General features: G+C 62.4%; 55 protein-coding genes and 2 tRNA genes (1 of these 57 only partly in view). 25 read left to right on the top strand and 32 right to left on the bottom strand.

Annotated features, from left to right (window positions below; translation table 11 throughout):
- Window positions 1–449, bottom strand: the 5' portion of a protein-coding gene (locus tag ASC86_RS02180) for a pitrilysin family protein (RefSeq protein ID WP_056315404.1). It extends 847 nt beyond the left edge of the window; 449 of the gene's 1,296 nt are visible here — the first part of the coding sequence; the start codon lies at window positions 447–449; its stop codon lies off the left edge, out of view.
- A gap of 18 nt (window positions 450–467) precedes the next feature.
- Window positions 468–1,865, bottom strand: a complete 1,398-nt coding sequence (gene thrC / locus ASC86_RS02175) for a threonine synthase (RefSeq protein ID WP_056318131.1) — start codon at window positions 1,863–1,865, stop codon at window positions 468–470.
- Window positions 1,866–2,110: 245 nt separating this feature from the next.
- Here thrC and ASC86_RS02170 point away from each other — a divergent pair, with 245 nt between their 5' ends.
- Together ASC86_RS02170 and ASC86_RS02165 are read left to right on the top strand one after the other, a co-directional pair.
- Window positions 2,111–2,665 carry a hypothetical protein gene (locus ASC86_RS02170; RefSeq protein ID WP_056315402.1) on the top strand — a complete coding sequence of 185 codons (555 nt, stop codon included), beginning with the start codon at window positions 2,111–2,113 and terminating at the stop codon, window positions 2,663–2,665.
- 117 nt (window positions 2,666–2,782) lie between these two features.
- Window positions 2,783–3,409 (top strand): hypothetical protein, encoded by a 627-nt coding sequence (locus tag ASC86_RS02165; protein WP_056315401.1) that lies wholly within the window; start codon window positions 2,783–2,785, stop codon window positions 3,407–3,409.
- A 22-nt stretch (window positions 3,410–3,431) separates the two neighbouring features.
- On the opposite strand, the gene ASC86_RS02160 is transcribed toward ASC86_RS02165, so the two are convergent.
- Window positions 3,432–4,127 carry an HAD family phosphatase gene (locus ASC86_RS02160; protein WP_056315399.1) on the bottom strand — a complete coding sequence of 232 codons (696 nt, stop codon included), beginning with the start codon at window positions 4,125–4,127 and terminating at the stop codon, window positions 3,432–3,434.
- Between the two features lie 190 nt (window positions 4,128–4,317).
- On the opposite strand from ASC86_RS02160, the gene ASC86_RS02155 reads away from it, so the two are divergent.
- On the top strand, window positions 4,318–5,448 hold the full coding sequence (locus ASC86_RS02155; protein WP_056315397.1) for a site-specific DNA-methyltransferase: 1,131 nt from the start codon (window positions 4,318–4,320) through the stop codon (window positions 5,446–5,448).
- Between the two features lie 259 nt (window positions 5,449–5,707).
- Here the strand turns inward: ASC86_RS02155 and ASC86_RS02150 are convergent, their stop codons facing one another.
- The 5 genes from ASC86_RS02150 to mutY form a co-directional block, all read right to left on the bottom strand.
- Window positions 5,708–5,902, bottom strand: a complete 195-nt coding sequence (locus ASC86_RS02150) for a hypothetical protein (RefSeq protein ID WP_056315395.1) — start codon at window positions 5,900–5,902, stop codon at window positions 5,708–5,710.
- 333 nt (window positions 5,903–6,235) lie between these two features.
- Window positions 6,236–7,267: a calcium-binding protein gene (locus ASC86_RS02145; protein ID WP_056315393.1), complete on the bottom strand. Its 1,032-nt coding sequence runs from the start codon at window positions 7,265–7,267 to the stop codon at window positions 6,236–6,238.
- Window positions 7,268–7,395: 128 nt separating this feature from the next.
- Window positions 7,396–7,764, bottom strand: a complete 369-nt coding sequence (locus ASC86_RS02140; RefSeq protein ID WP_056315390.1) for a nuclear transport factor 2 family protein — start codon at window positions 7,762–7,764, stop codon at window positions 7,396–7,398.
- A gap of 8 nt (window positions 7,765–7,772) precedes the next feature.
- Complete coding sequence (locus ASC86_RS02135) at window positions 7,773–8,396, bottom strand: HAD family phosphatase (protein ID WP_056318128.1); 624 nt, start codon at window positions 8,394–8,396, stop codon at window positions 7,773–7,775.
- Entirely contained in the window at window positions 8,396–9,508 is a 1,113-nt protein-coding gene (gene mutY / locus ASC86_RS02130) for an A/G-specific adenine glycosylase (protein WP_056315388.1), read from the bottom strand. Before mutY ends, ASC86_RS02135 begins: the two co-directional genes overlap by 1 nt.
- Window positions 9,509–9,592: 84 nt before the next feature.
- On the opposite strand from mutY, the gene ASC86_RS02125 reads away from it, so the two are divergent.
- From ASC86_RS02125 to ASC86_RS26180, 5 genes are all read left to right on the top strand, one after another.
- Window positions 9,593–10,099, top strand: a complete 507-nt coding sequence (locus tag ASC86_RS02125) for a DUF721 domain-containing protein (RefSeq protein WP_056315386.1) — start codon at window positions 9,593–9,595, stop codon at window positions 10,097–10,099.
- 114 nt (window positions 10,100–10,213) lie between these two features.
- Window positions 10,214–11,095, top strand: a complete 882-nt coding sequence (locus ASC86_RS02120; protein ID WP_082509834.1) for a DsbA family protein — start codon at window positions 10,214–10,216, stop codon at window positions 11,093–11,095.
- A gap of 245 nt (window positions 11,096–11,340) precedes the next feature.
- Window positions 11,341–11,706, top strand: coding sequence for an endonuclease domain-containing protein (locus ASC86_RS02115; protein ID WP_056315384.1), 366 nt, complete (start codon window positions 11,341–11,343; stop codon window positions 11,704–11,706).
- Window positions 11,707–11,884: 178 nt separating this feature from the next.
- Complete coding sequence (locus ASC86_RS02110) at window positions 11,885–15,349, top strand: chromosome segregation SMC family protein (RefSeq protein ID WP_056315382.1); 3,465 nt, start codon at window positions 11,885–11,887, stop codon at window positions 15,347–15,349.
- 67 nt (window positions 15,350–15,416) lie between these two features.
- Entirely contained in the window at window positions 15,417–15,563 is a 147-nt protein-coding gene (locus ASC86_RS26180) for a hypothetical protein (RefSeq protein ID WP_200943764.1), read from the top strand.
- 186 nt (window positions 15,564–15,749) lie between these two features.
- On the opposite strand, the gene ASC86_RS02105 is transcribed toward ASC86_RS26180, so the two are convergent.
- The gene (locus tag ASC86_RS02105) at window positions 15,750–16,586 is read right to left on the bottom strand and encodes an N-acyl homoserine lactonase family protein (RefSeq protein WP_056315379.1); all 837 of its coding nucleotides are present in this window, start codon (window positions 16,584–16,586) and stop codon (window positions 15,750–15,752) included.
- A gap of 89 nt (window positions 16,587–16,675) precedes the next feature.
- Between ASC86_RS02105 and ASC86_RS02100 the strand changes: the two genes are divergently transcribed.
- On the top strand, window positions 16,676–17,287 hold the full coding sequence (locus tag ASC86_RS02100) for a TetR/AcrR family transcriptional regulator (protein ID WP_056318123.1): 612 nt from the start codon (window positions 16,676–16,678) through the stop codon (window positions 17,285–17,287).
- Window positions 17,288–17,388: 101 nt separating this feature from the next.
- Entirely contained in the window at window positions 17,389–20,055 is a 2,667-nt protein-coding gene (gene ppdK / locus ASC86_RS02095; protein ID WP_056315377.1) for a pyruvate, phosphate dikinase, read from the top strand.
- Between the two features lie 86 nt (window positions 20,056–20,141).
- On the opposite strand, the gene ASC86_RS02090 is transcribed toward ppdK, so the two are convergent.
- From ASC86_RS02090 to ASC86_RS02080, 3 genes are all read right to left on the bottom strand, one after another.
- Entirely contained in the window at window positions 20,142–20,990 is an 849-nt protein-coding gene (locus ASC86_RS02090) for an alpha/beta hydrolase (protein WP_156386869.1), read from the bottom strand.
- A gap of 195 nt (window positions 20,991–21,185) precedes the next feature.
- Entirely contained in the window at window positions 21,186–21,443 is a 258-nt protein-coding gene (locus tag ASC86_RS02085) for a hypothetical protein (RefSeq protein ID WP_056315375.1), read from the bottom strand.
- Between the two features lie 145 nt (window positions 21,444–21,588).
- Window positions 21,589–21,990, bottom strand: a complete 402-nt coding sequence (locus ASC86_RS02080; protein WP_056315373.1) for a hypothetical protein — start codon at window positions 21,988–21,990, stop codon at window positions 21,589–21,591.
- A gap of 231 nt (window positions 21,991–22,221) precedes the next feature.
- On the opposite strand from ASC86_RS02080, the gene ASC86_RS02075 reads away from it, so the two are divergent.
- Window positions 22,222–23,130: a DUF1499 domain-containing protein gene (locus ASC86_RS02075; protein ID WP_056315371.1), complete on the top strand. Its 909-nt coding sequence runs from the start codon at window positions 22,222–22,224 to the stop codon at window positions 23,128–23,130.
- Between the two features lie 7 nt (window positions 23,131–23,137).
- Here the strand turns inward: ASC86_RS02075 and ASC86_RS02070 are convergent, their stop codons facing one another.
- Window positions 23,138–24,061 carry an MBL fold metallo-hydrolase gene (locus ASC86_RS02070; RefSeq protein ID WP_056315369.1) on the bottom strand — a complete coding sequence of 308 codons (924 nt, stop codon included), beginning with the start codon at window positions 24,059–24,061 and terminating at the stop codon, window positions 23,138–23,140.
- Window positions 24,062–24,072: 11 nt separating this feature from the next.
- Window positions 24,073–24,369, bottom strand: coding sequence for a cupin domain-containing protein (locus ASC86_RS02065; RefSeq protein ID WP_056315367.1), 297 nt, complete (start codon window positions 24,367–24,369; stop codon window positions 24,073–24,075).
- Window positions 24,370–24,584: 215 nt separating this feature from the next.
- On the opposite strand from ASC86_RS02065, the gene ASC86_RS02060 reads away from it, so the two are divergent.
- Window positions 24,585–24,659: transfer RNA gene (locus ASC86_RS02060), tRNA-Gln, on the top strand.
- Window positions 24,660–24,797: 138 nt separating this feature from the next.
- Here ASC86_RS02060 and ASC86_RS02055 read toward each other — a convergent pair.
- The gene (locus ASC86_RS02055; RefSeq protein WP_056315365.1) at window positions 24,798–25,223 is read right to left on the bottom strand and encodes a hypothetical protein; all 426 of its coding nucleotides are present in this window, start codon (window positions 25,221–25,223) and stop codon (window positions 24,798–24,800) included.
- A gap of 196 nt (window positions 25,224–25,419) precedes the next feature.
- Window positions 25,420–25,935 (bottom strand): hypothetical protein, encoded by a 516-nt coding sequence (locus ASC86_RS02050; RefSeq protein WP_056315363.1) that lies wholly within the window; start codon window positions 25,933–25,935, stop codon window positions 25,420–25,422.
- A gap of 250 nt (window positions 25,936–26,185) precedes the next feature.
- On the opposite strand from ASC86_RS02050, the gene ASC86_RS02045 reads away from it, so the two are divergent.
- Window positions 26,186–26,262, top strand: a tRNA-Pro gene (locus ASC86_RS02045).
- 276 nt (window positions 26,263–26,538) lie between these two features.
- Here ASC86_RS02045 and cysN read toward each other — a convergent pair.
- From cysN to ASC86_RS02030, 3 genes are read right to left on the bottom strand one after another with little or no spacing between them, the layout of a single operon-like run.
- Window positions 26,539–28,059, bottom strand: a complete 1,521-nt coding sequence (gene cysN, locus ASC86_RS02040; RefSeq protein WP_056315360.1) for a sulfate adenylyltransferase subunit CysN — start codon at window positions 28,057–28,059, stop codon at window positions 26,539–26,541.
- Window positions 28,059–29,012, bottom strand: coding sequence for a sulfate adenylyltransferase subunit CysD (gene cysD, locus ASC86_RS02035; RefSeq protein ID WP_056315358.1), 954 nt, complete (start codon window positions 29,010–29,012; stop codon window positions 28,059–28,061). Before cysD ends, cysN begins: the two co-directional genes overlap by 1 nt.
- Before the next feature lie 41 nt (window positions 29,013–29,053).
- Window positions 29,054–29,815, bottom strand: a complete 762-nt coding sequence (locus tag ASC86_RS02030) for a phosphoadenylyl-sulfate reductase (protein ID WP_056315356.1) — start codon at window positions 29,813–29,815, stop codon at window positions 29,054–29,056.
- On the opposite strand from ASC86_RS02030, the gene ASC86_RS25515 reads away from it, so the two are divergent.
- Window positions 29,814–29,963, top strand: a complete 150-nt coding sequence (locus ASC86_RS25515) for a hypothetical protein (RefSeq protein WP_156386868.1) — start codon at window positions 29,814–29,816, stop codon at window positions 29,961–29,963. The two genes, ASC86_RS02030 and ASC86_RS25515, sit on opposite strands and share 2 nt — an antisense overlap.
- Window positions 29,964–30,234: 271 nt before the next feature.
- Complete coding sequence (locus tag ASC86_RS02025) at window positions 30,235–31,275, top strand: calcium-binding protein (protein ID WP_056315354.1); 1,041 nt, start codon at window positions 30,235–30,237, stop codon at window positions 31,273–31,275.
- 68 nt (window positions 31,276–31,343) lie between these two features.
- Here ASC86_RS02025 and betA read toward each other — a convergent pair whose 3' ends face one another.
- From betA to betI, 4 genes are all read right to left on the bottom strand, one after another.
- Window positions 31,344–32,996: a choline dehydrogenase gene (gene betA / locus ASC86_RS02020; RefSeq protein WP_056315352.1), complete on the bottom strand. Its 1,653-nt coding sequence runs from the start codon at window positions 32,994–32,996 to the stop codon at window positions 31,344–31,346.
- Between the two features lie 194 nt (window positions 32,997–33,190).
- Window positions 33,191–34,654: a betaine-aldehyde dehydrogenase gene (betB, locus tag ASC86_RS02015; RefSeq protein ID WP_056315350.1), complete on the bottom strand. Its 1,464-nt coding sequence runs from the start codon at window positions 34,652–34,654 to the stop codon at window positions 33,191–33,193.
- A gap of 4 nt (window positions 34,655–34,658) precedes the next feature.
- On the bottom strand, window positions 34,659–36,188 hold the full coding sequence (betC, locus tag ASC86_RS02010; protein ID WP_056315348.1) for a choline-sulfatase: 1,530 nt from the start codon (window positions 36,186–36,188) through the stop codon (window positions 34,659–34,661).
- The gene (betI, locus tag ASC86_RS02005; RefSeq protein ID WP_056315346.1) at window positions 36,185–36,790 is read right to left on the bottom strand and encodes a transcriptional regulator BetI; all 606 of its coding nucleotides are present in this window, start codon (window positions 36,788–36,790) and stop codon (window positions 36,185–36,187) included. The genes betC and betI overlap by 4 nt, the downstream gene beginning before the upstream one ends.
- Before the next feature lie 302 nt (window positions 36,791–37,092).
- On the opposite strand from betI, the gene ASC86_RS02000 reads away from it, so the two are divergent.
- The 4 genes from ASC86_RS02000 (at window position 37,093) to ASC86_RS01985 (ending at window position 40,603) form a co-directional block, all read left to right on the top strand.
- Complete coding sequence (locus ASC86_RS02000) at window positions 37,093–37,524, top strand: GFA family protein (RefSeq protein ID WP_056315344.1); 432 nt, start codon at window positions 37,093–37,095, stop codon at window positions 37,522–37,524.
- Entirely contained in the window at window positions 37,521–37,958 is a 438-nt protein-coding gene (locus ASC86_RS01995) for an EamA family transporter (protein ID WP_056315342.1), read from the top strand. The genes ASC86_RS02000 and ASC86_RS01995 overlap by 4 nt, the downstream gene beginning before the upstream one ends.
- Window positions 37,959–38,043: 85 nt before the next feature.
- Complete coding sequence (locus ASC86_RS01990; RefSeq protein ID WP_056315340.1) at window positions 38,044–38,586, top strand: HdeD family acid-resistance protein; 543 nt, start codon at window positions 38,044–38,046, stop codon at window positions 38,584–38,586.
- A 208-nt stretch (window positions 38,587–38,794) separates the two neighbouring features.
- A complete protein-coding gene (locus tag ASC86_RS01985) occupies window positions 38,795–40,603 on the top strand; it encodes a GGDEF domain-containing protein (RefSeq protein ID WP_056315338.1) in 1,809 nt (602 codons plus the stop codon).
- A 113-nt stretch (window positions 40,604–40,716) separates the two neighbouring features.
- On the opposite strand, the gene ASC86_RS01980 is transcribed toward ASC86_RS01985, so the two are convergent.
- Window positions 40,717–40,974, bottom strand: coding sequence for a DUF1344 domain-containing protein (locus tag ASC86_RS01980; protein ID WP_056315335.1), 258 nt, complete (start codon window positions 40,972–40,974; stop codon window positions 40,717–40,719).
- Between the two features lie 330 nt (window positions 40,975–41,304).
- On the opposite strand from ASC86_RS01980, the gene ASC86_RS01975 reads away from it, so the two are divergent.
- Complete coding sequence (locus ASC86_RS01975; protein ID WP_056315333.1) at window positions 41,305–42,303, top strand: NAD(P)H-quinone oxidoreductase; 999 nt, start codon at window positions 41,305–41,307, stop codon at window positions 42,301–42,303.
- A 296-nt stretch (window positions 42,304–42,599) separates the two neighbouring features.
- Window positions 42,600–43,604, top strand: coding sequence for an asparaginase (locus ASC86_RS01970; protein WP_056315331.1), 1,005 nt, complete (start codon window positions 42,600–42,602; stop codon window positions 43,602–43,604).
- Here ASC86_RS01970 and ASC86_RS01965 read toward each other — a convergent pair.
- The gene (locus ASC86_RS01965) at window positions 43,538–43,759 is read right to left on the bottom strand and encodes a hypothetical protein (RefSeq protein ID WP_056315329.1); all 222 of its coding nucleotides are present in this window, start codon (window positions 43,757–43,759) and stop codon (window positions 43,538–43,540) included. The genes ASC86_RS01970 and ASC86_RS01965 overlap by 67 nt on opposite strands.
- Before the next feature lie 93 nt (window positions 43,760–43,852).
- Between ASC86_RS01965 and ASC86_RS01960 the strand changes: the two genes are divergently transcribed.
- Window positions 43,853–44,782, top strand: coding sequence for a LysR substrate-binding domain-containing protein (locus ASC86_RS01960; RefSeq protein WP_056315327.1), 930 nt, complete (start codon window positions 43,853–43,855; stop codon window positions 44,780–44,782).
- Here the strand turns inward: ASC86_RS01960 and ASC86_RS01955 are convergent.
- The 4 genes from ASC86_RS01955 to ASC86_RS01940 all read right to left on the bottom strand — a co-directional run bounded on the left by ASC86_RS01955 (window position 44,779) and on the right by ASC86_RS01940 (window position 47,961).
- Window positions 44,779–45,450: a Fic family protein gene (locus tag ASC86_RS01955; protein ID WP_056315324.1), complete on the bottom strand. Its 672-nt coding sequence runs from the start codon at window positions 45,448–45,450 to the stop codon at window positions 44,779–44,781. The two genes, ASC86_RS01960 and ASC86_RS01955, sit on opposite strands and share 4 nt — an antisense overlap.
- Window positions 45,443–45,649: a hypothetical protein gene (locus ASC86_RS01950; protein WP_056315322.1), complete on the bottom strand. Its 207-nt coding sequence runs from the start codon at window positions 45,647–45,649 to the stop codon at window positions 45,443–45,445. Before ASC86_RS01950 ends, ASC86_RS01955 begins: the two co-directional genes overlap by 8 nt.
- A gap of 206 nt (window positions 45,650–45,855) precedes the next feature.
- Complete coding sequence (locus ASC86_RS01945) at window positions 45,856–46,515, bottom strand: glutathione S-transferase family protein (RefSeq protein WP_056315320.1); 660 nt, start codon at window positions 46,513–46,515, stop codon at window positions 45,856–45,858.
- Between the two features lie 120 nt (window positions 46,516–46,635).
- Window positions 46,636–47,961 (bottom strand): TIGR03808 family TAT-translocated repetitive protein, encoded by a 1,326-nt coding sequence (locus ASC86_RS01940; RefSeq protein ID WP_056315318.1) that lies wholly within the window; start codon window positions 47,959–47,961, stop codon window positions 46,636–46,638.
- Between the two features lie 220 nt (window positions 47,962–48,181).
- Between ASC86_RS01940 and ASC86_RS01935 the strand changes: the two genes are divergently transcribed.
- Both ASC86_RS01935 and ASC86_RS01930 read left to right on the top strand, forming a co-directional pair.
- Window positions 48,182–50,491, top strand: a complete 2,310-nt coding sequence (locus tag ASC86_RS01935) for an EAL domain-containing protein (RefSeq protein ID WP_156386921.1) — start codon at window positions 48,182–48,184, stop codon at window positions 50,489–50,491.
- A 154-nt stretch (window positions 50,492–50,645) separates the two neighbouring features.
- Window positions 50,646–51,419, top strand: coding sequence for a L,D-transpeptidase (locus ASC86_RS01930; RefSeq protein ID WP_056315315.1), 774 nt, complete (start codon window positions 50,646–50,648; stop codon window positions 51,417–51,419).
- 131 nt (window positions 51,420–51,550) lie between these two features.
- Here ASC86_RS01930 and ASC86_RS01925 read toward each other — a convergent pair whose 3' ends face one another.
- The 3 genes from ASC86_RS01925 to ASC86_RS01915 form a co-directional block, all read right to left on the bottom strand.
- Window positions 51,551–51,943: a response regulator gene (locus ASC86_RS01925; protein ID WP_056315313.1), complete on the bottom strand. Its 393-nt coding sequence runs from the start codon at window positions 51,941–51,943 to the stop codon at window positions 51,551–51,553.
- Window positions 51,940–53,874: a PAS domain-containing sensor histidine kinase gene (locus ASC86_RS01920; RefSeq protein ID WP_156386867.1), complete on the bottom strand. Its 1,935-nt coding sequence runs from the start codon at window positions 53,872–53,874 to the stop codon at window positions 51,940–51,942. Before ASC86_RS01920 ends, ASC86_RS01925 begins: the two co-directional genes overlap by 4 nt.
- Before the next feature lie 121 nt (window positions 53,875–53,995).
- Window positions 53,996–54,469, bottom strand: coding sequence for a MarR family transcriptional regulator (locus tag ASC86_RS01915; RefSeq protein WP_056315310.1), 474 nt, complete (start codon window positions 54,467–54,469; stop codon window positions 53,996–53,998).
- 154 nt (window positions 54,470–54,623) lie between these two features.
- Between ASC86_RS01915 and ASC86_RS01910 the strand changes: the two genes are divergently transcribed.
- Window positions 54,624–55,046 (top strand): organic hydroperoxide resistance protein, encoded by a 423-nt coding sequence (locus ASC86_RS01910; RefSeq protein ID WP_056315308.1) that lies wholly within the window; start codon window positions 54,624–54,626, stop codon window positions 55,044–55,046.
- Window positions 55,047–55,339: the final 293 nt, after the last annotated feature.

Below are 55,339 nucleotides of genomic sequence, written 5' to 3'. Positions count from 1 at the left end.
CCGGCAAAGGCGGTTTCGGCGAATTTGTCGAAGACGACGTCGTCCGGCGTGTCGTTGGCGGCGCCGATTTCCTGCAGGATCACCTGCTGCTCGCGCTCCAGTTCCTCATGATCGAAGGACGACTCGGTGAGGATGTCGGCAAGGATATCGACCGCAAGCGGCACGTCGTCCTTGAGGATGCGGGCGTAATAGGAGGTGGTTTCCGTCGATGTGGCGGCATTCACTTCGCCGCCGACATTCTCGATCTGCTCGGCGATATCGCGCGCCGAGCGCCGCGCCGTACCCTTGAAGGCCATATGCTCGAGAAGATGGGCAATGCCGTGTTCTTCGTTGGTTTCGTCGCGCGAACCGGATTTGATCCAGACGCCCAGCGCGACACTTTCGAGATGCGGCATGTTCTCGGTTACGACCGTCAACCCGGATTTAAGCCGGGTGCACTCAACTTTCATCGTCCGTCTTTCTGCGTTCTACTGCCGGATGCGGGCATGATCGTTGATGAATTTTTCGACAATCTTCAGCTCGGCTTCCAGGATATCGAAACGCTCCTCCCTGACCATCAGGTCAGCAAGCCACGTTGGAAGCGCCGGGTCAATACCACTTGCCGATTTTACTGCGGCGGGAAATTTCGCCGGATGGGCAGTCGCAAGCGTCACCATCGGCGAACCGGGCTTCTCATGCTTGGCAGCAACGAAGACGCCGATGGCGCTGTGCGGATCGAGCAGATAGCCGGTCTCGGCCAACACCGATTTGATGGTACCGGCGACTTCCTTTTCCGTCGCGCGGCCAGCGCGGAACTCGCGGCGGATCGCCTTCAGCGCCTGTTCCTCGATCTCGAAAGCGCCGGATTGCTTCAGGCTCGCCATGGCGGCGCGCACCTTCGAAGCATCGCGTCCATAGGCTTCGAACAGAAGCCGTTCGAAGTTGGAGGAGATCTGGATATCCATCGACGGCGAGGTCGTGGCCTTGACGGCGCGCATCTCGTAACGGCCGGTCTTCAGGGTGCGGGCGAGGATATCGTTGTCGTTGGTCGCGACGACGAGCTTGTCGATCGGCAGGCCCATTTTCTTGGCGACATAGCCGGCGAAAATATCGCCGAAATTGCCGGTCGGCACGGTGAACGAGATTTTCCGGTCCGGTCCGCCGAGCGCGATCGCGGTCGTGAAGTAATAGACGACCTGGGCCATGATGCGGCCCCAGTTGATCGAGTTGACGCCGGAAAGGGCAACGCCATCGCGGAAGGCGGTGTCGTTGAACATCTCCTTCACGAGGCTCTGGCAATCGTCGAAATTGCCCTTGACGGCCAGCGCATGCACGTTGGATGCGGTGGACGTGGTCATCTGCCGCTGCTGCACCGGCGAGACCTTGCCCTCGGGGAAGAGGATGAAGATATCGGTGCGCTCGCGGCCGGCAAAGGCATCGATCGCAGCGCCCCCGGTATCGCCCGAGGTCGCGCCGACGATGGTGGCGCGCTCGCCGCGCTCGGCCAGCACATGGTCCATCAGCCGGGCGAGCAGCTGCATGGCGACGTCCTTGAAGGCAAGCGTCGTGCCGTGGAAGAGTTCGAGAACGAAGCTGTTCGGTCCGGTCTGCACCAGCGGCGTCACGGCCGGGTGACGGAAGGTGGCATAGGCCTCGTCGATCATGGCGCGGAACTTGTCGTCGGCGATTTCGCCATCGACGAAGGGCTTCAGGATCGCAAAGGCGATCTCCTGATAGGACTTGCCGCGCAGCGCCCGGATTTCCCTTTTCGTCAGCGTCGGCCAGCTTTCCGGCACGTAAAGGCCGCCGTCACGGGCGAGCCCGGCCAGAAGCGCGTCGCAGAAACCGAGGGAAGGGGCTTCACCCCGCGTCGAGACATACTTCACCGTTACATCCTTCGTCTTGCGCCGTCCGCCGCGCGCAGCCGGACCGGGCCGAAATTTTGCAGAAGCCTGCTGATTCACCAATCGATTTTTCGATGCGCCGCTGCTATAGACCATCGCCAAGGGTCTTGAAAGGCCCAGTTGCGGCTCGTTTCGCCGCCTTTAAAGGCACGGAACCGCTGTGGCATCAACGACGGGAATTGCAGCGCGCCGCAACGGACGCCTGCCGCGCATGAGGGTTCAGTTACGTGATCGGTAAAGTTTCGGGCCGGCTTCTCGGCATTTCTCTCCTTCTCGTCGCAGCCGGCTGCAACAAGACAGATACCGGCGGCGCCATCGATGCCGGCGGCAGCGCCGCTGCCCCGACGCCCGCCGTCGTCCAGGGCGCCTGCCCGCAGGTCTTCCTGCTCGATGGCACGGCGGTTCACACGGCCTATGCCAAAGGTGCCAAGGACGATCCGACCCAGGTGATGTACCAGTCGACCCTGGTCAACACGACGCGCCAGTGCGTGCAGAACGAAAGCCAGCTCGTGATGACCGTCGTCGTCCAGGGCCGCGTTACGCCCGGCCCGGCCGGCACGGGCGGCACGGTCAACCTGCCGATCCGCGTTGCCGCGACCGATGGCCAGACGACGCTCTATTCCGAGCTGACGCAGTATCCGGTCACCGTCCAGCCGGGCGCGGGTGCATCCCAGTTCATCTTCACCAAGGCCAACATCCCGCTGCCGGGCGGAGCTGGCTCCTTCGCCAAGGTCTATGTCGGTTTCGACGAAGGCCCGCAGGGCAAGAAGAAGAAAAAGTAATACATCAACCAGTTACGGGAGGAGCCGGCGGAGTAGAAATCGCCGGCTTTTCATTGACTTGCTTGTCAAACTCGCAATGATCATCGCCAGCGGCAGTTTCGGTCTTACGAGGGATAGATGGGCCACGTCTTTCTTAAAACAGAATATGATAAAGGTTCGAAAAAAGAAGCTTTGCGCTTGTCCTTCTCCAAAGTCGAGGAGCATGTTCCCGAACTTGCGGAACGGGTTGTGTTTCTGAGGAATCGGGTTAAGCGACTTGAAACGAATTTTACTCGGGACGCAGCCGGCGCATATTGGGCTTTTGTTGTGCTGACAATTTCAACTGTCGCATTTGGAATAGCTGTCGCGTGCTATGGTTGGCACTATGCCAATCCTGTTGCTACGAAAGAATATATTTCAACCATTTTAATTCTTTTGGGTTGGGTATCGGCCGTATTTGCTACCGGGATAGGCTCGTTCGGGTTGCACAAGCGCTATTCGGCAATGTTTGCTTCGAAATGGGCGACCAAGGCGCTGCAAACCAATATCGATCAATTGGTGTACGATATTGCGCTTGACGTTCACTCCAGAGCAGAGGCGGGCAAGCCTCCTCCCAAGCTGAGCGATGAAGAACTCAAAAGATTTCAGAAGGCCATGACCGGCTGGCTCGCCATGTACACAACCATACTCAGTTCTTTCGGTGATAAATACGGTTCCGCACTTGGGCCGGTATCGTTACCTGAGTTGAAAGCTGACTCAAAATGAAGCCGTTGCCTGCCGAGTCTCGTCAGGCGCTCATGCTCTCCGACCACGCAGCCAGCGCCTCGATGGTGCCCGGCAGCGCGCTCATGCGCGAGATCACGGTTTCCGCGCCGGCATCGGTCAGGTTGTCGGCATGGGAAGGGTAGGTGTGCGAAGCGCCGGTGAAGCCGACGACGCGCATGCCGGCGGAGCGGGCGGCGTGCACGCCGTGCACCGAATCCTCGATGACCAGCACCCGCGACGGATCGATGCCGAACTGTGCCGCGCCATGCAGGAAGATATCCGGCTTCGGCTTCACCCGGTCCGGTCCGAGATCGCGGGCGGAATAGATATGCTTGCCGAAATGATCCTTGATGCCGACCTTGCCGAGCATCATGGCAAGGCGCTCCGACGTCGAGTTCGAGCAGATGCCGTGCGGCAGCTTCAGCCCCGCCAGCACGCCCTTGACGCCGTCGATGATCTTCACGTCGCGGGCAAGGCGCTTGTCAAGGATCTGGTCGTGCTTGTCGAGCAGCGAGGCCGACAGCGGAATTTCGGCTTCCTTCTCGATCTGCAGCAGCGCGTGATGCCAGGTCAGGCCGGCGAAACGCTCGGCCATCTCTTCGGTCGAGATCGGATAGCCGGCCTCGGTCAGAAGCTCTGCTTCGACTTCGCTGGCGATGATTTCGGAATCGACGAGCACGCCGTCGCAATCGAAGAGGACAAGATCGATGCTGTTCATGGGAAGGACGTCCTTGGGAGGGTTTTCGCCGCCGGCTTTACACGAAGTCCGCCGGCATCTCAACCAAAAGCGGCCCGCGCTGCTGATCGGTATTTTCGCAAATCATGGGTGCGGTTCAGCTTTTGGTAACCAAGTTCGGTAACCATAAGCTCCGAAATCTGTTCCGTGTAAGCGTAAGAGCGAGTTGTCCATGTCCTTTGTTGTTTCGCCGGCCGAAATCTCTCGTGCCGCCCGCCCTAACGGCTGGCTCGATACCATCATCAAGGGCGATTGCGTCGCTGCCCTCGAGGCTCTTCCCGATAATTCCGTCGATGTCGTCTTCGCTGATCCGCCATACAATCTCCAGCTCGGCGGTTCGCTGACGCGGCCCGACCAGAGCCATGTCGATGCCGTCGATGACGAATGGGACCAGTTCGTGTCCTTCGATGCCTATGACGCCTTCACTCGCGCCTGGCTGCTCGCCTGCCGCCGCGTGCTGAAGCCCACCGGCACCCTCTGGGTCATCGGCTCCTACCACAATATTTTCCGCGTCGGCGCGACGTTGCAGGATCTCAACTTCTGGATCTTGAACGACATCATCTGGCGCAAGACCAACCCGATGCCGAATTTCAAAGGTCGCCGGTTCCAGAACGCCCACGAGACGCTGATCTGGGCGAGCCCCAGCGCCAAGGGCAAGGGCTATACCTTCAACTACGATGCCCTGAAGGCCTCGAACGACGACGTGCAGATGCGCTCCGACTGGCTGTTTCCGATCTGCTCGGGTGGCGAGCGGCTGAAGGGCGAGGACGGCAAGAAGGTGCATCCGACCCAGAAGCCGGAAGCCTTGCTCGCCCGCATCCTCATGGCCTCCACCAAGCCGGGTGATGTCGTGCTCGATCCCTTCTTCGGCTCAGGCACCACCGGCGCCGTCGCCAAGCGTCTCGGCCGCCATTTCGTCGGCATCGAGCGCGAGCAGGATTATATCGATGCCGCCGCCGAGCGCATCGCCGCCGTCGAACCGCTTGGCAAGGCGACGCTCTCGGTGCTGACCGGCAAGAAAGCCGAACCGCGCGTCGCCTTCAACACGCTGGTCGAAAGCGGCCTGATCAAGCCCGGCACGGTGCTCACCGACGCCCGCCGCCGCCACAGCGCCATCGTGCGCGCCGACGGCACCATCGCCAGCGGTGGCGAAGCGGGCTCGATCCATCGCCTCGGCGCCAAGGTGCAGGGCTTCGACGCCTGCAACGGCTGGACCTTCTGGCACTATGAAGTTGGAGGCGAGCTGAAGCCGATCGACGACCTGCGCACGATCATCCGCGCGGATATGGCCAAGCTCAATTGACGAGACCGGGTTCCCTGCCCACATCGAGGCCACCGCGTGTCATGCGCGGTGGCTTTGGTGTTTTGGAAGTTGCCCCTCACCCTAACCCTCGCCCCGTTGGCGGGGAGAGGGGACGGCCGAGACTGACGCTTGCTTCTGCCATCCACCGGATGTGAGGCGAGGAAGCGCGCGGCATATCCCTTCTCCCCGCACGCGGGGAGAAGGTGCCCGACAGGGCGGATGAGGGGCTTGTGCGCGAGAGCCGTGAATGATCCCGGCGTTACGGCAACATATCCTCGTCCATCAGCACATCGTAGCAGGTCTTGCAGTAGCCGAAGGCATAGCCCTCCGTCTGCCAGGGTTCGACCGGCGTTTCGCAGGCGATGCAATGGATGATCCAGCGCTGCGGGCTGTCTCCCACCGGCCGGGCCGCATGGCCGGGCTTCCGGGGGATATGGGGATCGGAATTCATCATGCCATCCTCCACGCGCGTTCGACGCAACCTGAATACCATAAAATTTTAGGGGATGCAGGAAAACCAGAAAAGGAAAAGGCGGACCGCCTTGCCCTTTAGAACAATTTAACCATCCCGCGCCTATCTTCGACCCCAAGCGCGCGATCCCCCGGTCACTTCGCCACTACCGCATAAGTCCTTGATTCGGAAGTCTTTCGAAAAAGAGCGGGCAAGTATTGGGGGCGCAGGAATGGCCTTCTTCCGGTTTTCGTACCTTCAGTCCCGGAGGGATGCTAAAACGCCCAGAGTTCCGCAAAGAACTCTGGGCGTTTCTGTTTCAAGCGTTGCGTCGGCTCAGAGGAAGAAGTCGTCGACGTACATCTTGGTGACGCCGCTCATCTTGATCTCGAAATCGGCGCGGCCGTCGCCGTTGACATCGCCCGACAGGATGCCGCTTGCGAAGCGAAGCTCGCCGGCGATACCATGGAACGACTGGCCGGAGATGAACGTGAAACCATCGTTGCGGCTGGTCAGCGAGTTGGCGTCGATGGTCGAAAGATCGACGACATCGTATTCCGAGCGGTGGAAGTCGGCGATCACGTCGCGTGACGTGCCCCGGCCGATTTCGCTGACGCTGTTGAAGTCGAACGTATCGGTGCCGCTGCCGCCATGGAGGTAATCGCTGCCGGTGCCGCCGTTGAGGATGTCCCGGCCGGAACCGCCATAGAGATCGTCATTGCCCGAGCCGCCATAGAGGTCGTCGTCGCCGCCGAGGCCTTCGAGGATGTCGGCGCCGTTGAGGCCCTTCAGCACGTTGCGGCCGTTGCTGCCGGTGATGTCGTCGTTATAGCCGGTGCCGGTGGCGTTTTCGATGCTGACCAGCTGTTCGTAGTGGCCCGACGTGGTCGAGGCCTTGCCCGCGCCGAGATCGATGGTCACACCCTTGCCGCGCTGCGAGCTATATTTGTCCTGCAGCTCGTAGCTGATCGTGTCGGTGCCCGAGCCGCCGTTGAAATAGTTGTCGAAACCGACCGAAACGAAGGTGTCGTTGCCGCCGTCGCCGTAATAGTCGCTGGCCAGCGTATCGACCTCGAAGCGGTCGTTGCCGTCGCCGCCGTGCACGATGTCGTATTCGCCCTTGGCGCCTGCCTTGATGTTGGCGATGTAGAGGTCGTTGCCGGTGCCGAGGAAGATGTCGTTGCCACCTTCGAAATAGTTGACGACCTTGTCGTAGCCGGAGCCGGCATCGACATAGTTGTTGCCGCCGTAATAGTCGGTGCGGTTCAGGGAGATATAATCATCGCCGCCATAGCCATAGATCTTCACCGCGATATTCTTGTTCTGGTAGATATCGTCGTCGTAGTTGGTGCCGTAGATGGTCGCCATCGAGGAATGCCTTTCAGAAAGAAACGATGAACTCTATGACTGCGATCATGCGTTTATGGAGATGAACGATCCCTGAACCGATTGTGGCACTTTGGTGATCTTGCGATGAGCTTTTCGTGACGGGATTTTTACGTCAGCGCGTCATAGTCAGTCACGGCGACATCGACGATTTTTCCCTCGGTATTGAAGGTGATCGTCTCTTCTCCGCGGCGCTTGAACGGCGCTCCGGTCGTGGCGCTGGTGGCGGAGAGGCTCCAGACCGCGCGGGCTGCAAGCGGCGACACCTGTTCGACGAGGCTGTCCTCGGCCACCTGGTCGGGATATTCGGCGAAATAGCGCCGGAATGCGACCATGATCTCCTCGCGGCCGCGAAGGCCACCCACCTTGCCGGAGGCATAACGGGCATCGTCGGCGAAGAAGTCTTCGATGACGCCGTAATCGAGTTCGTTGATCGCGCGGTGAAAACGCGCGACAAGCGCGCAAGGGTCGATGGTCATGGTGTCTCTCAGAGCCCGTAATAGGCGAGGTCGGATTTCAGCGTCTGCGGATCGGTGAAGTGGATCGCATGCCAGCCGGCGGCGCGGGCACCGACGACATTTGGCATGCTGTCATCGATGAATAGCGTTGCCGAGGGTTCCAGCCCGAAGCTGCGGGCGTGCAGCTCGTAGATCGCAATATCCGGCTTGATCACGCCGGCATCGCCGGACACGGTGACGCCGCGCGGCAATGTCAGGAAGGGAAAGAGCTTGACCGCTTCCTTGAAGGTATCGGAGGCGAAATTGGTGAGCAGGGTGACGTCATGCCCCTGCGCGATCAGCCCTTCCATGATCGAGACGCTCTCGACATAGGCATGCGGCACCATCTCGTGCCAGTATTTGCGGAATGCCCGGATGTTTTCGATATGGTCGGGATGCTCGGCGATCAGCAGCTCCTCGGCCTCCACCCAGCCGCGGCCGCGATCCTGCTCGATGTTCCAGTCATGGGTGCAGACATTGGCAAAGAACCAGCTGCGCTCGGCATCGTCGGGAATGAGCCGGCTGAAGAGCAGGTTCGGATCGTAGTGGAGCAACACCTTGCCGATATCGAAGACGATGTGGCGGATGTCGGCTTTGGCCTTTTCGGATGTCATCATTTCCTCGTTTTCAGCGTCCGGGCCGGTCGGAAAGCATCCGGTATAGCCGCGGCGATTGCTTTTTTCATGACGGTGGGCAGCGCCTGATCCTTCAATGTTTCCGGCTTTTCCCACCAGCCATTGCCTTGTTCCGGCAAGTCGTGGGCCGCGACATTGGCCCGATAGACCGACAAGCGCAATTCAAAATGTGTAAAGATATGAACGATGGAACCGCAGGCCTGCCACGCGGCATCGAAGGGCCGGCCGGCCAGCGTGGCGTCACCATCGACGCGGGCGGTCCAGTCGGTGCCGGGCACCTCCGTCATGCCGCCAAGCAGCCCGGCATCGCCGCGCTTTCGCAGCAGAACAGAGCCGTCGGGCCGAACGGCGACGAAGGCTGCACCGACGCGCACCGGCTTTTCCTTCTTCGCCGCCTTGCGCGGAAAACTTTCGGGATCGGCATCCCGCAACGCCAGACACTCTTCGTTCAGCGGACAGAGCGCACAGGCGGGCCGTTTCGGTGTGCAGATCGTCGCGCCGAGATCCATCAGCCCCTGCGCGAAATCGCCCGGCCGGTCGTGAGGGGTCGCTTCGGCCACCAGTGCCCGCAGTTCGGGCTTTGCCGCCGGCAGTGGCGTTTCCACCATGAAAAGGCGGGAAAAGACCCGTTCGATATTGCCGTCGAGCACCGCGCTCCTGCGCCCGAAGGCGATGGCGGCGATGGCGGCTGCGGTGTAATCGCCGATGCCCGGCAGGGTTTTAAGGCCTTCCTCGGTGTCGGGAAAGACGCCGCCATGCCGCTCGGCGACGGCTTCGGCGCATTTCTTCAGGTTGCGGGCGCGGGCATAATAGCCGAGCCCGGCCCAGGCCTTCATCACCTCCTCGGTGTCGGCCTTCGCCAGATCGGTCACCTCGGGCCAGAGCCGCAGGAACTTTTCGAAATAGGGTTTGACCGCCTGCACCGTCGTCTGCTGCAGCATCACTTCCGAGAGCCAGACGTCATAGGGGCGGGGCACGATGCCGCTTTTCGCCATGGGGGGAGAGACGCGCCAGGGCAGGTCGCGGTGGTGGCGGTCGTACCAGGCGAGAAGGCGTTGCGCGGTGGATGCCGCAGGCGATAAAGAGAGCATGATTTGCCGGGAGGTTGGTGTGTCGCCTATACTTGGCGGAGTGTCCGGCCTCCTTCAAGGCCTATTCGAAGTGGATGATCACCCGTGAAAGAACCCTGGCGCCCGACCGGCGCCCGCCAGATCAGCGAAGTCGCAAACCGCCTGATAGACCCGGTGCTGGCCAAGCGCGCCGGCATCAGCACGCTTCTGCTCGGCTCGTGGGACGAGATCGCCGGCGAGGATTTCGCCGATTGCACGCGGCCGGAAAAGATCGCCTGGCCGCGCCGCGCCTCCGAGATCGTCGATGGCAGCGGCCACCAGCCCGGCACGCTGGTCGTCGCCTGCGAAGGCGCTCGCGCTCTGTTCCTCACCCATGCGCAGGGCGAATTGATCCAGCGCATCAACGGCTTCTTCGGCTTTCCCGCCGTCAACCAGCTGCGCATCGTCCAGAAGCCGGTTTCGGTCGCCCCGAAACATCGCGGCAAGCCGCGTCCGCTGACCGGCGACAAGGCGCGGCAGCTGGAAACCATGGTGGAGGGCATCGAGGATGATGCGCTGAAGAAGGCGCTGACCCGGCTTGGGACGGCGGTGCTTTCGCCGCGTCGACGCTGAACGACGGCCTTTCATCGGTCACAATTGTTTGAACCTTGGTGAGCGGCTGCCCCTTGTGGCTGTCATCAAGGCGCGTTATCGCAGTTTCGACCGTATTTCAACATCAGGTGTTCCATGTTGCTTTCTGAAATGAGCCCTTTCAAGCGCCTCCTCAGCGGCGTCGCCGTCGCTGCGATCGCCCTGACGCTCGCTGCCTGCAGCGATGAGAAGAAAAAGGACGCCGCCGAAACGGCCAAGCCCGCTGAAACCACCGACACGGCGACGAAGACCGAGGTCAAGCCGGCCGACAACATGGCATCGACGACGATGTCGTCCACTCCGATGACGGCCGCCGCCAACAAGACCGAGACCCCCGCCGCCACCGCGCAGACCGAAGCCATGAAGCCGGCTGCGACTGAGACGCAGGCCGCAGCGCCGGCCGCCAAGGCCGAACTGCCGCAGGCCGAAGGTGAAGTCGACGTCGCCAAGCTGATGGCCCCCGGTCCGCTGCCGGAAATGGCGCTCGGCAAGGCCGATGCCAAGGTGACGATCGTCGAATACATGTCTATGACCTGCCCGCACTGCGCCCGTTTCCACAACGAGACCTTCGAGGCGATCAAGACGAAATATGTCGATGGCGGCCAGGTTCGCTTCATCGTGCGCGAATTCCCGTTCGATCCGCGTGCGGCAGCTGCCTTCATGCTGGCGCGCTGCGCCCCGGAAGGCCAGTATTTCCCGATGGTTTCCATGCTGTTCAAGCAGCAGGAACAGTGGGCCGCCGCCCAGAACGGCCGCGATGCGCTCTTGCAGATGTCGAAACTCGCCGGTTTTACACAGGAGAGCTTCGAGGCCTGCTTGACGAACCAGAAGCTTCTGGATGATGTGAACGCAGTCATGCAGAAGGGCGCCAAGGATTTCGGCGTAGCCGCCACCCCGACCTTCTTCATCAATGGCAAGAAATACTCCGGAGAAATGTCGGTTGACACCATGTCGGGCCTTATCGACTCGATGCTCTAAGGTTTCGCTGTTTTTTAAACCGATCAGCGGGCGCACAACTGCGCCCGCTTTTTCGTTTGGTCGTTCTTTTTTGCGGCAGGCATACCCCCCTCTGTCAACTTCGCTGACATCTCCCCCTAAAGGGGGGAGATTGGGAGCAAGAGGCGCCCTCCGGCCGATCTCCCCCCCTGAGGAGGAGATGTCCCGAAGGGGCAGAGGGGGGTATGCCTGCCGCCTAAAAATAAGCTCATGGTATGGAGGCCGTCATGCCTCACGCTGACGTCCGTCCCACCACGCGGAAGAATGCCCGTATCATGCGCAAGGCGATGACCGATGCGGAGCTAAAGCTTTGGAATGAGCTTCGTGCGCATCGTCTCATGGGATTGGGTTTCCGTCGTCAACTGCCAATCTCCGGTTACATCGCCGATTTCGCGTGTCCGGAGCATCGCCTTATCGTGGAACTCGATGGTTCCGGTCACGGAGACGACAAGCAGATACGCCATGATCGCTCTCGCGACGAGGAGTTGACGGCACTCGGTTGGACGGTAATGCGTTTCTGGAATGATGACGTGCTGAAAGACATTGATGGGGTCTGCTCACATATCGCTCGTGTGGTGGAGATGGGACGATGAGGAGTTTGGGGAGAGATACCCCCCTCTGTCACTTCGTGACATCTCCCCCTCAAGGGGGGAGATTGGTTGGGGTTAGCCTCTTGCTCCCCATCTCCCCCCTTGAGGGGGAGATGTCAGCGAAGCTGACAGAGGGGGGTAAGCCCGCCTCACACTCCGCACCGTCGACGGAGCCCACCCCATGAAATTCACCAAGCTCCGCCTGCTCGGCTTCAAGTCCTTCGTCGAGCCCTCCGAATTCGTCATCGAACGGGGCCTCACCGGCGTTGTCGGTCCGAACGGCTGCGGCAAGTCCAATCTTGTCGAAGCCCTGCGCTGGGTGATGGGGGAAAACTCCTACAAGAACATGCGCGCGTCCGGCATGGACGACGTGATCTTCTCCGGCTCGGGAAACCGTCCGGCCCGCAACACCGCCGAAGTCGGCCTCTATCTCGACAATTCCGACCGCACAGCGCCCGCCGCCTTCAACGACAGCGACGAAATCCAGGTCACCCGCCGCATCGAGCGCGAAAACGGCTCCGTCTACCGCATCAACGGCAAGGAAGCCCGCGCCAAGGATGTGCAGCTGCTGTTCGCCGATGCTTCCACCGGCGCGCGTTCGCCGTCAATGGTGGGGCAGGGGCGTATCGGCGAGCTGATCGCCGCCAAGCCGCAGGCCCGCCGGCAATTGCTGGAAGAAGCCGCCGGCATTTCCGGCCTGCACTCCCGCCGCCACGAGGCGGAACTGCGCCTGCGCGGCGCCGAAACCAATCTCGAACGCCTCGACGACGTCACCTCGCAGCTCGAAAGCCAGATCGAAAGCCTGAAGCGCCAATCGCGCCAGGCAAACCGCTTCAAGATGCTTTCCGCCGACATCCGCCGCCATGAGGCGATGCTGTTCCATATCCGCTGGGTGCAGGCCAAGGAGGCCGAAGGCGAGGCCGACAGCCAGCTGAACCAGATCACCTCTGATGTCGCCGAGAAGGCGCAGCGGCAGATGGAAGCGGCCAAGAACCAGGCCGTTGCTAGCCTGAAGCTGCCGGAACTGCGCGAAGCCGAAGCCCGTGCCGCCGCCGCCCTGCAGCGCCTGCAGATCGCCAAATCGCAGCTGGAAGAAGATGCCAGCCGCATCCTGCGCCGCCGCGACGAATTGCAGCGCCGTCTTGCCCAACTCACCGAAGATATCCGCCGCGAGGAACGCCTGATCGCCGACAATGCCGGCATCCTCGCCCGCCTCGATGCCGAAGAAACCGAAATCCGCGACATTCTTGGCGAAGCCGGCGAACGCGCCGAGGAAGCCCGCGAACGCCTTGCCCATGCCAGCGACCGGCTGGCGGAGAGCGAACGCGCACTCGGCGTTTTGACCGCCGAACGCGCCGAAGCGATGGCGACGCGCAACCAGCTGGAAAAGACCATCCGCGATCTCTCCGACCGCCAGATGCGCCTTGCCCGTCAGCTTGCCGATCAGGCCCGCGATCTCGATGCGCTCGACAGCCAGATTTCCGCCCTGCCGGACCCGGAGCAGAAGCGCGAGGAGGTCGAGGCCGCCGAAGTGGCGCTGGAAGCTGCGGAAGCCATCATCGCCGAAATCGAGATGGCCCTCTCCGAAGCCCGTGCCGCCGAAGTCGCCGCCCGCCCGCCGGTCGATATGGCGCGATCCAACCTGAACGGCATCGAGACCGAAGCCCGCACCATCCGCCGCATGCTGGAAGCCTCGCGCCAGCAGGGCACGGCCCCGCCGGTCGTGGAAGACATGATCGTCGATCGCGGCTTTGAAACCGCCCTTGGTGCCGCCCTGGGCGACGATCTCGATTCGCCGCTCGATCCCGCAGCCCCCGCCCATTGGCGCATGCCCGGCGATCTCGGCCTCGATCCGGCCCTGCCGGATGGCGTGCAGCCGCTCTCCGCGCACGTAAAGGCTCCGGCGGAACTCGCCCGCGGTCTGCGCCAGATCGGCATCGTAACCGATGCAACCAGCGCCGAACGCCTGCAACAGGACCTGAAGCCCGGCCAGCGGCTTGTCACATCGGACGGCGCAATCTGGCGCTGGGATGGCCATGTCACCGGTGCCGATGCCCCGAGCGCCGCTGCGCTCAGGCTCGCCCAGAAAAACCGGCTGGAAGAACTGGAAGAAGAGGCAGAAACCGCCCGCGACCTGCTCGATGCCCGCGAAGCCGACCTCGCCGCCGCCGCCGCCCGCATCCGCGCCGAGGACGAACGTCTGCGGCTCTCCCGCGACGAACAGCGCCTCGTGGCCCGCAAGCTTGCCGAGGCCCGCGAGGCTCTGACCGCCGCCGAGCGCGCCTCCGGCGATCTCGTGCGCCGCCGCGCCGTCCTCGCGGAAACCAAAAGCCAGCTGGAACTGCAGAGCGAAGAGCTTGCCGCCCAGATGGAAGAGGGCAGGGCGGCGCTGGATGATCTCGCCGATCTCGGCGACCTCGAACAGCGCGTCTCGCACCAGATGGCAACCGTCACGCTCGATCGCGCCGCCGTGGTCGAGGCCCGCTCGATCCATGACGGCCTTGCCCGCGAAACCGAATCCCGCCAGCGCCGCCTCACGGCCATCACAAGTGAACGCCAGACCTGGGCTGACCGGGCAGAGAGCGCCGAAGAGCATATCGAGACCCTGCGCGACCGCGAGGCCGAAGCCCGCGAGGAAGCCGAGGAGCTGAACGACGCCCCCGACGCCTTCGACGACAAGCGCCGCGCCTTGATGAACGAACTCAGCAAGGCCGAAGCCCAGCGGCGGGATGCCGCCGATGCGCTCGCCATCGCCGAAAACCGCCAGCGGGAAGCCGACCAGCATGCCGCGACCGCCCTTTCGGAACTCGCCGAAATCCGCGAAAAACGCGGCCGCGCCGAAGAACGGCTGGTGTCTAACCGCGAAAAGCGCGTCGAGATCGAGGCCCGCATCCGTGAAGCGCTCTCCTGCGCCCCGCATGAGGTGATGCGGCTCACCGGCCTTGCCGTCGATGCGGCGCTGCCGGATATCAGAAATATCGAGCGCGAGCTGGAGCGGCTGAAGATCGAGCGCGAACGGCTGGGCGCAGTCAATCTGCGCGCCGAGGAAGAGCAGAAGGAGCTTTCCGACAAGCTCGAAGCGATGCTGAAGGAGCGCGAGGATGTCATCGACGCGATCCGCAAGCTGCGCTCGGCCATCCAGAGCCTGAACCGCGAAGGCCGCGAACGGCTTCTCGCCGCCTTCGACGTGGTCAACGCCCAGTTCCAGCGGCTGTTCACCCATCTCTTCGGCGGCGGCACGGCGGAATTGCAGCTGATCGAAAGCGAAGACCCGCTCGATGCCGGCCTCGAAATCCTCGCGCGTCCGCCGGGCAAGAAGCCGCAGACCATGACGCTGCTTTCGGGCGGCGAGCAGGCGCTGACGGCGATGGCGCTGATCTTCGCCGTGTTCCTCACCAATCCGGCGCCGATCTGCGTGCTGGACGAGGTGGACGCCCCGCTCGACGACCACAATGTCGAACGCTACTGCAACCTGATGGACGAAATGGCGGCTTCGACCGAAACGCGCTTCGTCATCATCACCCACAATCCCATCACCATGGCCCGCATGAACCGCCTTTTCGGCGTCACCATGGCCGAGCAGGGGGTCTCCCAGCTCGTCTCCGTCGACCTGCAGACGGCCGAGCAATTGCGGGAAGTGGGCTGAGCGGGAACAAATTTGCGATCAGACCGTTACGGCTCCGTAACCCGTCAATATTGCAAGGAAATTCCCATTGAACAGAAATGCCCTCTACATGATCATCGGCGCCCTCATCGTTGTCGTCGCCGGCTTCTCCTATTACGCCTATCAGCAGGAAAAGAAGCCTGACGGTGTCGAAATCCAGGTGGACAAGAACGGGCTGTCGATTCAGGAGAATTGATCGGTCCTCTGCATTCCGATTGCGAGAAGGATACCGGCATCGCCACTTGTCCCTTCTCCCCGCCTGCGGGGAGAAGGTGCGCGAAGGGCGGATGAGGGGCAATGTCGTAGTGCCTGAAGGATGAAGCTTTGCCCCTCTCCCCGCAGGCGGGGAGAGGGGGCGACCGAGAGCGGCTCGTCTACTTCCTCAAACTACCATCACCTCCCGCTCCGCCAGTCGCCGCGGCCCGTCCGGGTCATGCGTTGGCAAAAGAATCGTCGGCTGCTGGCCGGCAAACTGCCGGATTGCCTTCAGCGTCGCCGCCGCCGTCATCGCATCGTTGGTGACGCCGTCGGTCTTGCCGGCGAGCAGATTGGGCTGCGAATAGGTCGCATCCCCCGCCAGAAAATAAGTCACGCCGTCATCGCGCACGATCACCGAGACATGTCCCGCGACATGGCCGGGCGTCGGCACCAGCGCGATGCGACCGTCCTTGGTGATTGCATGCGAAGCGTGAAAGGGGCCGATGGCCGGGCCATCCATCTCGACCAGTTCCGGTTTCAGCCAGATCGGCCAGCGCTGCGGCAGGCAGCCCATCATCATGCCGCGCAGGCCGGTGGAAACAGCGAAATTCGCCTTCGGCCCAATGATCCGGCTATGGGGAAAATGATCAAGCCCGCCGGTATGATCGTGGTGGAAATGGGTGAGGATGACGGTGCCGATCTCTGAAGGATCGATCCCCATGGCCATCAGCCGCGGCCCGATCTCCTCATGCGGCGCAACCCGGATCTGCACCTGCTTGTAAAATGGGTTCCAGCCCGGCAGATAACCCGGCACCGAATTGCGCCACGTGTCGCCCGTATCGATCAGGAAACGCCCCTCCGAGTGCTCGATGAGGAAGCAGAGGATCGGCAGCGGCTCCACCCATTGATGATCGGTGAAGATATCGATCTTGCGGCCCAGCGGTCCACGGCCCTGCCGCGCCGTGCGCTGCGCCATCTTCATCCGCGCCTTGCCGGTTTCGATTGCTGTGACCCTGATCATCGCTGCCTCCAAAAAAAGAGAACGTTCATTCTTTTTTATTCCATGAGAAGTTTCTTGTAAAGAACGATCGTTCGTTTTATTTGTTGGTCATGCCGAAGATTTCAGATGAAAAGCGCGCCGCCCGACAGGCCCAGATCCTCGAAGCCGCCTGGATCTGCTTCCAGAAGGAGGGGCTGCAGGCGACGACGATGGATGACATCATCCGCGCTTCGGGCCTTTCCGCCGGCGCTGTCTATTCCTATTTCGCCAGCAAGGACGACCTGATCGTCGCGGCGGTGACGGCATCGCTCGCCTCGCTGCGGGCGCTGGTCGGCCCGCTTCTCCATGCGGAACCTGCCCGGAACCCCGCCGAACTTCTGCTTGTCCTCACATCCAACATCGATGGCTTCACTGCCCGCGAACATTACGATCTGAAGCGCATCGCGCTGCTCGGCTGGAGCGAGGCCCAGCGCAACGAGCGCCTGCGCGCCACCATGCGCAGCTTCTACATCGATTTCCGCGACGATCTTGCGGTCGCGCTCAACCGCTGGGGCGGGCACTTTCCCGGCGAGGCCGGTCCTGCCGGCCAGAATCTCGCCAAGACCCTGCTTTCCCTGCTGCTCGGCTTCGTCGTCCAGTCCGCTATCATTGGTGACGTGGAGCCGGAAGACGTGGCCGAGGGCGTCAGGCTGCTCGCTAAGACGACGCCGCATCGTTCATAAGTGCGACCTTTTGTTGCGACGCAACAAAATATCGTTCCGGCCACATTTTCAACGGGATGCACATGCTGTAGTCTCTGACGATCAAGTGGAGGGGACTGCTGATGAGGAAGTGGGTTTATACCTTCGGCGATGGAGAAGCCGAAGGCAGTGCCGCCGATCGTAACCATCTGGGCGGCAAGGGCGCCAATCTTGCCGAGATGTGCAATCTCGGCCTGCCGGTTCCGCCCGGCTTCACCATCGTTACCGATGCCTGTTCTCATTATTATGACAGCGGCCGAACTATCCCCGATGTGATCCGCGAGCAGGTAAGCCAGGGCATCGCCTTCATGGAAAAGGCGACCGGCCGCACCTTTGGCGACACAAGGCAGCCGCTTCTCGTCTCCGTTCGCTCCGGCGCCCGCGCCTCCATGCCCGGCATGATGGATACGGTGCTGAACCTCGGCCTCAACGACGTCACCGTTGAGGCTCTGGGCCACGATGCCGGCGATGCCCGCTTCGCCTGGGACAGCTACCGCCGCTTCATCCAGATGTATGGCGATGTTGTCATGGGTCTTGACCACGAGGTCTTCGAGGAAATCCTGGAAGACGAAAAAGGCCGCCTCGGCCATGAGAACGACACCGAGCTTTCCGCCGTCGAATGGCAGCATGTCATCGGGCTTTACAAGGCCGCGATCGAGGAAGAGCTGGGCGAAACCTTCCCGCAGGACCCGCAGGTTCAGCTCTGGGGCGCTATCGGCGCGGTGTTTTCAAGCTGGATGAATGCCCGCGCGATCACCTATCGCCACCTCCACAACATTCCCGCCGCATGGGGCACCGCCGTCAATATCCAGGCCATGGTCTTCGGCAACCTCGGCAATTCGTCCGCCACCGGCGTCGCCTTTACCCGCAATCCCTCGACGGGTGAGAACGAGCTTTACGGCGAGTTCCTCGTCAACGCGCAAGGGGAAGATGTCGTTGCCGGCATCCGCACGCCGCAGAACATCACCGAGGCCGCCCGTATCGCGTCGGGTTCCGACAAGCCGTCTCTGGAAAAGCTGATGCCGGAGGCCTTCGAAGCCTTCCAGGCCATCTGCGACAGGCTCGAAAGCCATTACCGCGACATGCAGGATCTCGAATTCACCATCGAGCGCGGCAAGCTCTGGATGCTGCAGACCCGCTCCGGCAAACGCACCGCCAAGGCGGCGCTGCGCATCGCCGTCGATATGGCCGAAAGCGGCATGATCAGCACGGAAGAGGCAGTGCGCCGCATCGACCCCGCCTCGCTCGATCAGCTCCTGCACCCGACCATCGATCCGCGCGCCCGCCGCGATATCATCGGCTCCGGCCTGCCGGCCTCGCCGGGGGCGGCGAGCGGCGAGATCGTCTTCACCTCCGAAGAGGCCGTCATCGCCGAGAAGGAGGGCCGCAAGGTCATCCTCGTGCGCGTCGAGACGAGCCCGGAAGACATTCACGGCATGCACGCCGCCGAAGGCATCCTCACCACCCGCGGCGGCATGACCAGCCACGCCGCCGTCGTCGCCCGCGGCATGGGCATCCCTTGCGTTTCCGGCGCCGGCAGCCTGCGCGTCGATATCCGCAACGAGCAGCTGATCGCCGCCGGCGTCACGCTGCAGAAGGGTGACGTCATCACCATCGACGGCTCCTCCGGCCAGGTGCTGAAGGGCGTCATCGCCATGCTGCAGCCGGAGCTTTCCGGCGATTTCGGCAAGATCATGGCCTGGGCCGACAAGAGCCGCCGCATGACCGTGCGCACCAATGCCGAAACCCCGGCGGACGCCCGCGCTGCCCGCTCCTTCGGCGCCGAAGGCATCGGCCTTTGCCGCACCGAGCACATGTTCTTCGAGGGCGAGCGCATCAATGTCATGCGCGAGATGATCCTCGCCACCGACGAAGCCGGCCGCCGCGTGGCGCTGGCCAAACTGCTGCCGATGCAGCGTTCGGATTTCGCCGAACTGTTCTCGATCATGCACGGCCTGCCGGTGACGATCCGCATGCTCGATCCGCCGCTGCACGAATTCCTGCCGAAGACCGACGAGGAGATCGAAGACGTCGCCGGTCATCTCGGCATGCCCGCTTCGGAACTGCGCCAGCGCGTCGATGCCCTGCACGAGTTCAATCCGATGCTCGGCCATCGCGGCTGCCGCCTCGCCATCTCCTATCCCGAGATCGCCGAAATGCAGGCCCGCGCCATCTTCGAGGCGGCCGTCGAAGCCGCCCGCGAAACGGGTGCTGCCGTCGTGCCGGAGATCATGGTGCCGCTCGTCGGCCTGAAGGCGGAGCTGGATTACGTAAAGGCCCGCATCGATGCGGTGGCGAAGGAGGTGATCGGTGAAGCCGGCATCGAGATCGAATATCTCGTCGGCACGATGATCGAGCTGCCGCGTGCCGCTCTTCGCGCCCATGTCATCGCCGAGGCCGCCGATTTCTTCTCCTTCGGCACCAACGACCTCACCCAGACCACCTTCGGCATCTCGCGCGACGATGCCGCGCAGTTCCTCAACACCTATATCCAGAAGGGTATCGTCGAGAAGGACCCGTTCGTCTCGCTCGATTTCGATGGTGTCGGCGAACTCATCCAGATCGCCGCCGAGCGTGGCCGGCGCACGAAGAACGGCCTGAAGCTCGGCATCTGCGGCGAACATGGCGGCGATCCGGCGTCCATCCGCTTCTGCGAGGAAACCGGCCTCGATTATGTCTCATGCTCGCCCTTCCGCGTGCCGATCGCACGGCTTGCGGCGGCACAGGCGGCGATCGAGGGCAGGGGGTAGGTTTCAGAGCTTAGCCTGCCAGCTTCAGAAACGGTGCGATTTGCCTTCCTCTTCTCCACGAGAAGAAGAGGAAGGCGGCAACCGCCTCACTTATCGATGAAATCCCGCACTGCCTTGTTGTACCCTTCCGGGTCCTGCAGCATGGCGAAGTGGCTGGCGTCCTTGAGGATCACCAGTTCCGCGCCCGGTATGGTCTTGGCGAGATAATCCGTGTGCTCGCGGCTGATGGCCTCGTCATGGTCTCCGAGCACGATGGCGGTCGGGGTGGTGATCTTCTTCAGGTCGTCGTCGCTCCAGTTGGGCTGGCTCGCCCACATGGCGCCGATCTGCTCGACGAAGGCATTATATTCGGTCGGCGTGGGGGAAATCTTTTCATAAACCTTGCCTGCTTTCTCGATATAGCCGGCAAAGGTCTTGTTCTCCATCACCGTCGGAATGACGCCGTCGACCTTGGAATTGGCGGCCTGCGCGAAGAGCTTGGTCAGCCGCTCCGGATGATGGATGGCGATATCGAGACCCATGATGCCGCCGTCGCTCCAGCCGACCAGCGCCACCTTGTCGAGCTTCAGATAATCGAGCAGCGCCAGATAATCCGACGACATTAGGTCATAGCTGTAGGGCTCGGCATTGCGGGTCGAGCGTCCGTGGCCGCGGCTGTCGGCGACGATGACGGTGTGATCCTTGGAAAGATCGGCGATCTGGCTCGACCAGATATCGGCATAGCCAAGCCCGCCATGGATGAGCAGCACCGGCGGACCGGAACCATAGACGGCGTAATAAAGCTCGATGCCGTTGACAGGCGCCTTGCCCGTCTTTTCCGCCTTCGGCAGCGGTGCTGGGTCGGGCAACAGCTCCCAGCGTTCGGCGGCGAAGGCCGGGATCGCGAAAAGGAGGAAGAAGGCGCAGGCGAGTTTCGTCAGGGCACTTAGTTTCATGACACTCCCTCGAACGGTTCAAAAATGCGGTGCGTGAAAATCTATGAAAAGAGAAGATGCGGCCGATTGTAGAGCCGATTTTACGCCGGACAAGACGACAGGAAAGCAAAGCGCGCGGCGCAGGCGCCCGATTCGGAAAACAAACGACCCGGAAACGGCCCGTTACGAGACTGGCTTTGCCGCGACGAGAAACATTTATCGGTAGACGACGACCGACCCGTTCCAACCCCAGGGGCCGTCGTCATAGCCGCCATAGCGAAAGGCGCGGCGCTCGGCGCTGCGGTCGAGATCGATGCGCTGCAGGCAGGTGGCGAAGCTGTCGGTGCCGCGGCGGAAACCGTAGGAAAGGCAGGTATTCTCGTCGTTGGCGCGCCGCTCTTCCGGCGTCATCGTCTGGCAGCCGCCGAGAAGGGCGGCAAGGACGGCAATCGTTGTAATCTGGCAAGCGCGCATCGCTAACTCCGAAGCCGCATATTCGCGACCGCAAGCCTGAAACAGCGGCGGCACGCAAAGCCGCCTTCGCGCGGCCCATGCCCGAAAACTATCGTTCAACCCCTGTGCAATCAAGGGCTTGACGAAACAGGCGTTAATTCAACAATCAAATACGCCGCAATACATCGACGAAGGCGCCGGCAAAGCTTTGCAGGCAGGCGGTCTCTTCTGTCGGGCGTTCGATGCGGATGGTGGTGCCGCCGGGTTCGAGGCAGGCAAAGACGGTGTTCGCCGCACCCTCCCGCGGCAGCCGCAGGACGGCGATGCGCTCGCAATTGGTGATCAGGCCCGAGGCCGGCAGTTCGAACAGAAGCTCGCCGCCGATCGCCGAAACCGCCGTCGCCACATGGGTGCTGAAACCGTCCCGGCCGGCCGCATAGCCATCGAGCGACAGTTCCAGTTCCAGAAGCTTCATGGTGAGAACGGAATTGGCGGGGCGGGGGGCGTTCGGTGGCTGTCCGGCAAGCTTCGATGGCTCGCTTGCGGGTTTCGGGTCGGATGGAAGCATGGTCTTCTCCCTCTCTTGGCCTTGAACGCGGCGACCTTGCGGAGCGAGAGTGGCGAATTTGCGGCATCGCCGCTGCCCGCGCGGACAGCCGCACGCAACGGATGAGACTTGTCCCGCGCTCACGCGAAACACGGTCCTCTCGTTTTTTGTGCCGGCCAGCGATGCAAAACCGCTGCAGATTTTTCCGCGGCATGCTTTATACGAAACACAGGCGAGGAACCGGCAGAGAGCATGATGATCAAATATGAGCGCCCGATATCCCATGCCGCCCAATGGGCCCGCGGGATCGCGCGGTTTTCCTGCGGCCTGTTTCTTGTCGCCGTTCTTGCCCATCGTTTCGGGCCGCTGACGACCCCGCATCTGGTGGCGATCGTGATCTTTGCCGCAGGGCTTGCGGCGCTTGCCGTGCTGCTGGCGGTCATCGGCCTCGTGCGCCTGTGGCAGGTGGCGGCGGTCGGCGGTATCGCCAGTTTCGCCGCGCTCGTCTACGCCGCCGTTCCGCTCGGCGTCGCCGGCCTCGGCGGCTATGCCTATCTCACCAAGCCGGCAATCTACGACGTCAGCACCGATACGGTGACCCCGCCCGACTGGATCGAGCGCCCGGCCGCCGACCAGGGCTGGCTGCCGCGCGCGACAATGGTGACGCCCCAGGATCGCGAAGCCCAGATCGAGGCCTATCCCGGCCTCACCGGCCGGCGTTACGACGGCGCGCTCGACCGCGTCTTCCGCGGGGTGAAGACGGTTGCCGCCAATACCGGAATCGCGGTCGTGGCGACCGAAGGCGAGGAAAACGCCGAGGCCGATCTTGAAGATCTCGCGGTCAAGCCCGAGACCAGCACGCCCGCCGACAGCCAACCCGACAATGTGCCGGTGCCGATGTCGCGCCCGACATCCATCATGGCCGACCGGCCCGCGGGCCTGCGCGCTTCCGACATCCTGCTGCAGGGCGAATGGCGCTCGCCGATCGCCGGCTTCCGTTTCGATGTGCTGATCCGCCTGCGTGAGGAGGCCGAAACCACCTTCGTCGATATGCGGGTCGCGTCCCGCTACGGCCCGCACGAACTCGGCCTTGCGGCCGGCTTCGCCGATCAGTTCCTGCATGCGCTCGATGCCGAGCTGCTGGGGATCGCGGGCGATTGACGCCGCGTTACGACGCTCCGCCCGGCGCCAGCCGGTAGCGGCCGGAAAGCGAGGGCGGGCCATCGGTCTCGACCTGTCCGCGCTCGACCAGATCCTCGATATGGGCGAGCACCGAAAGGGCAGCCGCGCCATGCAGCCGCGGATCGGTGCTGGCATAGATCACCTTCACCATCTCGGGAATGGCGCTGTCACCGGCCTTGATCCGCTCCAGCACGGCGCGCTCGCGCATGCGCCGGTGGGCGCGAAGCCCGCGCAGAAAGGCGGCAGGCTCGACAAGCGCGCCGCCATGGCCCGGCAGATAGAGCCGGTCGTCGCGCGCCAGCAGTTTTTCCAGCGAGGCCATATAGTCGCTCATCGCCCCATCCGGCGGCGCGACGATGCTCGTCGCCCAGGCCATGACATGATCGGCGGAAAAGACGGTGCCGGTGCCTTCGAGCGCAAAGGCCGCATGGTTGGCGGTATGACCGGGCGTCAGCAGCGCCGTCAGCGCCCAGCCGTCGCCCGCCACCGTCTCGCCATCGGCAACAGCGATGTCCGGCACGAAATCCATGTCGGAGCTTTCGGCAAAGGGATTGACCTCACCCTCATGCAGCGGCCGGGCGGCGCGGTGGGGGCCTTCCGCCACGATCAGCGCGCCGGTCGCCTCCTTCAGCCGGCGGGCAAGCGGCGAGTGGTCGCGATGGGTGTGGCTGACGGCGATATGGGTCACCTCGCGGCCTTTCAGGGCCTGCATCAGCGCCTGGAAATGCGCCTCGTCCTGCGGGCCGGGATCGACGACAGCGACGGAGTGTTTTCCAACGATGTAGGAATTGGTGCCATGGAAGGTGAAGGGGCTCGGGTTGTTGACGGTGATGCGCTCCACACCCTCCGCGACCGGAACGGCTTGCCCGTAGGCCGGCTGGAATTCGAGGTTGAAATCCGGGCCTTCCATGTGCCTGCGCCTCACTTGTATTCGATCTCGATGAACGACATCGGCTCTGTTCCGGCATTGACGACATTGTGCTCCATGCCCGCCTCGCGCCGATAGGCGGCGCCTTTGGCGATATCCACCCGCCGGTCGCCGCCCGGCTCCTCCAGCAGGAACCGGCAATCGGTCATTGGCACGACGACATAGCCGAGCCCATGCACATGATGGCCGGTATCGGCGCCGGGCTCGAAATCCCAGCGGGTGATGCGCACCACGGCATCATCCAGAAGAATGGTGGCAACGGCGGGCGGGCGGGCACGAAATCTGCTCATCGGGATCTCCAGTTGCCGGACCCTACTGCAAATCGGCGGGGACCGGAACGAAGCGGCGGTAAAATTTCGGCATGTTTCGAAAGGCGGGAGAAGCGATCCAAAGAAATCGATCGAAAGCCGAAACTAAGGATTGTCGCGCCGCCTGTGCTTTGCTAATCAGGCCCTCGACCGCGCGGGCTTGCATCGTTCTCACGCAAAAATCCGTTCGATCCTGCTGGGGCGTCGCCAAGCGGTAAGGCACCGGTTTTTGGTACCGGCATTCCCAGGTTCGAATCCTGGCGCCCCAGCCACTATTCACCATCATGATTTGCGCAAGCGATGGACGCCTCTCCAAGGACGTGATTCGCATGCGGCTGCCGTTCACAAAAAAAAAGCCCGCGACATCTCGCAGGCTTTTCCATTTTCTCGACGTGTTGCCCGAAGGGCGATCAACCGGCCTTCGGGGCTTCCGTCTTGGCACCGCCGAGGAATTCCTCGCACCAGGTCGGGCCGTCGCCGCTGCGATGATCGCCGGCGACGCGGATGGAGCGGATGACGTAGTCGGACGAGACCGTCAGCTGTACCGAGCAGCTCAGATATTCCGTGCGGGCAGCCGAGATGCGCTTGCCACGCTTGCCATCCGGGCCCTTGGCATATTCGGCCGGAATGCGGCGGGTCTTGTAGCCGCCCTTCCAGGAATAGACGGTCGTGTCGCCGCTTTCGACATCCGCGGTCGGCGGGCCGAACTGGGCAAAGAAGGTGCCGGCCGGCTGGCCGTTCCAGCGGGCTTCGACGGCGTTTCGGGCCGGGCCGACGGTGGTGCAGCCGGCAAGCGCCAGCGCAAGGCCGGCGGCAGTCATCATGCGGAAATTCATCTCGGGATCGTCCTTTGATTTCGATCTGAAACAGCGCCTCCGGCGAAACGCAAACACCTGTGCGGCCGGGGTTTTCTCCCTGCGTCTAGCTCCAAACGCAAAGAAAGAAAATCACCGGCCGGCCACATTTCAGCAATTATTTGCAACGGTTGCGCCGCCGCTTACGATTTTTCCGGCGAACGCTGCAAAACCCGTCCTACGACGCGACTTCCAGCACCTCGGCGCAGCGCGACAGGCTGAGGCCGGCGCCGGTGGTGTCGTTGCTGGCGCGGATGCTGACGATCCTGTCGTCCGGCCCGGTCGAAATCTGCACCTCGCAGAAAAGCTCTTCCGTGCGCGCCGGCGAGATCACCCGTGGGCTGGTGTCGGCAATGCCGAAAGAGGTTTTCGTGGTGGTCGTCGTCGTCCGGTCTCCGTCCTCGTCGCGACGGGTCGTCGTGCGTGTCACGGATTTGGCAAAGGCATCGTCGTCGTCGGTGGGCTGCGCGTATTGCGCGGGAATGTAATTGGTCTTTTCTCCGCCGCGCCAGGTATAGACCGCGCCGCCGTTGTTGAGCGGAAAGCGCGAGACCGGAGGCCCATAGCGGGTGAAGAAGGCATCGGCCGGCTGGCCGGTCCAGCGCGACTGGATGGCGGTGTTGGCTTCCTCCGTCGTCGTGCAGCCGGAAAGCACAGCCGTAAGCGCTGCCGCAAACAGGATTCGGATTTTCATGATGTTCCCTTGGGTTTCCAGAAGCCCGGCGATCCCCTTCGCCGGTCCCTGAAAACAATCAGCGCAGGGCGCGCAGGGTCAAGCATTCGATGCTGGAATATCGAGTGCTTCCATGACCTTATCTGGACGCATCGCCGGTTTTGCGCGGCGCGCGGACGTGTCGCGAAAAGATTTCCACACACCCTGTCATTTTTCTGAAATTGGCGCTTGTCTCCGGCCGGATGCTATTCTATAGAGGCGCCACTGGTCACGGAGTGTAGCGCAGTCTGGTAGCGCACCACGTTCGGGACGTGGGGGTCGCAAGTTCGAATCTTGCCACTCCGACCAGTCGATAACGCCTTGTCCCGAAAGGCTTTCAGTCTAGTATCGCTTCATTCCCGGAAATCTAGTTCTAAATCACTGGCACAGTTCAGTGAGCTTTTGCGGCGTTTTTCTGAAATTGCGGGTGGTTGTGCAGATAACCGACCCGGTATTTGACAGTTGGAATCGGTCGCTCGTTTCCTGCATCGCGAGATTTCCGACCGCCCCCATAGCCGGGACATGAAAAAATCCCGCGAGCCGTGCCCGCGGGATCGTTCTGTTTCGATGTGATCGCTGTCGCGATCAGCCGTCGATTTCGTCGAGAATCTCGGCGGCCTTGCCGGCGGAGATGCGGCGTACTTCCGTTTCCTCGCGGCGGCTGGCGAAAAGCTCGCTCGCCATGATCTTGTCGGCGAGATCGGCGGGCAGCGACAGCAACACGCGGCTTTCCTCGGTATGGATGCCGCCGAGCGAAGAGCGCTTGGCGGTGATCATGCCGCCGGCCACCGTGTTGTTGGTGTCGGGATCGATCAGGATGAAGGCGCCGGTCGTGCGGTTCTGCTCATAGGCGTCGAACACGGCCTGTTCGTCGAAGGAGAGATGCACCTTGCCGATGGCGTTCATGCCGAGCGCTTCGGTGTGGTGGTTCCACTTGCCGTTCTTCAGGTCGAGAAGGCTCGACGGCTGCACGGTGACGCGCTGGCGGCGCGAGCCGCTCTTCAGCCAGTAGCGCTTGCCGGGCTGGATGCCGTCCGGCTGCAGCGCGACGATCTGGGCGTCAAAGGAAAGCCCGGTCTGCGGCTGGGCATCGATCGAAACGATCATGTCGCCGCGCGACACATCCACCTGACGGTCGAGAACCAGCGTGATCGCGTCGCCTGCGACGGCGGCGTTGCGCACGAGGTCGAAGGTGACGATCTTGGCGACATTGGCCACCATGCCCGAGGGCAGGATGACGACGCTGTCGCCTGGCTTCACCGCACCGCCGGCAACGGTGCCCTGATAGCCGCGGAAACTTTCGCCGGGACGGGAGACGCGCTGCACCGGCAGGCGGAAACCGACCGTCTGGGCCGAGCGCACGGTGGCAAGTTCCAGCACTTCGACCAGCGTCGGGCCTTCGTACCAGGGCATGGATGCCTTGCCGTCATAAACGACGTTTTCGCCCTTCAGCGCCGACACCGGGATCGCGGTGATCTGGCGCACGCCGAGCGACAGCGCCAGTTCCTTGAACTCGTGGCTGATCGCCTCGAAACGGGCACGGTCGTAGCCGGTGAGGTCGATCTTGTTGACGGCCAGCACGAACTGCTTGATGCCCATCAGCGTGGCGATGGTCGCATGGCGGCGGGTCTGTTCCAAAAGGCCGACACGGGCATCGACAAGAAGCACGGCCAGATCGGCGGTCGAGGCGCCGGTTGCCATGTTGCGTGTGTATTGCTCGTGGCCGGGGGTGTCGGCGACGATGAAGGCGCGCTTGTCGGTCGCGAAATAGCGATAGGCCACATCGATGGTGATGCCCTGTTCGCGCTCGGCCTGCAGGCCGTCCAGCAACAGCGCGAAATCCGGCAGGCCGAGATCGTTCTGCTTGCCTGAATCGCGGCGCAGGGTTGCGGCCTGGTCTTCCTTGACGGCCTTGGTATCCCAGAGCAGGCGGCCGATCAGGGTCGATTTGCCGTCATCGACGCTGCCGCAGGTGATGAGGCGCAGCGGGCGCGTGTCGCGCGGCTGGCGCTGGGCGTCGACGGCCGGAAAAGCGGTGATGGTGGCAGCGCCGGTCTCGGTCGCGGTCTGCGTTGCAGCAGCTTGGGCGGTAGCGGAAACGGTCATCAGAAGTATCCTTCGCGTTTTTTCTTTTCCATCGAGCCGGACTGGTCACGGTCGATGGCGCGGCCCTGACGTTCGGAAACGGTGGCAATTTCGAGTTCGGCGATGACGTCGTCGAGTGTGGCGGCCTCAGAGCGAATGGCGCCGGTCAGCGGCCAGCAACCCAGCGTGCGGAAGCGAATATTGTCTTCCTGGATCTGTTCGCCCGGCAGCGCCTCGAAGCGCGGGTCCTCGGCCCAGACCAGCATGCCGTCGCGTTCGACGAATTTGCGCTTGGCGGCGTAGTAGAGCGGCACCAGCGGAATGTCTTCCGCCTGGATGTAGCGCCAGATATCGACTTCGGTCCAGTTCGACAGCGGGAAAGCGCGCACGCTCTCGCCCTTGCGGATCATGCCGTTGTAGATGTTCCAGAGTTCCGGGCGCTGGTTGCGCGGGTCCCAGCGATGGTCGGGGGTGCGGAAGGAATAGATGCGTTCCTTGGCACGGCTGGCTTCTTCGTCGCGGCGGGCGCCGCCGAAGGCCGCATCGTAGCCGCCGGCGTCGAGCGCCTGTCGCAGGGCTTCCGTCTTCATGATATCGGTATAGAGCGCCGATCCATGGGTGAACGGTGTGATATTTTCGGCCTCACCGCGCGGATTTTTATGTTCGATCAGATCGAGGTCGTAGCGCTTGGCGATCTCGTCGCGGAATGCGATCATCTCCGGGAACTTCCAGCCCGTATTGACGTGCAGCAGCGGGAAGGGAACGCGTCCGGGATAAAAGGCCTTGCGGGCCAGATGCAGCAGCACGGACGAATCCTTGCCGATCGAATAGAGCATGACCGGCTTGTCAAACTCGGCGGCCACTTCGCGGAAGATGTGGATCGCCTCGTTTTCCAGCGCCTTCAGGTGCGGATCGAGAGGGGTTTTCGAGGTCTGCGGGTTGTGCAGTTCCGTTTCCGGAAGGGTCAAGGGCATTTCAAGTCTCCGGGAGTATCTGGGAGGCGAGGTTCGCGCGGTTATCGCGCGATGCTGCTCGCGGGAAGGGGCGATTGGGCGGAAGCTGCTTCGGCGACGTGAAGGCCGCATTCGCGCTTCTCATCGTTTTCCCACCACCAGCGGCCGGCGCGTTCGGGTTCGCCCGGCTTGATGGCGCGGGTACAGGGCTCGCAGCCGATCGAGGGGTAGCCGCGCGTGTGCAGCGGATTGACGGGGATGGCTTCGGCGGCCACATGCGCGTTGATCTCCTCGATCGTCCAGTCGGCGAGCGGGTTGATCTTGATCAGGCCGCGCTCCAGATCGGCCTCGGCGAAGGGCGTCTCGGCGCGATTGCCGGACTGGCCGCGGCGCAGGCCAGTGATCCAGAACGATGCGCCTTCGAGTGCACGCGCCAGCGGCTTCAGTTTGCGCACGCCGCAGCAGGCATGACGCGCCTCGACGCTGTCGTAGAAGCCGTTCAGGCCGTATTTCGCGGCATAGGCATCGATATCGTCCTGCTCGGGGCGGAAGCGGCGGATCAGGATGCCGTAGGTTTCTTCGGTCTTGTCGATGAGGGCGACGGTTTCGTTGAACAGGCGGCCGGTTTCCAGCGTTGAGACTTCGATGTCGTTCCGGCCTGTGGCGATCGCCGCGGTGATGACCTGATCCTCAATGCCGAGGCTGGTGGTGAAGACAGCCTTGCCCTCCAGGCTTGCGACGAGAGCAAGCCGGCCCGGAAGGTCGAGACCTTCGAGCTTTTGGCCTAGTGCCTGTGCGGCGGTTTCAAGCGGATGGGATGCCATGGAAACAGAAATCCTGATGTTGTCCGCGGAATATCGCAGCCGACGTCGCGGAAAGACAGGAAAACGGATTTCTAATGCTGCCGGGGAAGAGCAAATATCTCTCCAATCCCGGTCGATGAAAGAATATGGCAAGGCTGCGTCACTGTAAATCTCTAAATATATAAAAATAATAGATTATTATTTGACCTCAGCCGTTTCGTTCTTCTTCGCAAGGCCCATGCCCATGCCCATGCCCAGGCCCAGGCCAGCGCCTCCGCATTTCGAATGTCGGCACGGGCCGCCTTTCGGCGGCTAAACGCCGTTTGCGAATAAATATGATAAGAATCCTCATATTTTCTCCGCGTTAAACTTGACAATAATAGTCACCTTAATTAGCGGAGTTTCGTTGTTTCAATTTCTGCCTTTTTGGGGACACGCTCATGGCGATCACGATTACAGCTTACGATACTGACAAGAACGGTACCGGCATCGATGTTCTTTCCTATCTCAGCAAGTTCGACACCACCTTCACGCCCACCGGCCGTGGCGCGTTTTCGGGTGCAGACGGCATGTCCGGCAAGCAATATGCCGTCACCGACACCACGAAGACGGGTCTCGTCTTCGACGCCGGCAAGACCGACTGGGCCTACGACATGGGTAGCCACACGGTCTCCGGCTCGCTGAGCGCGCTCCGCTTCGGCACCAACACCGTTCTTGACGACGCGAAGCACACCTTCAAGCAGACGACGGATTTGAAAATCAGCGGCCTCGGCCTCGAAACCTCGGCCGCTGCCAATGAGCTGCGTTCGGGGCTGAGCGCCACCGACACGACCGGGCTCCTCACCCTCCTGAAGAAGAACAGCATCAACTTCGTCGGCAGCACCGGCAAGGACGTCTTCAAGAGCTTCGACAAGAACGACACGCTCGACGGCGGCGCCGGCGACGATACGCTCTATGGCCAGGGCGGCAACGACACGATCAAGGGCGGCGTCGGCAACGACAAGCTCGATGGCGGTGCCGGCGACGACACCGTTTACGGTCAGGATGGCAATGACACGATCAACGGCGGCGCGGGCATCGACAAGCTCTATGGCGGCAACGGCAACGACAAGCTCCTCGGTGGCGCGGGCAACGACACGCTGGCCGGCGATGCCGGTAATGACACGCTGAATGGCGGCGCCGGCAACGACACCCTGACGGGCGGCATCGGCAACGATACGCTGATCGGCGGCGCAGGCAAGGATACCTTCATCTTCAAGGCCGGCTCGGGCGTCGACAAGGTGCTCGATTTTGACGCCGGCGCCAGCACGGCGGGCGACATCCTGCAGCTCGACAAGACGGTTCTTTCGTCCTTCAACGCCGTCAAGGCGGCTGCGGTCGATACCGTGGATGGCGTGCTGATCAAGTTCGGCACCGGCTCGATCCTGCTTGAAGGCGTCGAAAAGGCCGACCTGCACGCCAACGACTTCTTCTTCGTCTGATACGCGCCAGTAGAATGGGAAAAAGGCCGGATGCTCAGCGTCCGGCCTTTTTGCGTGGGAAGCGACGACTACCGGTCGCTCACCGCCCAGCGCGGGTTGATCCACGGTTCCTGGTTGGAGCGGGGCAGGGGCTGCTTGCCGAGGATATGGTCGGCGGCCTTTTCGCCGGTCATGATCGAGGGGCCGTTGAGGTTGCCGTAGGTGATATCCGGGAAGATCGAACTATCCGCCACCCGCAGGCCGTCGATGCCGATGACCCGTGTTTCCGGGTCGACCACCGCCATCGGATCGTCCTTGGCCCCCATCTTGCAGGTGCCGCAGGGGTGATAGGCGCTTTCCAGATGCTCGCGCAGGAAGTCGTCGATCTGCTCGTCCGTCTGCACGTTTTCGCCCGGCTGGATTTCCGGCCCGCGGAATTCCTCGAAGGCCTTCTGGCTGAAGAGTTCGCGGGTGAGCCGCACGCAATGGCGGAATTTCACCCAGTCTTCCTCGGTGCTCATATAGTTGAAGCGGATGACCGGATCGGCCATCGGGTCGGAAGAGGCAAGCGTGACATTGCCGCGCGATTTCGAGTGGTTGTAGCCGACATGAACCTGGAAGCCGTGGCTCTTGGCCGCCGCCTTGCCGTCATAGGAGATGGCGACGGGCAGGAAGTGGAACTGGATATCCGGCTGCCGGATGCCCGGCGCCGAGCGCACGAAGGCGCAGGATTCGAACTGGTTGGAAGCGCCAAGCCCGGTGCCGGAAAACAGCCACTGCGCCCCCGCAACCCCTTGCCAGAACCACGGCAGCCACGAGTAAAGCGAGACCGGCTTGAGCGACACCTGCTGGAAATAAAATTCCATATGGTCCATCAGGTTGGCGCCGACGCCCGGTCTGTCGAGCTTCACCTCGATGCCCATCTCCTTCAGATGTGTCGCCGGGCCGATGCCCGACAGCATCAGGAGTTTCGGTGAATTGAAGGACGAGGCGGCGACGATGACCTCGCGATTGGCGCGGACGATCTCGATCTTGCCGCCCCGCTCGATTTCCACCCCGACGGCGCGGCCGTTCTCGATGACGATCCGGCGGGCGAAGCACTGCACCAGCTCGACATTCGGCCGCTTCAGCGCCGGCCTCAGATAGGCGTTGGCGGCAGACCAGCGGCGGGATTTCCAGATGGTCTGCTCCATCAGACCAAAACCTTCCTGCTTCTCGCCGTTATAATCGTCGGTCGTCTCGAAACCGGCCTCGCGGCCGGCCTCGACGAAGGCCTTGAACAGCGGGTTCTTCACCGGCCCGCGCTGGACATGCAGCGGCCCGTCGGTACCGCGCCAGCCGTCCTGGCCGCCATGGGAGGTTTCCATGCGCTTGAAATAGGGCAGCACGTCCGCATAGCCCCAACCCTTGGCCCCGGCGTCTTCCCAGCGGGTATAATCCTCTGCCGAGCCGCGTACATACACCATGCCGTTGATCGACGACGAGCCGCCGATCACCTTGCCGCGCGGCGCGGTGATACGCCGGTTGTTGAGGTTCGGCTCGGGCTCGGAGAGGTAACCCCAGTTGTAGCGCTTCATGCTCATCGGCCAGGCAAGGGCCGCCGGCATCTGGATGAACGGCCCGACATCCGAGCCGCCATATTCCAGCACCATGACGGTGTTCTTGCCGTCCTCGGAAAGACGGTAGGCCATGGCCGAGCCGGCCGAGCCGGAGCCGATGATGATGAAGTCTGCGTTTTGCATGAACGTCTCCGAAAACCAGATTGCCCCTCACCCTAGCCCTCTCCCTGCGCGCAGGGAGAGGGAACGACGGAGGTTGCCGTTTGCTTCATCTTCCACGGGGGAAGAGAGGGACGGCGGAATGTGCCACTTGTCCCCTTCTCCGCGTTCGCGGGGAGAAGGTGCCCGACAGGGCGGATGAGGGGCCTGTGCCTAACTCAATACGGCGCCTCGACCGGCGACATCGCCACATACACCGTCTTCAGCTCGGAATAGTGCTCCAGCGCCGCCACCGAGTTTTCGCGGCCGAAGCCGGATTGCTTGGAGCCGCCGAAGGGGATTTCGACCGGGGCGAGATTGTAGGTGTTGATCCAGAGCGTGCCCGCTTCCAGCCGGTTGACCACACGGTGGGCGCGGGTCAAGTCGGCGGTGAAGACGCCGGCCGAGAGACCGAATTCGGTCGCATTGGCCCGCGCAATCACCTCTTCCTCGCTGTCGAAATCGAGCACGCACATGACAGGCCCGAAGATCTCCTCTCGTGCGATTGTCATCGTGTCCTTGACGTCGGCAAACACGGTCGGCTGGATGTAGGTGCCTTCCGACGAAACCGAATTCGGGATGCCGCCGCCGGTGAGCAGCGTCGCGCCCTCGGCCTTGCCCTTGTCGACATAGGAGAAAACCTTGTCGAGCTGGGCGCGGGAGACCATCGGGCCAAGCTGCGTCGCCTCGTCCATCGGGTCGCCGATGACGATGGCTTCGGTGCGCTCCTTCAGGCGGGACAGGAACCTGTCCTTGATGCCCTTCTGCACGAAGACGCGGGTGCCGTTGGAGCAGACCTGTCCCGTCGAATAGAAATTGCCGAGCATCGCCCCGCCGATGGCGCTTTCGAGATCGGCATCGTCGAAGACGATCAGCGGCGACTTGCCCCCAAGTTCCATCGTCACATGCTTCAGATGACCGGCAGCGGCGGCTGCCACCTTGCGGCCGGTCGGCACCGAGCCGGTCAGCGATACCTTGGCGACATCGGGATGGTTGACCAGCAGCGGCCCGGTCTCGCGGTCGCCCTGGATGACGTTGTAGAGCCCCTTCGGCAAGCCGGCTTCGATGAGGATTTCGGCGATCTTCAGCGCGCCGAGCGGGGTGTTTTCCGAGGGCTTGAACACCATGGCATTGCCGGCGGCAAGGGCAGGCGCCCCCTTCCAGCAGGCGATCTGCTGCGGATAGTTCCAGGCGCCGATGCCGACGCAGACGCCGAGCGGCACGCGCTTGGTAAAGGCAAAATCGCCGCCGAGCGGGATATAGTCGCCGTTGAGCGCGGTCGCGACAACGCCGCCGAAGAACTCGAAACTGTCGGCGCCCGAGGTCGGGTCGGCGACGATGGTTTCCTGGATGGGCTTGCCGGTATCCAGCGTTTCAAGCTCGGAAAGTTCGCGGTTGCGCTCACGCATGATTTCGGCGGCGCGCTTGAGGACGCGGCCGCGGGCGGTCGGGCTCATCGCGGCCCATTCCGGCTGGGCGCGCTTGGCCGCCGCAATCGCTTTTTCGACGATCGCGGGGGTGGCCGCATGCAGCCGCGCGATCACCTCGCCGGTGGCGGGATAGATGCTTTCGAAGACGGTGCCGGCACTGTCCTCGACATATTCGCCGTCGATGAAGTGGGAAGCTTTCGGTTGTGCGCGCATGTTCTTATTCCCCGCGTGGATAGCGTTTGGTCTCTTCGAGATTGTCGAGGTTCATGTGGTTGCGCATGTAGCGCTCGGATGCCTTCTGCAGCGGCTGGTAATCCCAGGGATAATAGGAGCCGTTGCGCAATGCCTCGTAGACGATCCAGCGCCGCGCCTGGCTTTCGCGCACGGCGGCGTCGAAGGCTTCCATATCCCAGCGCGCGTCGCGCATTTCCTGAAAGGCGCGCAGCGTCGGCGCATGGGCGGGAACACCGGCGAGATTGGTGAGTTCGAGCGGATCGGCTTCGAGATCGAAGAGCTGGTCGGGATCAAGCTCGCAATGGATATATTTCCACTTGCCCTCGCGGATGCAGACGAGCGGGGCATAAGAACCTTCCGCCGCATATTCCATCACCACCGGCGATGTCCGCTCTTCGCCGTTGATGACCGGCACGAGGCTTTCGCCGTCGGTCCACGGCATGATCTCGTCCATGGAAATGCCGGCGAGATCGCAGAGCGTCGGCAGAATGTCGAGATTGGAAACCGGGGCCGGATGCAGGGCAGGCTTGATGCCGGGGCCGGCGACCATAAGCGGCACGCGGGCCGAACCCTCGAAGAAGTTCATCTTGAACCACAGCCCGCGCTCGCCGAGCATGTCGCCATGGTCGGAGCAGAACAGGATGATGGTATCATCCAGCATGCGGGTGCGGGTCAGCGTGTCGATCAGCTCGCCGACCTTCTCGTCGAGATAGGAGATATTGGCGAAATAGGCCCGGCGCGAGCGGCGAATATTGTCTTCCGTCACCGCGAAATTCTTATAGTCGCAGGAATGGACGATGCGCTGCGAATGCGGGTCCTGTTCGGCAAGCGGGATGTTACCGACGTCCGGCAGCAGATGATCGCAATCCTCGTAAAGGTCCCAGAATTTTTTACGCGCGACATAGGGATCGTGCGGATGGGTGAAGGAGACCGTCAGCGCCCAGGGGCGGCGGGCGGTATCGTCCTGCTCGCGCGAAAGCTGGTAGAGCTTCTGGTTGGCGAGGAAGGCGACCTCGTCGTCATATTCCATCTGGTTGGTGATTTCGGCGACGCCCGCACCGGTGACGGAGCCGAGATTGTGGTACCACCAGTCGATGCGCTCGCCGGGCTTGCGGTAGTCCGGCGTCCAGCCGAAATCGGCGGGGTAGATGTCGGTCGTCAGCCGCTCCTCGAAACCGTGCAGCTGGTCCGGCCCGACGAAGTGCATCTTGCCGGAAAGCGCCGTGTAATAGCCGGCCCGGCGCAGGTGGTGCGCATAGGTCGGGATCGACGAGATATATTCGGCGGCATTGTCATAGACCCGCGTGCGGCTCGGCAATTGCCCGGCCATCATCGAGGCGCGAGCCGGCGCGCAGAGCGGCGAGGAGGTATAGTTGTTGCGGAAGCGCGCCGAACGTTTCGCCAGTGCCTTCATATGCGGCGCATGCAGGAATTCCGCCGGGCCATCGGGAAAGAACTTTCCGTTCAACTGGTCGACCATGATGATGAGGATATTGGGTCGCCTGGCAGTCATGCGGCATGTCCTTTTTCGTTCAGAAGCCTTTGAAGATGGAGGGCGATGTAGTCGTCGGTCAGCGCGATCGAGGCCTCGGCCGTGATCGGCGAGGAGCCGAGCGCCCGGCGAATATAGAGCCCGTCGATCATGGCGGCTGTTCCTTCTGCGATGCGGTGTGCGTCGCTTGCGGAACAGAGGCGGCGCAGGCTGTCGACGAGGTTCGAATGCAGCCGGCGGGCATAGATCACCAGAAGCCGCCGCGTCGCCTCCGAGCACTGCGCTTCGGAGTAGAAGGCAAGCCAGGCGGCGATCGTCTGCGGTGTGAACTGATCGGCCTGGAAACTGACCCGAATGATCGCCGAAATCCGCGTCTGCGGATGCTGCTCCCCCTTCAGGGCGGCCACGGTATCGTCGCGCAATTGCCGTAGCAGGAAGCGGATGGTTTCGGTCAGCAACTGTTCCTTAGAGCCGAAATAATGATGGGCAAGGGCAGGGGAGACACCGGCCTTGCGGGCGATATCCGACATGGTCACCGACACTGTACCCCGGTCGCCGATCACCTTCAGCGCTGCATCCACCAGCGCCCGGCGCCGCACCGGTTCCATCCCGATCTTCGGCATGACATTTCCCCTCTATTGCCGGGCATGGTATTTTTGATTGAGCCGTCAATCAATAAAAAAATGATCGGCGGGAAGCTGGATTTGGCTTTGATTGCGGGGTGCGCGTGTTGCTAGTCTGCGGCGGTGGAATTGGCGGTGCCATCGTATAAGGTTGCCCCTCACCCTAACCCTCTCCCCGCAAGCGGGGAGAGGGGACGACGGAGTTTGCCGCTTGTCCCTTCCCCCCGCCTGCGGGGAGAAGGTGGCCGACAGGCCGGATGAGGGGCCGTTCCCATGCGAACAGCGAAAAACGGAGAGCGTGCATGGACAAGAACATCAAGGAAATCGACGGCGCCTGCCATTGCGGCACGGTTCGCTTTCACGTGCGCCTGACGGATGGCCTCAACACCGCCCGCCGCTGCACCTGCTCCTATTGTCGCATGCGCGGCGCTGTCGCCGTCTCCACCGAACTCGATGGCATCGAGATCACCGAGGGCGAGGAGGCCCTGACGCTCTATCAATTCAACACGATGTCGGCGAAGCATTATTTCTGCTCGAAGTGCGGCATCTACACCCATCATCAGCGCCGCTCGAACCCGCGGCAATACGGCGTCAACGCCGCCTGCCTGAACGGCGTCAGTCCCTTCGATTTCGAAAGCGTTCCGGTCATGGACGGCGTCGCCCACCCGTCCGACAACGGCGGGGTCGCGCGCATCGCCGGAACCCTGACCTTCACGCCCGCGGCATCGTCATGAAATCGCTCTTTTTCTCCTGGCAAGTCTGGGCGCTGCTGTCGGCCGTCTTCGCGGCGCTGACGGCGATCTTCGCCAAGGTCGGCATCGAGAGCGTGCAGTCCGATTACGCGACCTTCGTGCGCACCATCGTCATCCTCTGTGCGATCACTGCCATGCTGTTCCTCACGAATGGCTGGCAGTCGCCCTCCACTATCCCCGCGCGCAGCTGGATTTTCCTCGTGCTGTCGGGCTTGGCGACCGGCGCCTCGTGGCTCTGCTATTTCCGTGCGCTGAAGATCGGCAATGCCGCACAGGTCGCCCCGGTCGACAAGCTCAGCGTCGTGCTGGTCGCGGTCTTCGCGGCGGTCTTCCTCGGCGAGCGGCTTTCCGTCGCCCACTGGTTTGCCGTCGGCATGATCGCGGCGGGCGCGGTGCTGCTGGCGATCAAGATCTGAAGGCCGCGCGGCGACTGTTTTTTCCTGCTTCCCTTATGGGTTGAAATGCGGCTTTATTCCATGAGTTCAGAGTGGGAGTTCGATCATGGCCTTGGATTCAGTTGCCAGACAGACCTTGAGCAGCAAGTGGGGATGGTTCGTCGCGCTCGGCGTCCTGCTCGTCATGGGCGGCGGCATCGCGCTTGCCAATCTCTTGGCCGCGACGGTCGTTTCAGTCTTCTACGTCGGCGCCATCATGCTGGTCGCCGGGCTTTTGCAGCTCGGCCATGCCTTCCGGGTGAAGGACTGGAAAAGCGTGTTCTATTGGGGACTTGCCGGGCTTTGCTACACCGTCGCCGGTATCTTCGCCTTCCTCAATCCGCTGCTCGCCTCGGCGGTGCTGACGTTGATCATGGGCACGGCCCTTCTGGTTGCCGGCCTGTTCCGCATCTGGTCGGGCTTTGCGCTCCGGCCGATCAAGGGCTGGGGATGGATTGCGCTGGGCGGCCTCGTGACGCTGCTCGCCGGCCTCATCATCATCGCCGGCTGGCCGGTCAACAGCCTGTGGATTCTGGGCCTGTTCCTGGCGATCGACATCACCATGCAGGGGCTTGCGCTGATCGCCTTCGGCGTTCTCGCAAAGGCATGAATCAATTCTGTAAAAGAAATACATAAACTACTGAAATCATGAGTTGTTTTTCCGCAGCCCCGCGGTTGCGGAAAACATTTCAGCCGTCGTGAAAGCTTCACAAAACTTTCACGCGCGGGAAAGCTTTCATTGACACTTCGGCCCGAATGTCACGCCTGAGCCGCGCTCCTGCCGGGGTGGGCACCGTGATCCTTTGCCCGGAGTTTCCATGTCCGCCGCCGCTGCTGCCGAAATGCTGTCGCTCCGCCGTTTCGGCGATGACCAGATCGTCACGCTCGCCAAGCTGGTGATCGAAAACGCCTTCCAGCCGATTGTCGAGGCGGCAACCGGCGCCGTCTTCGGCTACGAGACCCTTATGCGCGGCTTCGAGCGGCTCGGCTTTTCCTCGCCGCTGGAACTGCTCGACAGGGCGGAGGAGACCGGTCAGCTCATGGCGCTGGAGCACATGATCAACAGCCGCGCCTTTGCCGGTTTCGCGGGCCTTGCCGATTTTTCCTCGCGAACCTTGTTCGTCAATTTCGATGCCCGGCTGATCGGCATGGAGGGCGATATCGTCGAGCGCCTCGGCAGCCACCTGAAGCGCGCCGAGATTCCGCCGTCCTGCATCTGCTTCGAGCTTTCCGAACGCTTCGACAACCTGCGCATGCCGGCCTTTGCCGATCTCATCAAGCGGCTTCGGCTTGCCGGCTTCAAGCTGGCGCTCGATGATTTCGGCGTCGGCTTCAACGGCCTGAAGCTGCTCTGCGACCAGCCGGTCGACTATGTGAAGATCGACCGGCATTTCATCTCCGGCATCGAAGGCAATGCGCGCAAGCGTCATCTGGTGCGCCACATCGTCAATACCGCCCATGTGCTGGGCACCCGCGTCGTGGCGGAAGGCGTGGAGACGGAGGCGGAGTTTTCCACCTGCCGCGATCTCGGCTGCGATCTGGTGCAGGGCTATTTCGTCGCCCGTCCGACCGTACATTTCGGCGAGCTGCAGCCCTCCTATCCGCATCTCGTGCAGACCGCCGAGGTGCGCCGCCCCTCCGCTTCGCTCGACAGCATTCTCATTAGAAAGCAGATCGAGCAGGTGCCGGCCGTCAACGAGGCAAGCGGGCTTGATTCTGTCTTCGAACTGTTCCGCAAGTCACCGCAGCGGAGTTTCTTTCCGGTGCTGAATGCCAATGGCGAACCGCGCGGCGTGCTGCACGAATATCATGTGAAGGAGATGATCTATCATCCCTTCGGCCGCGATCTCCTGAAGAACCACATCTACCAGCGCCACATCGCCCATTTCGTCAGCCCCGCGCCGATCGCCGATCTCGAAACCCCGGCCGAGGATATGCTGAAGATCTTTGCCGGCATGGATGGCAGCGATTGTGTGATTCTGACCGAAAACATGCGTTACGCCGGCATTCTGTCGGCCTCCTCGCTCCTGAAGATCATCAACGAAAAACAGCTGAAGCTCGCCCAGGAGCAGAACCCGCTGACCGGCCTGCCGGGCAACCGCGCGATCCGGGACTACGTGCAGGAAGCCGTGCTCGATGGCGATGAGACGCGCTATTTCTGCTATTGCGATTTCGACAGCTTCAAGCCGTTCAACGATCATTACGGCTTCCAGAAGGGCGATGTCGCCATCTCGCTGTTTGCCGCGCTGATGCGCCGCCATTTCATTGGCGAGGAAAAATTCCTCGGCCATGTCGGCGGCGACGATTTCTTCATCGGGGTGCGCGGCTGGACGCGATGCGAACTGGAGGAGGTCCTGACCCGCATCCTCGACGAATTCCGCGTCGATATCCGCCAGCATTATTCCGCCGAGCATCAGGCCGCAGGCTACATGACCGGTCATGGCCGCAGCGGCGAGACCACATATTTTCCGCTGATGCGCTGCTCGATTGCGGTGCTGGAACTGCCGCAAGGCTTCGTCTTCTCGGATGCGCCGGCCGTTACCGCGCGGATTGCCGGCCTGAAGACGCTTGCCAAGGAAAGCGACGAGGGCCTCGTCTTCGGCGCCTTCGGTCACCACGGGGATTAGGTCTTGCAAAACGAAACGGACCGGAGCCCGTCATGGACCCCGGTCCGTCCTGCATGATCCCGAAGCGTCTTAGCCGCGGTCGGGTACGCTCATGCGCGAGAACGGCGGCGCGCTCATTTCACGATGGTCACGGCGGTCGCCTGATGTTTCTTGCCCACCATGTCATAGGCTATCTTGACCTTTTCTCCGATCTTCAGGCCGGGGTCCTTGAAGTTCGCGGGCAGCATGTAGTGCGTCCCGTCCTTGAGGGTCAGCGTCAGGGCCTTGGTATCGAAGGCCTTGATCGTCCCGGTCGTCATGCTGGCGGCAAAGGCTGCGGTCGACATGGCAAGGGCGGAGAAAACGGTAAGGGAAGTCAGAAGAGCACGCATCGGTGTCGTCCTTGATCGATCCCCTGAGCGGGTTTCATTGAACAATGAAACGGTCTCAGGGATGCGGAGCGAAGAAACCGTCTCGAAACGTCGTGTCGCGGCATGAGGGGGGGAGGGAGCCGCCGGCGTTTCCCGATTTCACAACGGACGCTAGACCCGCCCGCCGGCCCGTTCAAATTAAAGAAACTTAATTTTGCAGCCTCAGGTTTCGTCGCAATTTTGCCTTGGTGCAGCGCAGCGCCCACTGCTTTGCGCCGTGCTCTAGGAAGGCGCCGCCCCCTGCGCTAAATATCGAGGACATTTCAGAGGCCGAACTGACGAGGACCCGCCATGACCCTTCCCACCGAGATGACCTATGTCGACCTGCCCACGCCGGGCGGCCCGGAAAACATGGTAATGGCCAGGGGGCCGCTGCCGGTCCTCAAGCCGGGCGAAATCCTCGTGCGCGTCGAGGCGGCCGGCGTCAACCGGCCGGACCTCCAGCAGCGCAAGGGGCTCTATCCACCGCCGCCCGGCGCAAGCCCGGTCATGGGGCTGGAAGTCTCGGGCGAGGTGGTGGCGCTGGGCGAGGATGTGGAGGGGTTTGCCCCCGGCGATCTCGTCTGCGGCCTTGCCAACGGCGGTGGCTATGCGGAATTCTGCGCCATCCCCGCCAGCCAGGCGCTGCGCTGGCCCCATGGCTACGACGCGCCCCGCGCGGCCGTTCTGCCCGAAACCTTCTTCACCGTCTGGGCCAATGTCTTCCAGATGGCCGATCTGGTCGAAGGCGAAACCTTCCTCGTCCACGGCGGCACCAGCGGCATCGGCACGACCGCGATCCAGCTCGCCAACGCTTTTGGCGCCCGCGTCTTTGCAACGGCGGGGACCGCGGAGAAATGCCGCGCCTGCGTCGAGCTCGGTGCCGCCCGCGCCATCAACTACCGGGAGGAAGATTTCAAGGCTGTCGTGCTGGAGGAGACCGGCGGCAAGGGCGTGGACGTCATTCTCGACATGGTCGGCGGCCCCTATTTCTCCCGCAACGTCACCAGCCTCGCCAAGGATGGCCGCCTGGCGATCATCGCCGTGCAGGGCGGCAGCAAGGTCGAGAATTTCGACGTGCTGCCGATCATGGTGAAGCGGCTGAGGCTGATGGGCTCGACGCTGCGCCCCCGCACGGCGGCCGAGAAGGAAGCGATCCGCGATGATCTGGGGGACAATGTCTGGCCGCTGTTCGACGCGGGCGAAATCGCCCCGGTCATGCATGCAGTGGTGCCCTTCGCCGAGGTCGCAGAAGCGCACCGGATGCTGGAGGCGGGCGACCACATCGGCAAGATCGTGCTGACGATGTGAGGGACGGAAGACCCCTTGCATTCCTGTCATAATGCATTACCTTTTCCCCATGTTCAACGAAACGAAAGGAAGGTGATCCAATGTCTAATGAGATTTCGGCTCTCGTGACGGGCATGGGAATTGTGGTGACGGAAGCGAGGCAGCCCTCGTTCTGATCCCGCCTTCCTTCGGGTGACATGATGGCACCCGGCCTCTCATAAGGCCAAAGCTCATGGAAAGGGTCGCTTCGGCGACCCTTTTTTATTGGCCTGCCGTGGAGTATGACGGGGCTCAATCAGGATTCTCGAGGGCAGAGCATGTCGAACCCCGTACTCGTCGAAGTCACCCGCGGTGCGCTGGTGGAAAGCCGTCACCGCGGCATGGTCATTGCCGTGGATGGCGATGGCAACACCGTGTTTTCGCTGGGCGAAACCGACGCCGGTGTCTTTCCGCGCTCGGCCTGCAAGGCTATGCAGGCGCTGCCGCTGATGGAAACCGGCGCGGCTGATGCCTACGGTTTCGGCGCCAAGGAATTGGCGCTTGCCTGCTCCTCCCACAATGGCGAGCCGGAGCATGTGGCGCTGGCTGCAAAGATGCTCGCCGCCGCCGGCCGCGATCTCGAAACCCTCGAATGCGGCGCCCACTGGTCGTCCAGCCAGCCGACGCTGATCAATCAGGCTCGCAGTCTCGACCGCCCGACGGCGCTTCACAACAATTGCTCGGGAAAACATGCCGGCTTCATTTGCGCCGTCTGCCACGGAGATGGCGATCCGCGCGGATACGTCACTTACGACCACCCGCTGCAGCGCGAAATCCGCGGCACGATGGAGGCGCTGACCGGCGGCGTGCTCGGCCACGACAATTGCGGCACGGACGGCTGCTCGATCCCCACCTATGCCGTGCCGCTGAAGGGGCTCGCCCACGGCTTCGCCAAGATGGCGACCGGCGCTGGCCTCGCCCCCGAGCGCGCCCGCGCTTCCAAGCGCCTGATCGAAGCCTGCATGGCCGAACCCTTCTACGTCGCCGGCACCGGCCGCGCCTGCACGAAGCTCATGCAGCTCGCCCCCGGCCGCATCTTCGCCAAGACCGGGGCCGAAGGGGTGTTTTGCGCCGCGATCCCGGAAAAGGGCATCGGCATCGCGCTGAAATGCGAGGACGGCACCACCCGCGCCGCCGAAGCCATGATCGCCGCCACGCTTGCCCGTTTCTTCACGGACGAACCGGACCTTCACGCCTCGCTGCTGGGCATGGCCAATCACGCCATGCACAACTGGAACGGTCTTTTCGTCGGCGACGTCAGGGTCACCGACGCCTTCGCCTGAGCGCCATCGGCGCAACCCTCTTCCTCGGAAAGCTCGCGCGGAAACGGCAGGTCGCCGAGCGCGCGGGCATCCATGCGATCGATATCGGGATGATCGAGCAGATCGATCACGGCGGCTACATCGCTCTTTCTAAAGATCGAGAAAATCTTCAACATGATATCGGCATCCTTCTGTTAAGGGTGCCATGATCTGCCTGTTTCCGGGCCTTCTCAATTGAGATTGCCGGTATTTTGTTATAGATTTTCTATATGAAAAATCTCAACCTCATCCATCTCAACGGCCTGCGCGCCGTCGAAGCGGCCGGGCGGCTGGGCTCGCTGCAGGCGGCGGCCGACGAACTCGGCGTCACCGTCGGCGCGGTCAGCCAGCAGATCATCAAGACGGAAAAGCAGCTTGGCCGCACACTGTTCGAGCGTAGTCCGCGCGGGCTGGTGGCAAGCGAGTTCGGCGCAACGTTCCTGCCGCGGCTGAAGGCCGGTTTCGAACTGATCGATCAGGCGGTCGGCACAGCGCGAAAGCGCGACGAAGGCATCCTGACGATCTCCGTCGCCCCGGTCTTTGCCGCCCGCTGGCTGGTATCGCGGCTCGATCGTTTTGCCGAGCAGCATCCGGGCATCCGGCTGCGCATCGATGCGACGACGACGCTCGTCCATATGGACGCTTCCGACGTCGATATCGGCATCCGCGTCGGGCGTGGCGATTGGCCGGGCGTGACGGCCGAGCTGTTGCTGGAGCAGGAGGTCTTTCCGGTCTGCGCGCCGGCAATGGCGCGGCAATTGAAGGAGCCCGCCGATATCCTGAATTTCCCGGCGATCATCGACGGTCGCTCGATGTTCTCGTGGGAGACATGGTTTCAGGCAGTCGGGCTTTCCGGCAAGGTCATGGGCGAACGCCACGTCTTCAACGACGCCTCGCTCTGCCTCGATGCGGCGATTGCCGGGCAGGGGCCAATGCTAGTCTGGCAGACGCTTGCCGGCGACAGCCTCATCGACGGTCGCCTGATCGCGCCGTTCAGGGTCCGCGCCAAGACCGGCTTCGGGCACTATTTCGTGACGGCACCGGAGCGGAGAGACGGCGCAACCGTGCGGGCGTTCAAGCAGTGGGTGCGGGAAGAGATTGCCGGGAGCATGCGGCGGATCGATGCGATACGGGGTAGCCGCAACACCTTCGCGGACTAATCAGACAGATAGTGCTTTCCTGTCGCGGCTTCCATGAGGCCGGTAAGCTGTACCGCCAGCATCGCCTCGATAAGCTCTTCCATTTGGGAGAGATCCAGATCGCCATCTTCGTCGGCTCTGTCTGCCGCTTCCAGAGCTTCAAAATACGGTTTTCTGTTATCGACGATCTGGTCAGGGATCGTGTTGCGGCCTGGCAGTAACATGCCGAGCCGTATGCAGAGAACCAGATAGGACACCATGCGCGAAGTGCGTCCGTTGCCATCGCTGAAGGGATGTATCCAATTCAGCCGCCACATGATGTAAGACGCGAGATGAACGGCGCTTTTCTCATGCCAATTGTCATTGATGTAGTCGCACATATCCTCGACAAGCTCCGGAACACGATGTGCTTCAACAGGCTTGTGACGGCTACCTTGAATTTCCACACTTGCAGGTCTGAAGTTGCCGGCATAGATGCTGATGCCATCTAATGCTGCACGATGAAGTGCCAGGATTGCCGACGGGCGCAGTTTCCATGATGCGCCTCGGTCATTTGCTTCGATGATCATCTGACAGGCCCTATCAAACTGAATTAGGCCATTTCGTGCTTCGGCTTCTGCTCTCGCCTGATCATCATTGATAAGATTTGCATCGCTTGCCACACTGTGGCGGCGATCTTCTTCAGTCATTGTTGCTCGACTTTGTGTGAGAGATGTCACCGGAATACGGCATCTTGTCAGCGATCTTATCTACCATTTCGCGGGTGATCTTGCTGTTCTCAAAATGCGTGTTGCCATAGGCAAAGCTGCGACGTTGAACCTCAATATCATTTTTCGAATGAGGAGCTTTACGCGCTGCCTCTATCAGTTTCTTGAGCGGTTCATTCATGTCGGCATCCTTTCATTGTCCCTACCATAAAACCACATAAATGATTCATGGCAATGCTGATCACAGCATGCTGGGAATTGTGCGAAGCTGTTGACGCTTCGTTGCAACACGCAGCATATAGGTGCAACTCGACGAGAATGCGATCATGTGTCGATGCAATTGCGCATGTTCATTTCGCGATGGCTTCTGTTCTTGCTAACGCTTCCTCACGCCGCCTCCAGCTCTCGTGCCGCCATCATCGCCTGAAACGCCGGCCGCGCGTGACACGTCTCCAGCCAGGCCTTCACGGCCGGATATTTCGCAAACAGCGCTTCCTGCGACATGGCATAGCGGAAGACTTCCGCGAGGTTGAGATCGGCAACGGTGAAACGGTCCCCGATGACGTAGGGCGTCTTTCCGAGCTGGGCGGAGAGCAGGGCAAAGCCCTTGTCGAGAGCGGCGGCAGCCGCGGTGATGATGGCCTTGCCCTCCGGCGTCTTCTCGATCTCCTTGTCGACGGTGAGGACGATCTTCACGGCATGCGGCTCGATCTCGGTGGCGGCCCACATGGTCCAGTTGCCGATCAGGCCTTCTTCCGCCACGGTCTGGCCGGAGAGCGGGCCGCCGTGCTTGCGGGCGAGATAGAGGTTGTTGGCAAGCGATTCCGTCAGCACCAGCCCGTCATCGTCCATGGCCGGGATCAGGCCCATCGGGTTGACGGCCAGGAACGCCAGTGAGCGGGTATTGAGCGGCGCATCCGCCGCCTGCGGATCGGCGAGACGATAGGCCTGGATGACCGGAACGGAGCGGAAGGGCAGGCCGAGTTCGCCGGCCATCCAGTAGTTGCGGGAAGCGCGCGAGCGATAGACGCCGTAGATCGTCAGCATGGTGTTTTCCTCCTGCCGCCGGGCGCGGCTTGTTCCGTGGGATGGCTCGCACCGTAGGAAAACCGCCCGGCTGCTGGAAGCCGTCGGCGCTGATATCACACATGAAATCTTGTAATGGGTTCAGCCGAGCCGATTGCCGGAAATCGTCAGATGCGAAAACCGTTCGGCGCCCTCGGCCGCCAGATCGCCCGTCACCTTGTCGTTCCAGCGATAGCCGAGCACCGCGCCGTCGCGCACCGCGCTGAAGATGTTATCGGTAACGATCGCGGCGCCCGCGCCCTCCACCACCGTTACGGCGCAGCCGCCGCCCGCCCTGCGCACCACATTGCCGCTTGCCACCACATCGCGCAGATACGGCCCCCAGCCGAGCATCAGCCCCCATTTCGGCGCGTTTTCGATGACGTTGCCGGAAACGACCGTATCGGCCTCGACGGCGATGCCGAAGCCGAAACCGGCGCCGTCGTGGATATAGGGACCCTTTTCCGTCAGGTTGCGCACGATATTGCCGCTGACGGTCGAAAGCCGGCCGCCCTCGTTGAAATTGACGATCAGGATGCCGTTGGCCGCCCCGTCGATCAGGTTGTCGCTGACAATGGCGCCCTGAAAGCCGAATTCGGAATAGATCGCCGTCTCGCCGGAGCGCAGGCATTGGTTGCCCGATATCTGCACATTCGTCGCTGCATTGGCGCGGATCGCCGAAAAGGCGCAGTCGGAGACATGATTGCCGGAAACGACGACACCGGCCGCGCGAAAGATATTGATGCCGTTGCCGTTCTCCCCGGTGCCGCCGTCGCGGGCGCCGATGCGGGAAATGCGGTTGCCGGAGATGATGGTGCCGTCCTCGTCCGCCTCCCAGCGATGCACCAGCAGGCCGCCATTGCCGCAATCGGCGATGCGATTGCCGGTGATCGAAAGCCCCTCGCTTTCCACCGCGAAGAGCCCGGCATCGGCGGCACCCGAGATGGTGCAACCAGCAATCCGTCCGCCGCAATGTTCTGCATAGAGACCATGGCGGGCGCTGTTGCGGATCTCGCAATTTTCGAGCGCCAGGTTTTTGACGCCGCGCAGATCGAGCGCACCCTGGGCTTCATTGCCAAGCAACTGGCCGTCGGTTTCGAGGATGAGATCGCGCAGCGTCAGCCGCTCCAGCACCTCGGCGAAGAGAAACCGCCCGCCATCCTCCTGCACGAGCCGCGTCGCGCCGGGGACGCCGGACAGCACCGTGCCCTCCGGCAGGCGAATACCCGATACCCGGAAGTCGCCCGCCGGCAGCTCGATCGCCCGGCGTTTTCGCGCGGCCTCCGCCAGCAGATCGGCAAAGGCCCGCGACTGGCCCTTGCGGGCATCCGGCACGAGCGCGCCCACTTTGCCCTCGGCGCCCGCGGGTGAAAACGCGAGGCTTGCGGGGGCGGCCGCAAGGAGGAAAATCAGCGATCGTCGTTTCATGGGGCATGAGGTCCTTTACGGCCGTTAAGCAGGAACCGTGCCACCCCGGATCGTACCGGAATGACACAGTTTTTTCCCAAACCCGGCATGTCGAATGTAGCTGTAAACCGCAATGATGACGGGTCTCTTTAGGGACAGATAACTTCTGGCTGTTAGTGTGCCCGAAGGGGACAGATCTGCGCAGGGAAAACCGCGCCCGGAGGCTTGCGTGACGAAGGAAATGAGCCGTTATCGTCGTGAGGCCGTATCAAAAGGCGCCGACAACGACGACACGCGCCGGTTGCTGGCCGCCAATCAGCGGATGATCACCGAACTTTCGCGCCTGGTCGGCCCCGAAGCCGATATCGCCAACCGGCACGACTGGCTCGAAACGATGATGAACCATGTGCCGGATTGCATCTACGCCAAGGATGCCAACGGCCGGTTCCTGATGGCAAACCATGCCACCGTTGTCGAAAACGGCTTTTCCTCCATGGGCGAGATCGTCGGCAAGACCGATTTCGATCTGCATCCGCCGGAAGATGCCCGCAAGTTCTACGATGTCGAGCGCCGGGTTATGGAGACGGGCGAGCCCGCCTTCGGCATCGAGGAGCGCGCCGTGGTCGACAAGGGCAGCGAGCGCTGGCTGATGACCTCCAAGGTGCCGCTGCGCAACAAGTACGGCATGACCATCGGCACCGTCGGCGTTTCCCGCGATATCACCGACCGCAAGCGGGCCGAGCGGCTGCTGCTGGGGCAGGCCCGGCTTCTGGAAATGATCGCCAAGAGCATCTCGCTCACGGATTTCTTCACCGAGCTTTTGTCGCTCATCGAAAGTCATCTCTCGGGCGTCATCGGCTCGGTGCTGCTGCTGTCGGAAGACGGCACGCAGCTTCTGACGGGGGCCGCCCCCGGCCTCGACAAGGCCCATTGCGAAGCGATCCACGGCATCGAGATCGGCCCGAAGGTCGGCTCTTGCGGCACGGCGGCCTTTTGCGGCGAACCCGTCTTCGTCTCTGATATCCTCATCGATCCGCTGTGGGAGGATTATGCCGATCTGGTGCGGCCCTTCGGTTATCGCTCCTGCTGGTCCATGCCCATCCGCTCCTATCAGGGCCGGGTGCTCGGTACGTTCGCGCTGTATTCGCCTGTTGCCGGTGTTCCCACGGATGAGCAGCGCGAGCTGATCTCCATGGCAGCCCATCTCGCCGGCATCGCCATAGAGCGGCAGAAGTCGGAAGAGCGCATCCATTTCATGGCGCATCACGATGCGCTGACCGGCCTGCCGAACCGGGTGTTGTTCGACGAGCGCGTGGTCCAGGCGCTGGAAAAGGCCGCCCGCAACAACCAGTGGGTCGCGCTCGCCTTCCTCGACCTCGACAATTTCAAGCTGATCAACGACAGCCTCGGCCACAAGGCCGGCGACGAGCTGTTGCGCGTGGTTGCCCGGCGTATGCTCTCCTGCGTGCGCAAGACGGACATGGTGGTGCGCGTCGGCGGCGACGAGTTCATCATTCTGCTCACCGACCTGCCGGCCGAAAACGGCATCATCGTGCCGCGGCTCGAAGAGATCAGGCGCACCATCGCCGCCCCGCTCACCCTTGCCGGGCGCTCGCTGCAGGTCAGCTGCAGCATGGGCGTCGTCGCCTTTCCCGAGCACGGCTCGACGCCGGAAGAGATGCTGGCCAATGCCGATGCGGCCATGTACCGGGCCAAGGAAGTCGGCCGCAACAACCTGCAGATATTCAATGCCGAAATGGCGGCCACCGCCCATGAGAAGCTTCGCCGCTATGAGGCGTTGCGTGAGGCGATCATGCGCGAGGAGTTCGTGCTGCATTTCCAGCCGCAGATGAACCTTGCGACCGGCAGAATTTTCGCCACCGAATCGCTGTTGCGCTGGCAGCACCCGACGCTCGGCATCGTGCCGCCGGGCGACTTCATTCCGCTTGCCGAGGAAACCGGGCTGATCGTCGATATCGGCGATTGGGTGTTGAACGCCGCCTGCCGCCAGAACAAGGCCTGGCAGGATGCCGGCCTGCCGCCCATCGTCATCAGCGTCAACGTCTCGGCCCGCCAGTTCCGCGAGGGCGACTGGGTGTCGCGCGTGGCGCTGGCGCTGCAGGAAAGCGGGCTCGAAGCGCGTTATCTGGAGCTGGAGCTGACCGAAAGCCTGATCATGCAGGACGTGCAGCAGGCGATCGCCACCATGCACGAGCTGGAAGCGCTCGGTGTGCAACTGGCGATCGACGATTTCGGCACCGGCTATTCGAGCCTCAGCGCGCTCAAGCGCTTCCCGGTGAAGCGGTTGAAGATCGATCGCTCCTTCGTCATGGATATTCCCGCCGACGAAGACGACAAGGCGATCACCAGCGCTATCATCTCGCTGGCGCAGGAGCTGGGCATGCAGGTCATCGCCGAGGGCGTGGAGACCGAGGCGCAGGTCGCCTTCCTGCGCGACAACGGCTGCAACGAGATCCAGGGTTATTTCTTCAGCAGGCCGGTTCCGGCCGGCGATATCGCGCAGCTGATTTTAGAGCAGGGGTCTCGTTGACGCAGATATGAACAGGATTTGAAGGCGCAAGCCTCAATCCAGTCGCATTTGCCATCTTTGTGGCAAAGACCGGTGTTGAATTCCGGTCTGGCAGACATAGCTGTTTGCCCAATCGGCCTGTTCGACCGGCCCGCCTAACCGGAATGTGGAGTTCATGACCCTTTCGCTTACTCGCCGGAGATTCCTCAATCTTTCCGGCCTTGCCGCGACCTCGACCGTTCTGGCCGGTTGCGTCAATCCGATGAACACCGACCGGTTCCGCGAGGAGACCCGGCCCTATTTCCGCAATCCCGAGCTTGAAGGCCGGCCGCCGGTGACGGGCGACGAATATCTCGGCCGCGTCGGCGAGCCCACCCCGAGCGGGCTGATGCCGGATACCTCGCGTTATGCCGCGATCTATGGCCCGATGCAGGATGACGGTTTTTCCATCCCGGCCGTGCCCTATCAGCAGATCGACGCGCGCTACTATCGCCAGCAGGTGGAAAATCCCTTCGGCGAGCGGCCGGGCACCATCGTCGTCGATACGGGCGACCGGTTCCTCTACCTCATCCAGCGCGACGGCTCGGCCATGCGCTACGGCGTCGGCATCGGCCGCGAGGGTTTCGCCTGGTCCGGCCGCGGCGTGATCCAGTGGAAGCAGAAATGGCCGCGCTGGAAGCCGCCGAACGAGATGGTCGCCCGCCAGCCGCATCTGGAAGAATATTCGATCGCCAATGGCGGTATGCCGCCGGGCCTCAACAACCCGCTCGGCGCCCGCGCTCTCTATATCTTCCAGAATGGCGAGGATACGCTCTACCGCCTGCACGGCTCGCCCGAATGGCAGTCGATCGGCAAGGCGGTGTCTTCGGGCTGCGTGCGTCTGATCAACCAGGATATCATCGATCTCTACGATCGCGTGCCGAACAAGACGCCGATTCTGGTGATTTGAGCGCTGAAAGGAACCCCTCTCCACAAGGGGGAGGGAGCCTACGGTGCGAGAGGTGATCTCAGCGTTCCGGCATTCTCGATCGACTCCCTCCCCCTTGTGGGGAGGGTTGGGGAGGGGCTTGCCTTTTTGCCTCAACTCCCCGTCGTCACCCCATCCAGCAACGTCGCCATGATCCGCAGGTTCTCCACCGTCAGCGGCTTCTCGAAATAGCTTTTCACAAAGTCATAGTGCATCGCCCGCTCGCGGTCGGCGGCCAGATGCGAACTTGTCAGCATGGCGACGACCGGGGCGTGGCGCTCGAATTCGCGGGCGTAGTGATCCAGAAACTCGAAGCCGTTCATGATCGGCATGTTGATGTCGAGGATGATCGCATCGGGCATGGTGGTGCGCAGGATATCCAGCGCTTCGCGCCCGTTATAGGCCTTCAGCACGCTGATGCCGGGGTCGAACTTGCGGATCGTATAGCTGCAGATGAACAGATCGCCGTCGTCGTCGTCGATTGTCAGGATCGATGAAAGTTTCATGGCGCTGCCCTCCCGTCCGGCAATGTCACTGTGAAACGGCTGCCCTTCTCGCGTCGGTGAAAGGAAACCGTGCCGCCGAGATGTTCGGCGCTTTTCTTGAGAATATAGAGCCCCAGGCCGCTTCCATAGGCATGCTGCGGATGAAAGCGGCGGAACATCTGGAACAGCTGCTTTTCGTCGTCTTCGCGGATGCCGAGCCCGTTGTCGGAGACGCTGAGCACGAAGGCGCCGTCTTTCCGCCGAGCGCGGATTTCCACCTGGGGACGGCTTTCCTGCGGATCGCGGTATTTCAGCGCGTTGGAGAGCAGGTTATCGATGACGATCTGGAAGCGGCTCGCCTTCTTGTGGAGCAGGAGCGTCGCCGGCACATCGACGACGATCTCAGTCGTCTGCCCGGTGTCGATATAGCGCAGCCGCTCGACCGTATCGTTGATGGTTTTGGCGACCGGGATCGGCGTTTCCGCCTCCTCCAGCACCTTCACGCGGGTCAGCATGATGATGTTCTGGATCAGCCCGTCGAGCTTGCGGAAACTCTGCTCGATGCGCGCCAGCACCGGCTTCAGCTCGTCCGGGCCGGCGCCGCCCTCGATCATGTCCTGCACGATCGAGACCATGCCGATGGAAGAGGCGATCGGCGAGCGCAGGTCGTGGGAGGTGCGGTAGGAGAATTCCTCCAGCTCGGCATTCGCCTCCAGAATCTGCTGTTCGTATTGCTTGCGCTGGGAAATATCGCGCACGATGCCGCTATAGAGTGTCTGGCGGCCGAGATTGACCTTGGCGACGGAAAGATCGAGCGGGAAGGTGGAGCGGTCCTTGCGCCGTCCTTCCACCTCGCGGCCGATGCCGATGATCTTCGGCCGCGAAGTGGTGTTGTAGTTGGCGATATAGCCGTCATGTTCGCGCCGGTAGGGCTCCGGCATCAGCATCTTGACGTTCTGGCCGAGCATTTCGGCGGCGCTGTAGCCGAAGATCCTCTCGCAGGCCGGATTGACCGAGAGGATCAGACCGCGGTCGTCGATGGTGATGAAGCCGTCGACGGCGGTCTCGATGATCGCGGCCAGCCGCTTGCGGCTTTCCGAAAGCTGCTGGGCGACATCGCGGTGGCGCTGGACACTGCGCAGTGCAAACAGCACCATCAGCCCATAGGCGACGCCGGAAAACAGCAGGATGGCGAGCAGCGTCGAGCGCGCATTGCCGCCATCCGAAGCCGGCAGCTCCTCGGTGAACAGCATCTCCTGCCGGGCAAATTCCAGATAGGTCAGAAGCACCAGCAGCAGGTAGGTGGTGGCGGCCAGGAAGGCCGCGATCGTCGCCCGCCGGTAGCCGAGATCGCCGGGCCGCGAAAACAGAAGCCCGGTCGACAGGGCGAGGAACCCGGCCGCGGTCTGCGGCGACATGCGGCTGAGCGGCAGCCATTCATAGGAGGCCGTGGCATTGACGATATGGCCGATGAGGGCGCTGGCGGCGATGACGAAGACGAGACTGGCGAGCACCAGCTGCGGCAGTGCGTTGCGGGCAAGCCGGACGGTGATCAGGATCGCCGCATTGATCAGCATGAACGACAGCGCCGTGCCGACCACCATGCGCCCCGGAGGTCCTATGCCGCTTTGGATGAAGGGTGTGAGGAACAGCCGGTCAATGCCGAAATCGCGCTGGAGCAGGTTTTGGACAAGGGCAAACGCGGAAAATCCAAGCACGGTCGCCGAAAGCGGGCCCGACCAGTTGCCGCGGGGCAGATACAGCGCCATCAGCGCAGCCCCGGTCAGCGCGAAACAGAGCGCGGTGTTGAACTGCATGGCAAACAGCACGGGAGCGCTCGCCGCCAGTCCCTGTGGCTGCAGCACCCACAACAGCATGACAGCGATGCCGATCAGCAGGCTCGTCAGGCCGGTGCAAAGCCCCAATGGTTCCCAGTTCGTCTCGGTCCGCACAGTTCCCTCTCCGGCGGCAAGAATCGCACGGTAAGGTATAGTAGTCTGGCCGTTGCATAAAAGAAGAGCGAAATCCTGCACTTCCGCCAGAATGTTCAGGGCAGGCCGCCGACTGGTCCGGTCAGGAGGCCCGGTCGAGTTTCTGCGCCAGGCCGTGCAGTGCGGCGCGCAGGTCTGCGGCCTGCTCCATGCTGCATCCGGTCGCCCGGCTGATATCGCGGAGAATATCGAAGGCCTCGCGCTTCAGGGCCTTGCCGGAGGGGGTCAGCCGGATGATCACCTGCCGCTCGTCCTTGATGTCGCGCGTGCGGCTGACGAAACCGGCGGCTTCGAGCCGTTTCAGCAGAGGCGAGAGCGTGCCGGAATCAAGCCCCAGCTCCTCGCCGATGCCCTTCACCGTCATCTCGTCCCGTTGCCACAGCGAAAGCAGCACGAGATACTGCGGATAGGTTAGGCCGAAACGGTCGAGCATCGGCTTGTAGGTGCGGTTGAAGGCGTGGGCCGCGGAATAGACGGCAAAACAAAGCTGCTGGCTGAGCGCCAGCATGCTATCGTCCAGGGCGTCCGCCGCCGTCTCGTCGTCTCGCTTCGTCATGGCGACAGTATCGCAAATCCGGAAAAAAATGCAATTTGCAAAATCATATTGCGCGCAATTTAATTTTGAGCTATCTAAATACGCAACGGCGACGGGAGCCGCCGCTTCGATAGAATTCACGTTCCACCCGAAACGATAACCCAAGGAGAGCATCATGCCCATTCTCTACACCACCCAGGCATCCGCCACCGGCGGCCGTGCAGGCCGCGCCGTCTCGAAGGACGGCGTTCTCGACGTCACGCTGACGGTTCCGAAGGAACTGGGCGGCGACGGCGCCCGCGGCACCAATCCCGAGCAGCTTTTCGCCGCCGGCTATTCCGCCTGCTTCCTCGGCGCGCTGAAGTTCGTCGCCGGCAAGGAGAAGGTGACGATCCCGGAAAACGCGACCGTGACGGCCACTGTCGGCATCGGCCCGCGTGAAGACGGCACCGGCTTCGGCATCGAAGTTTCGCTCTCGGTCGACATCCCCGGCATCGACCGCGCGCTCGGCGAAAAGCTGGTCGCCGCCGCCCACATCGTCTGCCCCTACAGCCACGCGATGCGCACCTCGACCGAAGTTTCCGCAAAGCTCGCTTGAGTTGAGCCTCTTTTGACAGGCGGCGGTCTGCCGTCATCTTGAACTTGCAAATGACAAAGGCCCGCGCAGTTTCTGTGCGGGCCTTTGCCGTTTTCGGGCGGCTGAATTCCTTGTCGGGGGTGTATCAGGTCATGCTTACGGATGAGGCTCCGGGAGCTTGACCGATTATTTGCCGAGGCAGATAGTCCAAAGTCGGGTTTATTCTAGAAGATGAAAAGTTTCGCCGCCGCCGAAATCCTATTCGGCGCTGGGCGTCGGCCTGTGTCTATAAGATCTGCATGTTTTATCGAAGT

The sequence above is a fragment of the Rhizobium sp. Root1212 genome (assembly GCF_001424985.1).
In the GTDB taxonomy this organism is placed as follows: domain Bacteria; phylum Pseudomonadota; class Alphaproteobacteria; order Rhizobiales; family Rhizobiaceae; genus Pararhizobium.
This window is presented reverse-complemented; position numbering and strand designations above follow the sequence as displayed.

What these genes read in the sequence shown, in the direction of transcription:
- mutY (WP_056315388.1), bottom strand. Translation starts at nt 9,508, where the DNA reads ATGCTCTCTTTATCGCCTGCGGCATCCACCGCGCAACGCCTTCTCGCC.
- ASC86_RS01970 (WP_056315331.1), top strand. Translation starts at nt 42,600, where the DNA reads ATGTCGAACCCCGTACTCGTCGAAGTCACCCGCGGTGCGCTGGTGGAA.
- ASC86_RS02140 (WP_056315390.1), bottom strand. Translation starts at nt 7,764, where the DNA reads ATGACCATCGACCCTTGCGCGCTTGTCGCGCGTTTTCACCGCGCGATC.
- ASC86_RS01915 (WP_056315310.1), bottom strand. Translation starts at nt 54,469, where the DNA reads ATGACGAAGCGAGACGACGAGACGGCGGCGGACGCCCTGGACGATAGC.
- ASC86_RS01990 (WP_056315340.1), top strand. Translation starts at nt 38,044, where the DNA reads ATGGCCTTGGATTCAGTTGCCAGACAGACCTTGAGCAGCAAGTGGGGA.
- ASC86_RS02085 (WP_056315375.1), bottom strand. Translation starts at nt 21,443, where the DNA reads ATGCGCGCTTGCCAGATTACAACGATTGCCGTCCTTGCCGCCCTTCTC.
- ASC86_RS02090 (WP_156386869.1), bottom strand. Translation starts at nt 20,990, where the DNA reads ATGAAACTAAGTGCCCTGACGAAACTCGCCTGCGCCTTCTTCCTCCTT.
- betI (WP_056315346.1), bottom strand. Translation starts at nt 36,790, where the DNA reads ATGCCGAAGATCGGGATGGAACCGGTGCGGCGCCGGGCGCTGGTGGAT.
- ASC86_RS02155 (WP_056315397.1), top strand. Translation starts at nt 4,318, where the DNA reads ATGTCCTTTGTTGTTTCGCCGGCCGAAATCTCTCGTGCCGCCCGCCCT.
- ASC86_RS01985 (WP_056315338.1), top strand. Translation starts at nt 38,795, where the DNA reads ATGTCCGCCGCCGCTGCTGCCGAAATGCTGTCGCTCCGCCGTTTCGGC.
- betB (WP_056315350.1), bottom strand. Translation starts at nt 34,654, where the DNA reads ATGCGCGCACAACCGAAAGCTTCCCACTTCATCGACGGCGAATATGTC.
- ASC86_RS02070 (WP_056315369.1), bottom strand. Translation starts at nt 24,061, where the DNA reads ATGGAAGGCCCGGATTTCAACCTCGAATTCCAGCCGGCCTACGGGCAA.
- ASC86_RS25515 (WP_156386868.1), top strand. Translation starts at nt 29,814, where the DNA reads ATGGAAACAGAAATCCTGATGTTGTCCGCGGAATATCGCAGCCGACGT.
- ASC86_RS01925 (WP_056315313.1), bottom strand. Translation starts at nt 51,943, where the DNA reads ATGAAACTTTCATCGATCCTGACAATCGACGACGACGACGGCGATCTG.
- ASC86_RS02080 (WP_056315373.1), bottom strand. Translation starts at nt 21,990, where the DNA reads ATGCTTCCATCCGACCCGAAACCCGCAAGCGAGCCATCGAAGCTTGCC.
- cysD (WP_056315358.1), bottom strand. Translation starts at nt 29,012, where the DNA reads ATGCCCTTGACCCTTCCGGAAACGGAACTGCACAACCCGCAGACCTCG.
- ASC86_RS02160 (WP_056315399.1), bottom strand. Translation starts at nt 4,127, where the DNA reads ATGAACAGCATCGATCTTGTCCTCTTCGATTGCGACGGCGTGCTCGTC.
- ASC86_RS01940 (WP_056315318.1), bottom strand. Translation starts at nt 47,961, where the DNA reads ATGAAACGACGATCGCTGATTTTCCTCCTTGCGGCCGCCCCCGCAAGC.
- ASC86_RS01950 (WP_056315322.1), bottom strand. Translation starts at nt 45,649, where the DNA reads ATGAATGAACCGCTCAAGAAACTGATAGAGGCAGCGCGTAAAGCTCCT.
- ASC86_RS02065 (WP_056315367.1), bottom strand. Translation starts at nt 24,369, where the DNA reads ATGAGCAGATTTCGTGCCCGCCCGCCCGCCGTTGCCACCATTCTTCTG.
- ASC86_RS01965 (WP_056315329.1), bottom strand. Translation starts at nt 43,759, where the DNA reads ATGTTGAAGATTTTCTCGATCTTTAGAAAGAGCGATGTAGCCGCCGTG.
- ASC86_RS02030 (WP_056315356.1), bottom strand. Translation starts at nt 29,815, where the DNA reads ATGGCATCCCATCCGCTTGAAACCGCCGCACAGGCACTAGGCCAAAAG.
- ASC86_RS02025 (WP_056315354.1), top strand. Translation starts at nt 30,235, where the DNA reads ATGGCGATCACGATTACAGCTTACGATACTGACAAGAACGGTACCGGC.
- ASC86_RS02105 (WP_056315379.1), bottom strand. Translation starts at nt 16,586, where the DNA reads ATGATCAGGGTCACAGCAATCGAAACCGGCAAGGCGCGGATGAAGATG.
- ASC86_RS01910 (WP_056315308.1), top strand. Translation starts at nt 54,624, where the DNA reads ATGCCCATTCTCTACACCACCCAGGCATCCGCCACCGGCGGCCGTGCA.
- cysN (WP_056315360.1), bottom strand. Translation starts at nt 28,059, where the DNA reads ATGACCGTTTCCGCTACCGCCCAAGCTGCTGCAACGCAGACCGCGACC.
- ASC86_RS01930 (WP_056315315.1), top strand. Translation starts at nt 50,646, where the DNA reads ATGACCCTTTCGCTTACTCGCCGGAGATTCCTCAATCTTTCCGGCCTT.
- ASC86_RS02110 (WP_056315382.1), top strand. Translation starts at nt 11,885, where the DNA reads ATGAAATTCACCAAGCTCCGCCTGCTCGGCTTCAAGTCCTTCGTCGAG.
- ASC86_RS01945 (WP_056315320.1), bottom strand. Translation starts at nt 46,515, where the DNA reads ATGCTGACGATCTACGGCGTCTATCGCTCGCGCGCTTCCCGCAACTAC.
- betA (WP_056315352.1), bottom strand. Translation starts at nt 32,996, where the DNA reads ATGCAAAACGCAGACTTCATCATCATCGGCTCCGGCTCGGCCGGCTCG.
- ASC86_RS02145 (WP_056315393.1), bottom strand. Translation starts at nt 7,267, where the DNA reads ATGGCGACCATCTACGGCACCAACTACGACGACGATATCTACCAGAAC.
- ASC86_RS02150 (WP_056315395.1), bottom strand. Translation starts at nt 5,902, where the DNA reads ATGATGAATTCCGATCCCCATATCCCCCGGAAGCCCGGCCATGCGGCC.
- ASC86_RS02100 (WP_056318123.1), top strand. Translation starts at nt 16,676, where the DNA reads ATGCCGAAGATTTCAGATGAAAAGCGCGCCGCCCGACAGGCCCAGATC.
- ASC86_RS02115 (WP_056315384.1), top strand. Translation starts at nt 11,341, where the DNA reads ATGCCTCACGCTGACGTCCGTCCCACCACGCGGAAGAATGCCCGTATC.
- ASC86_RS02165 (WP_056315401.1), top strand. Translation starts at nt 2,783, where the DNA reads ATGGGCCACGTCTTTCTTAAAACAGAATATGATAAAGGTTCGAAAAAA.
- ASC86_RS02055 (WP_056315365.1), bottom strand. Translation starts at nt 25,223, where the DNA reads ATGAATTTCCGCATGATGACTGCCGCCGGCCTTGCGCTGGCGCTTGCC.
- ppdK (WP_056315377.1), top strand. Translation starts at nt 17,389, where the DNA reads ATGAGGAAGTGGGTTTATACCTTCGGCGATGGAGAAGCCGAAGGCAGT.
- ASC86_RS01955 (WP_056315324.1), bottom strand. Translation starts at nt 45,450, where the DNA reads ATGACTGAAGAAGATCGCCGCCACAGTGTGGCAAGCGATGCAAATCTT.
- ASC86_RS02120 (WP_082509834.1), top strand. Translation starts at nt 10,214, where the DNA reads ATGTTGCTTTCTGAAATGAGCCCTTTCAAGCGCCTCCTCAGCGGCGTC.
- ASC86_RS02050 (WP_056315363.1), bottom strand. Translation starts at nt 25,935, where the DNA reads ATGAAAATCCGAATCCTGTTTGCGGCAGCGCTTACGGCTGTGCTTTCC.
- ASC86_RS01935 (WP_156386921.1), top strand. Translation starts at nt 48,182, where the DNA reads ATGAGCCGTTATCGTCGTGAGGCCGTATCAAAAGGCGCCGACAACGAC.
- ASC86_RS02000 (WP_056315344.1), top strand. Translation starts at nt 37,093, where the DNA reads ATGGACAAGAACATCAAGGAAATCGACGGCGCCTGCCATTGCGGCACG.
- betC (WP_056315348.1), bottom strand. Translation starts at nt 36,188, where the DNA reads ATGACTGCCAGGCGACCCAATATCCTCATCATCATGGTCGACCAGTTG.
- ASC86_RS02135 (WP_056318128.1), bottom strand. Translation starts at nt 8,396, where the DNA reads ATGACATCCGAAAAGGCCAAAGCCGACATCCGCCACATCGTCTTCGAT.
- ASC86_RS01960 (WP_056315327.1), top strand. Translation starts at nt 43,853, where the DNA reads ATGAAAAATCTCAACCTCATCCATCTCAACGGCCTGCGCGCCGTCGAA.
- ASC86_RS01980 (WP_056315335.1), bottom strand. Translation starts at nt 40,974, where the DNA reads ATGCGTGCTCTTCTGACTTCCCTTACCGTTTTCTCCGCCCTTGCCATG.
- ASC86_RS02075 (WP_056315371.1), top strand. Translation starts at nt 22,222, where the DNA reads ATGATGATCAAATATGAGCGCCCGATATCCCATGCCGCCCAATGGGCC.
- ASC86_RS01995 (WP_056315342.1), top strand. Translation starts at nt 37,521, where the DNA reads ATGAAATCGCTCTTTTTCTCCTGGCAAGTCTGGGCGCTGCTGTCGGCC.
- ASC86_RS01975 (WP_056315333.1), top strand. Translation starts at nt 41,305, where the DNA reads ATGACCCTTCCCACCGAGATGACCTATGTCGACCTGCCCACGCCGGGC.